Source organism: Kineosporia rhizophila (assembly GCF_021277265.1).
In the GTDB taxonomy this organism is placed as follows: Bacteria; Actinomycetota; Actinomycetes; order Actinomycetales; family Kineosporiaceae; genus Kineosporia; species Kineosporia rhizophila.
This window is the reverse complement of record NZ_JAJSOH010000004.1, coordinates 57672-114711: the sequence shown is the minus strand read 5'-3', so window position 1 is coordinate 114711 and position 57040 is coordinate 57672. Positions and strand designations below refer to the sequence as shown.

Genomic DNA, 57040 nt, shown 5'->3' with positions numbered 1-57040 from the left:
TGACCCTCAGCGACGACGGCGGAAAGACCCGGCTGGTGCAGCACTTCGTCGGTGAGGCCACCGACGAGATGTTCCCGATGATGGAGCAGGGCACCAACGAACAGCTCGACAAGCTGGTTGCGCTGCTCTCGTCCTGACCTTCCCGCGTCTTCCTGCCGGGCCGGCTCCTTCCACAGGTCACCGGCCCACAGGAAGGCCGGTTCGTCCACAGGCCGCGATTCTGTGGACAACTTTCGGGGCGGTCTCGGCGACCGGTCCACCCTTGGTCCCAGCGGAAGCTACCGGGGGAAGGACCTTTCGATGACCAACCACGAAATGCAGCGCTACCTCGACCATCTGGCCCAGCTGCCGGACTCGCCCGAGCTGGCCGACCAGGCCGACCGGGCCGAGGCCGGCCCAGGGGCGGCGGGCGTGCCGCAGATCCAGCTGGACGTGGCCTCGGGGGCGGGGCAGCGGCTGCGCCGGGTGCACACCAACGGTCTCTGGTGGGCCGGCCTGCCCGAGCTGTTCATCGATCCCCCGCCCGGCTACCACCCCGGCTCCGACCGCGGCTGGGCCCGCCTGGCCTTCCTGCTCGCCTCCGCCCTGGTCTGCCTCGGGCACGAACTGCGCCGGGCCGAGAACTTCGAGATCCCGCCGCACCAGGACGTCTTCCACGAAGCACCAGTGCGCTTCTGGCTGGCCGGGGCCGAGCCGCCCGACGATGAACTGATCAGTGCCCTGGGCACACTGGTGCACACGGTGATCCGGGTGGAGTGCTCGCTCTGGGCCACCGAGCCGGACGAGAGCTGCCTGAGTCCGGTGGGCCCGGGCCCCCGCACCGGCTGACCGATGCCCCGCCCGCACCACCCATCGTGGTCGGGCGAACACTCACAGACTGGTACGCACCGCTGCTTCGTGGCATATTCGGGCGCTCGGGGACTGCAGACGCCACACGGCTGGGGGTCGCTAGTGAGGTTCGCTGTCACGCTGCGGGACGGGAGGGCGGCCGGTACCCAGACCGAGGCGCTCGTCGACGCACATCCGGAATCCGCGCTGGCGGCGCTGCTCCCCCACCTGCTGGCGGCGCTCGACGACGACACCGATCCGGCCCAGGCGGGGCGGCTCGCGGTGTGGGTGGACGGGCGGCGGGCCGAGGTGGCCGAGGCCGGGGACACGTTGCGCTCGGCCGGGGTCCGGCCGGGCTGTGTCATCGAGCTGCACGCACACGAGGAGCACCCCACGCCCCCGCCCACCGGGGTGGCCGAGATCCGGGTGGTGAACGGCCCGGGGGCGGGGCGGGTGCACCGGCTGGGGCTCGGGCAGACGGTGATCGGTCACGAGGCGCCCGGGCTCGATCTGCCGGATGCGGACCTGCCGGCCGACGCGCTCACGGTGAGCGCCCGGCCGGGCGGTCAGGTGGAGGTGATTCCGGGCGCCGGCAGCACCTTCCGGCTCGACGGGCAGGAACGGAGCGAGCGGTGCGAGTGGCCGCACGGGGTGTACCTGCAGGTCTCGCAGACCGTCCTGGAGCTGACCGCGATCAGTGAGGCGGATGCAGACTTCCAGGCGTTCGAAGGCGGTCTGGGGCTGGAGTTGTTCCGGCACACCCGTTCGGCCCGGCCCCGCAGCGGCGCGCGGTTCGTCCTGCCCGCCCGCCCGGCCGGCGGGCGTTCGGTCCCGGGCCGGGAACAGCGGCGGCTGCTCGACCAGTGGCTGCGGGACCGGGAGAAGACGCGGGAAGAGATCCTGAGCACGCTGGCCCGGGAGACCCGCGAGCGACGGGAGGCCACGCCCGATCCGGCGGTCACGCTGCTGAGCGCGGTCGGGCCGGGACGCCGCCTGTGGGAACGACTTCCGCTCGACGACGACTGGCTGCAGCTGCGGCTCGGGCTGGCCCCGCAACCGCCGCGCACGGTCATCGACGACCGCGACTCCGGAGCTCCGCTACGGGGCGGCCCCACGCGTTTTCGCACGCAGCCGCCCGAGACCCTGCCCAGTCTGCTCGCCGATGTCCCGGTCACGCTGAACCTGCAGGCGGTCGGTGTGCTCGGCGTGGTCGGCAAACCGTCGGTCGCCTTCGGCACGACACGCTGGTTGCTGGCCCAGTGCGCGGCTTTCCACGCTCCGCGGGAGCTGCGGATCGCCGTGCTCACCGGGCACGACTACGCCGCCCGCCGGCGCTGGGAGTGGGTGTCCCGGCTGCCGCACGCCCGGCCGGACGAGGCCTCGGGGGTGTCGGTGCTGATCGGCAACGACCACGACTCGATCGAGCGGCGGCTGCTGGAACTGGGCAGCCTGATCGACGAGCGCCTGCGGCAGCGCCTGCCCCCGGGCCAGCGGGTGACGGCCTCGCCCGAGGTCGTCGTGGTCTTCGACGGCATCCGCCGGCTGTCCGAGGTGCCGGGCGTGCTGCCCCTGCTGGAAGAGGGCGCCAACGCGGGGGTTCACGCCATCTGCCTGGACGAGGACGAGCAGGCCCTGCCGGAGGTCTGCCGGGCCGTGGTGCTGTGCGACTCCGAGGGCGAGATCGCCTTCCGCCGGGCCCAGTCGCCGGTGCTGGACGGGATCCGGCCGGACCTGGTGGAGGCGGCCTGGGCCGAGAAGCTGTCCCGCTCGGTCGCGGCGGTACGGATGGCTGCGGTCAACCGGCCGCCCGACCCCGCCCCGCCGGCCGAGCCGTACGCCTGGCCGATCGGGTGGGACGACGTCGGTTACCCGGCCCCGTCCCGCCCGCCGACCTCCTGAAGGTCTGTCAGGGCTCCACCACGTTCTGCACCTCGGCCACCGGGATCAGCTCGGTGATCTCGTTGGCCAGCGGCGCGAGGTCACCCCCGCCGCCGTCGGAACCCACCCACTCGGCCGCCCACGCGGTGGACGCCTGCACCGGGTAGCCCCCGGGGTAACCGGTTGAGGCGCGGGTGAACTCGACCGTGCAGGCCCCGTCCTCGTCGAGACCGGGCGCGTACTCGCGCAACGCGACCTCGGGCGGGCAGAGCTTGTGCCCACCGGGCCAGTCGAGGTTGAGGCCGCCGGTGGTGGCGGTGACCTCGGCCCAGACCGGATCTGCGGCCCCGACCACCTCGGCCCGGATGAACCGCTCCCCGGCCTCGCCGCCGACCGCCTCCGGATCGGTGACCCAGAAGAACGTGGGCAGGCCGACCAGCGTGGCGTCGTCGGTGTCGCGGACCTTGGGGTTGCGTTCGATGTCGGGATCGGGGATCTGCAGGTTGTCGCGCGCGGCCTCGGCCAGTTCCTCCGGCGTCACCATCGGCGCGGGGACCGGGGCCCCGGCCCCGAAGGCGCGGTAGAGGAAGATCGACCAGTTGTCGTTCTCGCCGGCGATCGGGTTGTCGTCGCCGTAGTCCTCGGCGCCGAGGCCGTAGTCGACGTAGTCGCGCGGGTCCTTGCAGTAGGCCTTGTACCAGGACAGGTCCTGACCGGCCGCCTCGCGGGCGGCTGCGTCCTCCCAGACCTGGCGGGTGCCGTACTGGTCGAAGATGCCCGGGCTCTGTACGCCCCCGGTCACCCCGTCGTACCAGTCGAGCATGGCGGCCGCGTCCTGGTAGTTGCCGGTGGCCGGCTCCCACCAGCAGACCGGGTGCAGATTCACCGAGATCGTGCTGCCCCCGCCCTCGCCACCGCCCGGGGCGGCATTGCCGCTGAAGTGCACCTGCACCGACACCGAGTACCCCCCGGGCTCGACCTCGCCCGGGGTCTGGTCGGCCCGCGCCCCCGTGGCCGGGGCCAGCACGGCCAGCGGTACCGCGGCCACCGCCACCGCCGCCGCGAGGCGCCGGCCGCTCACTTCTGCCACCCCGAACAAGCCGGGACCTTCTTCTCGGGCCACGACGTGACCCGCCAGACCCCCTGCGCGAACTTCACTTTCATGCTGATCAGCACTCCTCCGGGAGGCGGCACGAGCACATGGCCGTTCTCGTCCACCTCGGCGGTGGAGTCGAAGTGGCAACCGGTCACGGTGGCGAGGTCTCCCCGGACCTTCACCGACGAGACGTTCACGACGAACCGGCCGGTGGAGCGACGGCCGGCGGCCTGCTGACTGAGGGCCCGTTCCCGGGCACTGCTCACCGCCTGGCCGGTGGCGACGGCAGCCAGGCCGTTCTCGTCGACCTGCCAGGTGTTGGACAACTGCACGCGCTGGGCCATGTACCCGACGACCGCCTCGACCGCGCCGCGGGCCTGCCGGGTGCGCGCCTTCACCTTGCCCTTCTCCACCCAGGCACCCTCGCCGGCCACGTCGGCCGGCGTGTAGGTGACAGCAGTGGACGCCGGGCTGGACAACGGGGAAGCGGTGGGTACCGGACCGCTCCCGGTGGGCGACGAGGTCGCGTTCCTCTCGCCCCCGCCCGAGCCGCTCGGGTCGTTCTCGCCGCTCTGGTCTCCGGCCTGGGACTCCGGGCCGGGACCCATCGCTCCGGACGCCTGCCCGGACTGGTATTCGGGCAGGTCGTACGGGTTGTCCGAACCGCACGCGGTGAGGCTCGCGAGGGACAGCACCGCTACCGCGAAGGCTGCGTATACCACGCCTGGAAGGCGCTTCATGCCAGCTCCGGCTCCTTCTGTACTCACAAGTAGGGCTTATCGCCCAGTCGACGCGAATCGCCGCATCAATCGTTTCCTAACCATGACATCCCGATTAGTGCATAAGGTGCCTCAAGATGGCATTATCGTCACGCTTCGTGGAGTGCCCAGAGCATTGGCGTCACGGGTGATCGCGATCAGCACCGAGGCGTGTCGGCTGCGTGATCGGAGCGCCCATCAGACCAGACCGGAAGATCAAGAACAAACCATTCGGTAACGATTCGGGCCGGGTGACCGAGGAGAGCTCTTGAGCACGCAGGAACGCACCGACGTCCGGGGCCGGGACTCGGCCGACGGCCGGTCCGGCGGTCGGCCCGATCCCGCGCGCGGGCGCCCCGCCACCGAGCGGCTGCCACGCCCCCCGGGCACCCGCCGACCCGGCCTGGCCGTGCTCGCGGTGCTCCTCATCGTTCTCGGGGCGGCCGTGGCCGGCCTGCTCGCGCTGCGGCTCGACGAGCGGCAGGACGTGCTGGTGGCGCGCACCAACATCGCGGTCGGGCAGCAGATCACGGCGGAGAACCTGGCCGTGGCCAAGGTGGCCTCGGACGGTGTCGCGGTGATCGCCGCCGACCAGGCCGACCAGGTGATCGGCCGGTTCGCCGGCTCCGAGATCCCCGGCGGGCGGCTGATCGACCCGGGCATGCTGGCCGCCGCCAGCCTGCTGAAGTCGGACAAGGCCGCGGTCGGGGTGCCCCTGGGCACCGGCCGCTACCCGGCCGGCGGGCTCGAGACCGGCGACGTCGTGCAGGTGGTGCGCGCGGTCGAGGGCAAGGGCGAGGAGGTCGCCGCCCGGGCCACGGTGAGCTCGGTGAAGACGTCCGACGACGGGGTCTTCGGTTCCGGCGGGGGCGAGACCTCCACCGTCGTGACCCTCATCGTCGGCCGGGACGAGGCCGTCCAGGTCGCCGCCGCGGCCGCCGCCGACCAGATCAGCCTCGTGCTTCTGGAACGCGGGGCCTCCACGAAGGGCAACTGATGTCGCTGGTCGTCCTCGTCTCCGCCAAGGGCGCGCCGGGCGTCACCACGCTCACCGTCGCCCTCGCCGCCCTGACCCCGGGCGCCGTCGCCGCCGACCTCGACCCGGACGGCGGTGACCTGGCACTGCGCTACCGCCGCCCGGACGGCGCACCGCTCGACGCCGAGACCGGCCTGCTCTCCCTGGTCGCCGGTCTGCGCCGGGACCAGCCCGGCCACCGCTGGCTGCCCACGGCCGCCCTGGGGGGCCCGGTGGCGCCGGGGGCCGACGGTCCGGGCCTGCCCGAGGGGCCGACCCGGCTGGAGGACCACCTGCAGGTCACCGGGGGCGGGCTGGACCTGCTGCTCGGCGTCAACGGCCCCGAGCAGGCCGGGGGTCTGGGCCCGCTGTGGAGCCCGCTGGCCCGGGCCCTGTCGGAGGCCGGGCGCACCGTGTTCGCCGACTGCGGCCGGGTCGGGCCGGCCTCGCCCACCATGCCGGTACTGCACCAGGCGGACGCGGTGATCGTGGTGGCCCGTCCGGAACTGGAGGAGCTGGCGCACCTGAGAGAGCGTCTGCGATTCCTGAACAGTGCAGTGCCAGGGCGGTTTGCGGGGCGTGCGCAGATCGGTGTGGTCCTTGTGGCGCCGGAGCGGGACCGCGCGGTGGCGGGCCGGACCGAGCAGTTGCTGCACTCGTCGGGGGTAGGCGTACCGGTGCTCGGCACGGTGGCGCTCGACCAGAAGGGGGCCGAGGCGCTGCGTGGGATGAACCGCAGCCGGCTGGCCCGCTCCACCCTGATCCGGTCGGTGCGCTCGTTGCTGCCCTCGGTCAGCCTGCTCGCCGGCTCGATCCCGGAACTGTCCGGCCCGGTCGAGGCTCCCCGCCCCAGCCGCTTCACCACCCCACCCCAGACCTCCCCCCAGGCTCCGACTCAGCCCCCCGCCCAGTCATCGGCTCAGTCACCCGGCCAGCCCTCGCCCCAGACCCCAGCCGGGAATTCGACCCAGACATCGACGCGGACATCAGCCCGGCCATCCGCGCCCCAGACCGCGAACCCGGCCGGGGCGTCCCCGCTCACCCCAGAGCCGGAGGTGAACCTCTTCGCCGAACCACGAGGCAAGGTCACCGTCCCGCCCGCGATCGCGCCGACCCCGATCCCGGCCACCGCGGCCACGATCAGCGCGACCACCGCCGCAGCGATCAGCCCGGCCCACCAGCCCAGCGAGGTCCACCCGACCAGCGCGGCCCACCGGTTCTCCTCGGCCCACCTCGGCGGCCAGGCCACCTCAACCGGCCCGGCCACCCCAGCCAGCCCGGCCGACCAAACCGACCAAGCCGCACCAGGCAGCCCGGCCCACCTGGCCGGCCAGGCAACCCCGGCCGGCTCGGCCTACCTCAGCACCCCAGCCCACCCGACCGGCCAGATCACCTCGACCAGCCCGGCCCACGAGGCCATCTCGTCCCGACCGAACGACCAGGCCACCCCGACCGAGTCGGCCTACCCGAGCACTCCGGTCCCCCCAACCGGGCAGACCACCTCGACCAGCCCGGCCCACGAAGCCTTTTCGCCCTACCAGACCGGTGATGTCACCACGACCGGCCAGGCCACCTCGATGGGCCAGACCAGGCCGGATACCCCGGAAAACCTGACGAACCAGCCCCTCGCGGGACACCAGGCCAGCGCGGCCGACCCGTCGGACCAGACCATTGCGGCTCACCAGGCCCTGTCGAGTCATCAAGCCCTTTCAGGCCACCAAGCTCTCTCGGACCCCCCAGCCAGCCCGACCACCGAAACCACCGCAACCGGCCTACCTACCCCGACCGCTGCAGCCACCCCGACAACCGCAGCGACCTCGGACGGCCCGATCACCTCGCCTCCCTCGACCACAGCGGCCCTGGCACCGACCGACGTCGCCGCACACCCACGTCCTCAAATCGTCGAACTGCCCGCCACCGGCACAAGGCCGGCGCCGGAACTGCGCCCAGGCTCCCGGATCGGGGCTCGCCTCGGGAGCCGGAGCGAACGTCGAGCCCGGTCCCGGAACGAAACCACCTCGGAGACCACTGGCGAACAGACACTGCCGCTGCGCAGGCAGAACTCGTTCTTCGGCGACGCCCCACCGGTGGACGAAGACCCGAACCTGCTCCCCCTGACCGTCGCTCCCGGCGTGTACACCCCTGCCCCCGTCGAGCAGCAGCCGGAACCGGAGCCGGAGACCGTCGAGGCTCCCAAGACCACCCCTAGTGTGCGGGGTTTCGCCGGTCTGACCACTCCGCCGATCGCGACCCCGCACACCCCCGAGGCGCAGAGCCCGGCCCCGAACAACGAGGCCCCTGACGAACTGCGTCACACCCGCTCTCGCCGGGCTGCCTTCGGGCGCGACCCGGGCACGCTCCAGACCAGCGAACGTCGCCGGGCCAGGCGTCATGTGATGCCCTCGGAAGAGAACGAGAAGACGCACGGCAGCGCGGACTACGGAAATCAGGCCGGGGAGGGAACGCCGGTCGTGGGCACCTGGCTGCAGGAGCGCGGTGCGGGCACCGACACGCCTGAACCGACTCAGACGAAGCCCACCAACAACGATGCGCTGGGTTGGGGCTGGGCCAAGGACCAGGGCGAGGGCACGCAGCCGCGGGCCACTCGAAACCTGACCGAGCCACCGGCCCCAGAACCAGCGGCCCCGGAGGACGAGCTCCCACCGCTCCCCCGCCGCGACCCGAAACTGGCCGAGACCAGGGGTTTCCCGGAACCTGCACCCGAACGGCGGGACAACGGCACCGGCTGGATCCCGCCCGACGTACCGCCTTCCGACCTCCCGCTGCTGCCCTCCTCCGTGCCGACCTCGATGCCCACCCCCGTCTCCGTCTCCTCGGACTCCTCGTCCCTAGGGGCCTCCGAGCCGGCGACCGTGTCGTCGTTGCCGGTCGACCGCACCGACATCCTGCGCGAGATCCGTGACCGGGCCCGGCGTGGAACCGACGGTTCGGGCACCTGGGCCGGACACCTGCGTTCGGCCGGAACGCCCACGGAGAACGAAACATCTACGGACACGCTCAGTGACACCTCCGTGAGCGAAGCGGCCGGCCCGGTCATCGACCCCTCGGTAGAGGCAGCCCCGAAATCGACTGAGGACGACGACCGCGACACCGCAATCGTGCGCCTGGTCCGCGACCCGTACGAGCCGCCCGAGCGCTACGAGGGCGCCGCCGACTCGCCGGAGCCTCCGGAAGGAGGTCGCTGATGGCCATCGACCAACGGGTCGTACGCCGCCTCCGCGAAGAGGTGGCCGACCTCCTGGCCCAGCAGCGCCGCGAGGACGCCCTCACCGGGGCCGCCCCGATGAGCGCCGAGGACGAGCGCCAGTACGCCCGGGCGGTGATCGGCCGGGTGCTGGATCTGCATGCCCGCTCGGAACTCTCGCTTGGCCGCACCCCTCCGGAGGCGGACGAGGAGACCGAGCTCGCCGAGGGCATCCACGCCGCCCTGTTCGGTGTGGGCCGGCTGCAGCCGCTGCTCGACGACCCGCTGGTCGAGAACATCGACATCAACGGCTGTGACCAGGTTTTCGTCGGCTACGCGGACGGCCGGGAGGTGGCGATGCCCCCGGTCGCGGAGTCCGACGACGAGCTGATCGAGCTGGTCCAGCTGCTCGGCGCCTACTCCGGGCTGACCAGCCGCTCGTTCGACGTCGCCAACCCGCAGCTCGACCTGCGCCTGCCGGACGGCTCCCGGCTCTCCGCGGTGATGGGGGTCTGCCCGCGGCCGGCCATCTCGATCCGCCGTTCCCGGCTCTCCCGGGTGACGCTGGACCAGCTGGTGGCCAACGAGTCGCTCACTCCCGAACTGGCCTCGTTCCTGGCGGCGGCCGTGCTGGCCCGCAAGAACATCATGATCGCGGGCGCCACCAACGCCGGTAAGACCACCATGCTGCGCGCCCTCGCCCACGAGATCCCGGCCACCGAGCGGCTGATCACCGTGGAGCGGTCGCTCGAGCTGGGTCTGGGCGAGTTCGCCGACCTGCACCCGAACGTGGTGCCGCTGGAGGAGCGCCTGCCCAACTCCGAGGGCCAGGGCGCGATCGGGATGGCCGACCTGGTGCGCCGCTCGCTCCGGATGAACCCGAGCCGGGTGATCGTCGGTGAGGTGCTCGGCGACGAGATCGTGACCATGCTGAACGCGATGAGCCAGGGCAACGACGGCTCCCTCTCCACGATCCACGCCAACTCGGCGCTGGAGGTGTTCAACCGGATCTGCACCTACGCGATCCAGTCGGCCGAGCGTCTGCCCACCGAGGCCACGATGATGCTGATCGCCGGGGCGATCGACTTCGTGGTGTTCGTCGAGCGCCGCAACGACTACGCCGAGGGCGGGCGGCTGCGCCGGATCGTGACCAGCGTGCGCGAGGTCAACGGGGTGGACGGCCGGGTGCTCTCGAGCGAGGTGTTCCAGCCCGGCACCGACGGTCGCGCGGTTCCGGCGGCCCCGATCGCCTGCATCGACGAACTGATCGCCGCGGGCTACGACCCGGCCGCGATGAGCAGTGTGCCCGCCCAAGGGGGGTGGCCGGGATGATCCAGGACCTGACCACCGGCCCGGTGGCGGCCGTGATCGCGGCCGGTGCCCTGGCCGGCGCCGGCCTCGCGCTGCTGCTCGACTCGATGCTGCGGCGCGAGCGCCACACCGGGGGCACCGACACCCGCACGCTCTCCGACCGGACCGTGCGCCGGCTGCGCGGTTTCGGCACCCGGCTGCCGATCGCCGTTCTCGCCGGGGTGTTCACCCTGCTGATCACCGCCTGGCCGGTGGCCGCGATCGCCGCCGTAACGATGATCCTGGCCTGGCCCGCGCTGATGGGCGGGGCCCGGCAGGAGCGGCAGCAGGCCGACCGGCTGGAGGCCCTGGCCCTGTGGACGGAGTCGCTGCGGGACACGATCGCCGGTGCGGTCGGTCTGGAGCAGGCGGTGATCGCCACCTCCCGGGCCGCCCCGGCGCCGATCGCCGACGAGATCGTCACCCTGGCCGACCGGTTGCGGGTGCGGGTGCCGCTGCCGACCGCGCTGCACCGGCTGGCCGACGACCTCGACGACGCCAGCGCCGACCTGGTGGTGGCCGCGCTGCTGCTGAACTCGCGGCTGCGCGGGCCCGGGCTGCGGCACGTGCTGACCAGCCTGTCCGAGTCGGTGCGGGCCGAGGTGGAGATGCGGGGCCGGGTCACCGCCGGCCGGGCCGCGACCCGGCGCAGTGTGCAGATCGTGGTCGCGGTGACCCTGCTGTTCGTGCTCGGGCTGCGCACCTTCAACCCGGGCTACGTGCAGCCCTACCAGAGCCCGGCCGGGCAGGTCGTGCTGGCGATCGTGGTGGGCTTCTTCGCCGCGGGCTTCTTCTGGCTGAAACAGCTGGCCGCCTACGACCTTCCGGAACGCTTCATGCACAGCGGCAACGCCACCACCGACCCGATGACCCGGGGGGTGCCCCGATGATCGCGATCGTGCTGGCCGGGGCGCTGGCCGGGACCGGGCTGCTGCTCCTGGTGCTGGCCTTCGCCCGGCCGGCCATGCGCGGGTCCGGTGCGCCGGGCACGCTGGCCGCCCTGGACGCCGAACGCCTCAAGGCCGTCGGCGTCGCCCAGACCCGGACCACCACCAACAGCGGTAGCCGGCTCACCTCGTCCGTAGGCCGTCAGATCCGGCGGCAGCTGGAGCTTTCCGGGGTGCGGCTGCCTGCGGGGTTGCGCGCCGACCTCTCCCTGATCGACCGCCCGATCGAGACCCACCTGGCCTACAGCCTGCTCGGCGCGGCGGTCGGCGCGGCCGTGCCGTTCGTCCTCGGCAGCCTGGTGGTCGGGCTCCTCGGCGGGCTGCCGGTGACCACGCCGGTGTTCCTGGGCCTGAGCGGGCTGGTGATCGGCACCTTCCTGCCCACCCTGCAGGCCGGGCAGCGGGCGGCGATCCGGCGGCGCGACTTCCGCCACGTGGTCGGCTCGTTCCTCGATCTGGTGGCGCTGAACCTGTCCGGCGGGCGGGGCGTTCCGGAGGCCCTCAACTCGGCCTCCTCGGTCAGCGACGGCTGGGCGATGGTCCGGCTGCGCGACACCCTGGCCATCGCCCGGCTGCAGGGTGTGACCCCGTGGTCGGCCCTGAGCCGGCTGGGCGAGGAGACCGCGGTGGCGGAGCTGAGCGACCTGGGCGCGGCTCTGGAACTGGTGGCGGACGACGGGGCGAAGGTCCGGGAGTCCCTGGCCGCGCGAGCGGCCTCGATGCGTCGTCGAGAAATGGCCGACGCGGAGGGCCGGGCCCAGGCCCGGTCCCAGTCCATGCTCATCGCCCAGCTCCTGCTGGCGGTGGGCTTCCTGATCTTCCTGATCTACCCGGCGATCGTCCGGGTCCTGAGCGGAACCTGAAGCAACGCGATGAAGGAGACTCCAGATGAAGAGCGGACCTTTCCGCTTCGACCCGGCCACTGCGGCGGGGTACGGGGAGATGGTGATCCGGGGCCGGATCGACGCCGCACGCAGCCGGGTGGTGCGCGGACCGCGCGACCGGGGTGCCTCGGTGGTGGAGTGGGTGGTGATCTCGGCCCTGCTGGTCGGGATCGCCGCGGCCGTGGGCGCCGTGCTGCTGGAGAAGCTGCGGTCGAAGGCCGACAGCATCAACCTCGACGGTGGCACGCCCTAAGCGGTGTCCGGGCCGGCCGGGACCGGGGTGCCAGCACGATCGAGCTGGCGCTGTACATGCCCCTGCTGCTGTTCGTCATCTTCGCCACCGTGCAGGCCGCTCTGCTGTTCCTGGGCAACCAGGCGGCCTCGGCGGCGGCCCGGGAGGCGGCCCGGGTGGCCCGGACCACCCAGGACGCCGGTGCGGCCGAGGCGCGCGGCCGGGCCTACGCGGCGCAGGTGGGCCAGGGCGTGATCGAGGGTGTGACGGTCCAGGTCTCCGCGGTCGGGGCGGACGAGGTGCGGGCGGTGGTGACCGGTCGCGGCGTGCAGGTGGTGCCCGGCATCCCCGGCCTGCGGATCGAGCAGGTCGTGCAGGGACCGGTCGAGGAATTCCGGCCGGACCTGTGAGAATCCGGCTGAGGAACCCGCGCCCGGGCCACCCGTGCGCCGAGACCGGCTCGATGTCGGTCGAGATCGTCCTGATCACCCCTCTGCTGGTGGCCTTCCTGCTGCTGGTGGTGGCGTTCGGCCGGTACGTGGCGGTGCGCGGTGAGGTGGAGGCGGCGAGCCGGGACGCGGTCCGGGCGGCGTCGCTGGAACGTGACCTGGGCTCGGCCCGGGCGGCGGCCACGCAGACCGCGAACGCCTCGCTGGGCGGGCGCTGGACCTGTGAGGCGGTCGGGCTGAGCGGTGAGTTCGTCGCGGGCGGCACGATCGAGACGGAACTGAGCTGCCGGGTACCGGTGGACGACCTGGGACTGCTGGGCCTGCCCGGCACGGTCTCGGTACGCGCCTCCAGCTCGGCGCCGCTGGACATCTACCGGCGCACCGGCGGTGCCCCGTGAGCAGACAGCTTCGGTTCAGCGGTGACGACTCCGGTCAGGCAACGGTTTTCGTGGTGGCGTTCGCGGTGGTGCTGCTCGTGCTGGCCGGACTGGTGGTGGACGGCGGGCTGGCGATCAACGCCCGCCAGCGGGTGACGGACGACGTGGAGCAGGCCGCGCGCGCCGGCGCCCGCGAGATCCAGGTGGACACGCTCCGCGAGAGCGGGACGGTCCTGATCGACCCCGAGGCGGCCCGGGCCGCGGCCGGTGAGTTCCTCGCCGCCCGCGACTACCCGGCCTCCGGGGTGACCATCTCGGCCGACACCGAGCAGGTGGCGGTGCGCGCGACGATCGAGCAGAAGACCGCACTGCTGTCCCTGATCTTCTTCAACAGTTTCACCGTGACCGCCCAGGGCCAGGCCCGGCCCGCGGTGGGCATCACCGGGGAGGGCTTGCCATGACGGCGCATTCCGCGGACCGGGCGGCAACGGGTGCCGGCCGGTTCACCCAGCAGGCGCGGGACTCCGGCCCCGCGCCCCGGCGTTCCCGGGTGGGCGCCGTGTTCTCCGCGCTCGCCCTGCTCGCTCTGGTGGCCGGGGTACCGGTGGGGTTGTACGTGCTCGCCGCCCCGCTGCTGGCCGACGGCAGGCTGTCCGAGGAGCTGACCCTGACCGGCACCCTGGGCATCGCCCAGGTGCTGGCGGTCCTGGTCGTGGTGGCCGCGCTGGCCTGGCTGCAGTTCGTGATCTGTGTGCTGGTCGAGCTCGGGGCCGCGCTGCGGGGCGGGGTGCTGGCCGCACCGGTGCCGTTGTCCGGGCCGAGCCAGCGGCTGGCCCGCTGGCTGGTCGGCTCGATGCTGCTGGCCGGGGTGATGGCCGGGCAGATGGGGGTGGCGCAGGCGGCGACCCGGCCGGACCTGGGCGCGGCCCGGTCCGACACCGTGGTCTCCAGCCAGCAGGCCACGTACACCGACCCGGACACGTTCTACGTGTTCGACGCCAACACCGCACCGCCCAAGGCGGTCGAGGCCGAACCGGTCAGCCACGTGAGCAACCGGCAACTGACCGCCCGGCAGGCCGCCGCCGAGGCGGCGAACGCCCGGCGCAACGCGGCCCAGGCCGACCGGGGCTCCCCCGTCTCGGCCAGTCAGCTGAGCCGCGACGAGCTGGCTCTGGACGGGCACAAGGTCTACGTGGTGGAGGCGCCGACCGGCCGACACCACGACACGCTCTGGGAGATCGCCGAGCGCCACCTCGGTGACGGCCGGCGCTACCACGAGATCTACCGGCTCAATGAAGGACGTCTGCAGCCGGACGGTCGCACCCTGCACCTTGCGCGGTTGATCCAGCCGGGTTGGCGGCTGATCCTGCCCGAGGACGCGGTCGGGGTGACGCGCTGGGTGGCCGACCGCACCCCGCCGCGCGAGCGAGCCGCAGATCCGACTCCGCAGCAGGACGAAAAGCCCCGGGGGGAAGAGGAAAGCCGAGGCAGCGGGAACAGCAACGGCGGCGCAGCCGGTCCGGCCACATCGACCAACCGCCCGTCCGCCACCCGCACCGCCACCACGGCTCCGTCCAGCACAGCCCCTTCCAGCACGGCCCCGACCAGCACCGCTCCCTCCAGCACGGCCCCGACCAGCACAGCTCCGTCCAACACCGGTTCGGCACCTAGCGTCTCGCCGTCGGCTACTTCACCCACGGGACGCATCGCCAGCGCGGGCGACCCCAATTTCCTTCCCCCGCAACACCCCGGTGTGGCCACGCAGGGCCAGGGCGTCCTACCGAGCGACCCCACTCCGCCCCGAGGCACCTCCACCGCCCGGCCTTCCACGAACACCACAACGACCCCGCCCACCAGCACCGCCCCGCCGACGAACACCGCCACCGGCGCAGCACCCGGTGGCGCCGGCGCGGCCACCACTACCCGCGCCCCCAGCGCAACTGGGCCCAACAGCAGTACCGGCGCACCCTCGTCCTCAAGCAGTTCCAGCACCACCAAGGCCGCCCCACCGACCGCGATGGAGACCACAGCCCCCACACCCCCGGTAGCCACGCCCAGCCAGAGCCTCAGCACCGCAGACGGTTCCGACCTTCCCGCCGAGCTGATCGGTGCCGGCCTGGTCACCGCGGCCCTGCTGGGCACCCTGCTGCTGATCCGCCGCCGTCGGCGGGGTGGGCAGGACCAGCCCGGCGAATTCGAACGGGACACCGAGGTCTGGCTGCGTACCGGTGCCGACGCCGACCGCGGCGCCCTGCTCGACCTCGCCCTCCGGTCGCTGCCCCGGGCCTGCCGTGAGGCCGCCTTACCCCTGCCCCAGGCCTACGGCGCGGTGGTCGACGACGAGGGCCTCGACCTCCTGCTGACCATGGCCCATGCTTCCGCTCCCCCGCCCTGGGCCGCCCTGGACGATGGCTTGCGCTGGCGCCTGACTTACGACGACGCCCAGCATCTGGTGGCCCACGGAGACAGCGCCTATCCGCTGCTGGCCTCGGTCGGCCGTGACCACCTGGGGCGCGACGCACTGATCAACCTGGGGGCGGCGGCCGGACCGGTCGCGGTGATCGGCAGCCCGGGCATGGCCGCCGCCGTGGTCCGCGCCCTGGCCCTCGGTCTGGCCGGGAACCCCTGGTCGCGGGGCATCGAAGTGCTCACCGCCGATCTTCCCCCGGCTCTGCCGGCCATCGCCGCGGGTCGGCTGATTCCCGTCGCCGGCGCGAAAGCCCTTACTGAGCAACTGGAACAAGGGTCGACCCGGATGCCCCGCACCGGCCCCGTCCAGATCCTCACCGGTGGCCCCGCTCCCGGCAGCCGTCCCGAACGAGTGGCCATCTACGGCGCTCCGCTCAACGTGCAGACCGCCTCCCGACTGCAGACCGTGGTCGCCCGCGGCGCCGACCTGGCCGTCCTGGTCACCGGTGAACTGCCCGGCGCCCGCTGGCGCCTGCAGGTGGACGACTCCGGAGTGCTTACCTGCGACGAACTCTCGTTGCAGGTCACAGCGAACCGACTGGGCGACGGCAGCATCGAGCGCCTGCACACCCTGTTCGTCTCGGCCGGCACCCCCGACCTACCGGTCGCCACCGGACCCGAGGGCGAGCGGGTGGTGAGCGCCGACCTGCCCGAGGGCGTGGTCGAGACCGACGACATCACCTGGTCCCAGTCCACCGTCCGGGTGGCCGTTCTCGGCGAGGTCGAGGTGCACGCCCCCGGGCGGATCGACCCACGCCGCCTGGTGGTGGCCGAGGAGATCCTGGCCTACCTGGCCCTGCACCCGGCCGGCACCCACCCCACGGTGCTCGGCTCAGCGATCTGGCCGCGCGGCGTCACCGCCGACGTGCGCGACGACATGCTGGCCGAGGTCCGGGAGTGGCTGGGGCCGGACGAGTCCGGGCAGCCCCGGCTGCGCGAGGGTTCGGACGGCCGGCTCCGGCTGACCTCCGACGTGCCCTGCGACTGGGACGTGCTTCGCACCCTGATCGACCGGGCCGACCGCGCCGGGCAGGCGGGCGACCAGACCCGTGAGCGCGACCTGCTGATCCGGGCGCTGCACCTGGTGCGGGGCCCCCTGGTCGGCGGGATCGCGCACGGCACCTACACCTGGCTGCCCCGCACCGGGGTGGAACGCCAGGCCGAGCACCTGATCCTGGACGCGGCCGGCCGGCTCTGCCGGATCACCTCGGAAGAGGGTGACCACCTGGCCGTGGAGCAGGCCGCGACGGCCGGGCTACGGGCGGTGCCGCACGCGCAGAACCTGTGGCGCCACATCATTCGCGCCGAGTACGCCCTGGGCGGGCCCGGCCGACTGCACGACGTGGCCGACCACGTGCGCTTCGTCCTGGCCTCGTCCGGGGTGGACATCGAACCCGAGACCGCAACGTTGATCGAGCACCTCGCCGGTAGCGCTCAGACACAGAGTGGCGCCTATTGATCCACGGACCGTGACGGGTAGTGACAGACGGGGGAACTTTTCCTGCGAATCGGACACAGTGAACTTTGAACCACTACAGTCCCTTCCGTGCCGACGCCCCGCGCTCTGACGCCTGCCCGCCGACTCCCCCTGATAGCCGCAGTACTGGCCGTGGTCCTGGCCATCGGAGGTTCCGCCTACGCCCTGGGAACGGGCGAGGCCAAGACCACCGCTACCCCCAGCGCGGCCGCCGCCGGCGCGAAAGGTGTGGAGCGGAAGGTGAAGATCGGTGTCTTCCGGGGCACCTCGCCCTGGGAGGTCGACCAGTTCGGCGACTGGCTCGGCCGGGACGTGCACTACGCGGTCGACTACTCCACCCGCACCACCTGGAAGGAGATCGCCGACCCGGAGTGGATGCTGAGCACCTGGGAGGGTTCGCCCTACCGGATGGTCTACGGCGTGGCCATGCTGCCGATCGGCAAGGGCGACAAGTCCACGATCGCCAAGGGTGCCAAGGGCAAGTACAACAAGCACTACCGGGAGCTCGCCAAGAACCTGGTGAAACACGGCCAGGGTGACGCCATCCTGCGTCTGGGCTGGGAGTTCAACCACCCCTCGTACCGCTGGCACCCGACCAACCAGAAGCAGTTCGTCACCTACTGGCGCAAGATCGTCAAGACCATGCGCTCGGTGCCGGGCGCGTCCGGGCTGCAGTTCGACTGGAACGTCAACAACGGCAACCAGAGCAAGCCGAACTTCGACCCGACCAAGTACTACCCGGGCAACAAGTGGGTGGACTACATCGGCGTCGACATCTACGACATCTCCTGGCCGCACTACCCGTACCCGAAGAACTGCGGGAAGGCCTGCCGCCTGAAGCAGCAGAAGAAGGCCTGGAAACTGGTCACCGGCCAGCAGTACGGCCTGAACTTCTGGGCGGACTTCGCGCGGCGCAAGGGCCGGCCGATGGCCCTGCCGGAGTGGGGCGTCTGGAAGCGCAAGGACGGTCACGGCGGCGCCGACAACCCGTACTACGTCACCCAGATGCACAAGTTCATCAACAACCCGAAGAACAAGGTTGCCTACCACGCCTACTTCGAGTTCAGCGCACCCAGCGGCGACCACCGGCTCTCGGCGATGAAGAACTCGGGTAAGCGGTTCAAGAAGTTGTTCGGCTAGTCAACTGAACCGGCCGTAGCCGGCGACCGTCCGGCTGGCCTTGTACCCCGAGCAGGAGATGGTCGACCGGTAGGCCGGCCGGATCCGCTTGGTCAGCGCCCCCTTCACCGGCGCACTGCTGTCCCGGGTGTTGTTGATCAGCTTCGGGAAGCCGGACAGAGCGGTGCTGACCACCTTGTTCCCGGAACCGCTGACGTGGTTGCCGATCACCGCGGCGTCGTAGTTCTTCACGTACTGGGCCCCGGCCGGGGCCCGCACCACCTGCTGGGCAATCAGGTTGTTGCGGACCTCGACCCGGCGGCTGGCGTATCCCACGATCACGCCGGCCGCCGAGCGGGCGATGGTGTTGCGGCGGATCTTCACGTCGGCCGCCCCGGTGGCCGCGGTCGGGCCGGCCGCCTTCACCGCGGCCCCGTTCTCGGAGTTGAAGATGATGTTCCGCTCGATCACGCCCGGGCCGGAGTTGTAACCCGGCATCAGGTAGATGTTGTGGAAGTTCATGAACGCGCCGCCGACCGCGTCGTTGTCGTGGATGCAGTTGTCGGCGATCCGGTAGGCGCGGGGCATCCCGTTCTTCACCGAGGAACTGACCATGATGTTGGAGACCCCGACGGAGCCCCAGACCTCGGCGTCGACGAACTCCCAGCCGGTGCCGCCGTCGAACTTGACCAGGAACTCCTTGCGCCCACCGGCCGGGTTGTGGGTCACGTTGATGCCCGAGACCTTCCAGTAGTCGGCGTTCTCGAGCTGCAGCGTGCCCTTCAGCAGCACGCGCTCACCCGGCGCGGCCTGCAGCCGGATCGGCGCCCCGGCCCGTCCGGGCCGGGCCCCGTAGCCGGCCGCCCCCACGTAGGTGCCGCCCTTCACCAGGATGGTGTCACCGGGCTCGGCCAGTTTGATCGCCTTGGTGATGGTGGCCAGCGGTTTGTGCGACGAGGCGAGCCGGGTGGTGCCGTCGTGCCCCTCGGGTGCGACCAGGATGGTCTGCCCCAGCACCTTGCTGCCCGCCCGCTCCGCCGCCGGCCTCGCGGCCACGTCGGCGTGCGACGGAAGCGCCAGCAGCGCAGCGGATACGGCGGATGCTGCGGCGACCGTGAAGCCGAGGAACAGGGCGCGAGGGTTGCGTCGGGTCAGCACACCCCTTTGCTCGACCCGATCTGACCCCCGCTTGAGTGACGCCCGAGTAGCCCCGCCCCGAACGGAGCAGTTATCAGAAACCGCGCCGCAGGATCACCAGTGCGCGGTCGTCGCCCTCCTCGGTGCGGATCGCTCCGGTGATGTGGGCGGCGGCGCCCTCCACCCCGCGCGCGATCAGCGGATCGGCCCGTCCCACCAGTCGGTCGATGCCCCGCCCGACGTCGACCCCACGACTCTCCACCAGGCCGTCGGTGAAGAGCATCAGGGCGTCACCGCGTTGCAGCCGTCCGGTGACCGCCGGGTAGACCGCATCCTCGATCACCCCCAGCGCAGGCCCCTGTTCGCCGTCCAGCACCTCCCACCGACCCGATCCGGCGTGGTAGTGCGCGACCGGCGGATGGCCGGCCCCGCTCACCGAGAACAGCCCGGTGGTCAGGTCGACACTGACGTGAACCGCGGTGGCAAAAGCCTCCTCGGTGCCGAACTGGGTGCCCAGGCGCACCACGTGCTGGTTGGCCGCGGCCAGGAAGCCGGCGGCCGGCACGGCGTCGAGCAGGGCGCCCATCGCCCCGGCCAGCAGCAGGGCCCGGGCGCCGGCCTGGTAGCCGTTGCCGGAGACGTCGACCAGCACCACCTCCAGCCGGTCGGGCCGGGGCTGAGCGGTGAGCAGGAAGTCGCCGCTGAAGGAGTCGCCGTAGGCCGGGCGCAGATCGGTGTCGAACCGCCAGCCCTCGGGCAGTCGGGGGCTGACCGACCGGATCAGCATCTCGTTGCGCAGATCGATCAGGACCGCGTCGGCGGTGGAGGCGTCGCGCAGGCCGGAGTCGGCGGCGTCGCGCTCGCGACGCTGGATCCAGCCGAGCAGGACGGCGCCCAGTGAGACGCCGGTGACCGGCACCAGCGACCAGAACTGCTGACCGGTGAGGGCCAGCACGACGGTGACCACCACCCCGATCAGCGCGGCATCCCGTACCAGGTGACGCGGGCGCACCACGGCCGAGCCGAGGATCAGGAAGAGCCCGACGCAGGCGGCCGGCAGCAGGACCGGGGCGTGCTGGGCGACCAGGGCGAAGCCCAGGGCGGCGACGACGTTCAGCCAGATCCGGCCCGGGCCGGGGTAGCTGCCCTCGTCGACCCAGCGACGGGTGGAGGAGGCGACGCGACGGGCCCGGCGGCCCAGGTCGCCCGGTCGCGCGGTGGAGGTCATCGCCGACCGCCGCGGTGCGGGAATGCGAACGGGCCCTTTACCCGGACTTCTGCCCGGACCTTTGGCCGGGCGCCCGGGTGCCGGGACACCAGGCCGTGGTGACCTGGGCCCGGGCAGCCGGGACGAGCCGTGGTTCAGCGTGACCATGCCCCGATCCTAGCCACACTGTAACCACTTGACCACGATGAGTAATCGTGAGGTGTCTGAGGCCCAGTGGGCGTTTCGGGTAGTACTGGCCTACTGGGTGTCGGCCCTACTGGGCGCCGGTCTCGGACTCGGGCAGGGGCGGCAGGACGCCGGTGGTCTCGTACGAGCTGAGCTGGTCGATCCGGCGGGCGTGCCGCGGGTTGCCGCTGAACGGCTCGGCCAGGAACGCCTCGACGAACCCGGTGGCCTCCTCGAGGGAGTGCATCCGGCCGCCGACCGCGATCACGTTGGCGTCGTTGTGCTGACGGCCCAGCTTGGCGGTCTCCAGGCTCCAGGCCAGGGCGGCCCGGACTCCCTTGACCTTGTTCGCCGCGATCTGCTCACCGTTGCCGGAGCCGCCGACGACGACGCACAGGGTGCCCGGCTCGGCCGCCACCGCCTCGGCCGCCCGCAGGCAGAACGGGGGGTAGTCGTCCTCCGGGTCGTACTGGTGCGGCCCGTGGTCGACGATCTCGTGACCGGCCTCGGTGAGGTGCTTGGCCAGATGCTGCTTCAGTTCCAGACCCGCATGGTCGGATCCCAGGTGCACGCGCATGAGGAACAGTCTGGCACTCCCGCCCGGGGGCAGGAGTGCCGGACTGGCCGAAGGCTCAGACGTCGAACTGCGGAGATTCCGTCCGGGTGCGCTTGAGCTCGAAGAAGTAGGGGTTGGAGGCGACCAGCAGGGTGCCGTCCCAGAGCTTGCCGGCCTCCTCGCCGGTGGGCACCCGGGTGATCACCGGCCCGAAGAAGGCGGTGCCGTTGAACGCCACCACCGGGGTGCCGACGTCCTGCCCCACCTTGGTGATGCCCTCGGCGTGGCTGGCCCGCAACTGCTCGTCGTACTCGTCGCTGTCGGCGAACCGGGCCAGCTCGGCGGGCAGGCCCACCTCGGCCAGCGCGGTGGAGATCACTACGGAGTAGTCCTCCTCCTTCTTGTAGTGGATCTGCGCACCCATCGCGTCGTACAGCGCCTTCACGTACTTCTCGCCGTGCAGCTCACGGGCGGCGATGATCACCCGCACCGGGCCCCAGCCCCGGTCCATCAGGTCGCGGTAGACCTGCGGCAGGTCGTCCTTGCCCTCGTTCAGCACCGAAAGGCTCATCACGTGCCAGTTCACGTCGACCGGGCGGACCTTGCCCACCTCGAGGATCCAGCGCGAGGTGGCCCACGCGAACGGGCAGAGCGGGTCGAACCAGAAGTCGGCGGTGCTGCGTTCGGTCATCGCAAAGGGCTCCTCGACGCGAAGGGCTGTAGTCAGGCGGCTACAACGCGCCCGGTGCCCGATCTCATCCCCGCACACCCGCGCAGCGCCCCGGGGTCCCGGGTGAGAGGATCCGGCTTGAGCAAAATCCGACCGAGGAGGACCCTGTGCCCGGTACGAACCTGACCCGGGACGAGGCGGCCGCCCGCGCCGCCGCGTTCACGGTGCAGTCGTATGACATCGATCTGGACCTGACCACCGGCGCCGAGACCTTCCGCTCCGTCACCACGGTGCGGTTCACCGCCACCGACGAGGCCCCGGGCCTGTTCATCGACCTGATCGCCCCCACGGTGCACGAGGTCGTGCTGAACGGGAACCCGCTCGACGTCGCCGAGGTGGTCAGCACCGCGCGCATCGCGCTGCCGGGTGTGACCGCCGGTGCGAACGAACTGCGCGTGGTCGCCGACGCCGAGTACATGCAGACCGGTGAGGGCCTGCACCGCTTCGTCGACCCGGTCGACGGCGAGACCTACCTCTACACCCAGTTCGAGGTGGCCGACGCCCGGCGGGTTTTCGCCTGCTTCGACCAGCCCGACCTCAAGGCCACCTACACCTGGACGGTGCAGGCGCCCAGCCACTGGCAGGTCGTCACGGTGGCCTCCGCGGTCGAGCCGGAACCCGCGGGCGAGGGCACCTCGGTGTGGCGGTTCGCCCCCACCGAGCTGATGAGCCCCTACGTCACCGCCCTGGTGGCCGGGCCCTACCACCGCGTCACCGACGAGCTGACCGTGCGCGACGGCCGCACCATCCCACTGGGCGTGTTCTGCCGTAAGTCGCTGGCCGAGCACCTCGACGCGGACAACGTCATCGCGATCACCAAGGCCGGGTTCGCCTGGTTCGAGGAGACCTTCGACTGCGACTACCCGTTCCCCAAGTACGACCAGCTCTTCGTCCCCGAGTTCAACGCCGGGGCGATGGAGAACGCGGGCGCGGTGACCATCACCGAGGTCTACGTGTTCCGCTCGCGGGTGCCGCAGGCCCTGATCGAGCGCCGCGCGCTGACCATCCTGCACGAGCTGGCCCACATGTGGTTCGGTGACCTGGTCACCTTGCGCTGGTGGGACGACCTGTGGCTGAACGAGTCGTTCGCCGAGTACGCCAGCACCCGCTGCCAGGCCGAGGCCACCGAGTGGGCCACCTCCTGGACCACTTTCAGCAGCGCCGAGAAGTCCTGGGCCTACCGCCAGGACCAGCTCAGCTCCACGCACCCGATCGTGGCCGACATGCGCGACCTCGAGGACGTGGAGGTCAACTTCGACGGGATCACCTACGCCAAGGGCGCCTCGGTGCTCAAGCAGCTGGTGCACTGGGTCGGCCAGGAGGACTTCGACGCCGGGCTGCGCAAGTACTTCAAGACCCACGCCTGGGGCAACACCACGCTGAAGGACCTGCTCGGGCACCTCGAGGAGACCAGCGGCCGCGACCTGGACAGCTGGTCCAAGGCCTGGCTGCAGACCGCCGGGGTGAACACCCTGCGCCCGGTGATCGAGACCGGCGAGGACCGGGTGATCACCCGCTTCGCCATCGCCCAGGAGGCCACCGCGGAGTACCCGCACCTGCGTCCGCACCGGCTCGTGGTCGGTGGCTACGACGTGGTCGAGGGCAAGCTGCGCCGCACCACCCGGATCGAGCTGGACGTCACCGGTGCACTCACCGAGGTGCCGCAGCTGGTCGGCTCGGCCCGGCCGGACCTGATCCTGATCAACGACGAGGACCTGGCGTACACCAAGATCCGGCTCGACGCCGGGTCGCTGGACACCGCCACCGGGCACCTGGCCCACTTCGAGGACTCCCTGGCCCGCACCCTGATCTGGGGCGCGGCCTGGGACATGACCCGCGACGCGGAGCTGCCCGCCCGCTCGTTCGCCGACCTGGTGCTGGCCAACATCGCCTCGGTCGACGACCCGAGCGTGGCCCAGACCCTGCTGCGCCAGCTCTCGGCCACGCTGGAGTCGTACGTCGCCCCGGAGTTCCGCGAGGCGACCACGGCGGCGGCCGCCGAGAAGCTGTTCGCCCTGCTGAAGACGGCCGAGCCGGGCAGCGACACGCAGTTGCTGCTGGCCCGCTCGTTCGCCGCGCACGCGAGCACGCCGGAGCAGCTGGCCTCGATCCGGGCCCTGCTGTCCGGTGAGCTGAGCATCGACGGGCTGGCCGTGGACACCGAGATGCGCTGGAGCCTGCTGATCGCCCTGGTGGCCGGCGCGGTGGCCGGTGAGGCGGAGATCGACGCCGAGCTGGCCCGGGACGACACGGCCACCGGCCGGGTGCACGCTGCGGCGGCCCGCGCCGCGGTGCCCACGCCGGAGGCCAAGGCGGCCGCGTTCAAGAGCGTGGTGGAGGACGGCGACCTGCCGAACACGGTGCAGCAGGCCGTGATCGGCGGCTTCAACCGGGTGCACGACCGCTCGCTGCTGGCGCCCTACGTGGCACCGTACTTCGCGGCGCTCACCAAGGTCTACGCCGAGCGCACGAGCGAGATGGCGGCCCAGATCGCGACCGGGCTGTACCCCTCGGCGCAGCCGGTGAACCACGTCCTGGCCGCTACCCAGGAGTGGCTGGACGCCTCGGAGGCCGAGCCGGCGCTGCGCCGGCTGGTGGTCGAGGGCCGCGACGCGGTGGAGCGCGCCGGGCGAGCGCAGGAGCGTGACCTGCAGGGCTGAAAAGCGTTGTAAAGCCCACTGCACCAACTGGGGACGTCCGTGGCCGGCCGGCCACGGACGTCCCCAGTTCGGTTCTGGTCGGCTACCCGAACAGTTCGAGGAACCGGTCCTGCGACTGCGGCATGTCGGTGAGCATGTGGTTGCCGTTGTCACCCACGTCGAACTGGAAGTACGCCTGGTAGGCCACGTTGTTCAGTGGATCGTCGATGAACTCGTGCATCCGCTCGATGAAGTACGGGTTGTCGCCGCCGCCGTGCCCGTCGGTCACCGTGCGGTCCCACAACCCCCACTCCGGCAGCGTCAGCGGCTTTCCGTGTTCCGCGGCGAACCGGGACCAGTGCTTCAGGCCGAACTGGGCGTTGTACACGTCGTCCCAGGCCTTCTTCTGGTGCTGCAGGCGGCAGTCCGCGTCGCAGTCGGCCGGGTACGGATAGGTGCCGTCGGCCCAGGAGATGTCGTAGACGTCGGCCCCCACGTAGTCCACGTAGGCGTCACCCGGGTAGAAGACCGCACTGTTGTAGTTGTTCCCGCCGCTGCTGACATTCCAGTCGAACTGCAGGTTCTCGGCCCCGGGCACGGCACGCATGGTCTTGACCACCTGGCGCCAGTAACCGATGAAGTCCTCCCGGTCGTCCGGGTGCCAGCGCCAGGCCCCCAGGTTGAACTCCCAGCCCAGGCGCAGGATCGCGTCCTCCTGGCCGTACTCGACCAGGTTCCGGGCGAGCCGGCGGTAGTAGCGGTTGTAGTCCCCGTCGGCCCCGGCGGCCAGGCTCACCTTCAGGTGCTTGGCCTCGGGCAGCATGGCCAGGCCGTAGACGATCCGGTAGTCGTGCTTCTGCCAGGCCTTGAGCTGGTCGTAGGGGTTGGCGATCTCCTTCCAGGTGGAGCGCAGCGAGAAGTCGACCACGTAGTCGACGTCCCGGCCCAGCCAGTCGCCGAACTCCTGCACGTCCTCCGGCGAGGTGCTGCGGAAGACGCCGACTTTCACGCCCTTCTCCACCCCGGTGGCGGTGGGCGCGGGCTCACTCGTGATCGGCGCACTCGTAGGCTCGGCCTCGGTCGGCCGCAACACGACGTAGACGCCGGCGCCGACCGCCACGACGACCACCAACAGCAGGGCTACCAATGAAAAAACGCGCTTGGAACTCACGACCTACGCAATCTCCGGTGGGGCCGCGTCGTCGATGGTGATCCGGAACTCCGCGGCGAGCAGGGGGGCCAACTGGCTCAGCTGGGTGGAACTCACTGTGGTGCCCGCGAGCTGAGAAAGCCCGGTGATCCGGTGCAGTTCGGCGCCGCGCAGGTCGACCTCTTCGAGCTCGGCCCGCTGCACGTCGAGGGTCGGCACCGAGGTCTGCAGGAAGGCCACCGACCGGGCCTTCGCATCGGCCAGGTCGAGTTCCTCGATGGTGCAGCGGGTGAAGGCGACGTCGCGCAGCGTGGCTCCGCGCAGGTTCAGGTAGGTGATCTTGCAGTCGACGAAGTGCACCGAGCCCCAGCTGTTCTCGTACATCTCCGCCGAGCCGATCCGGGACCCCTCGACCCGCACGTCGCGCCAGTCGCCCCGCCCGGCCCGCAGCGAGGGCAGGCGGGCCTGCGAGATCACCGTGTCGCGCAGCCGGGTGGAGCGCAGGTCGGCCTCGTCCACCCCGACGTCGGTGAAACTGCACTCCATCACCACGGCGCCGGACAGGTCGACCGCGTCGGTCTGCAGCCCGGCGAACGCCAGGCCGTCGATCCGGGCACCGGGCTGCAGGTCGGCCTGGTCTCCCGATTCCAGCCCGGTGAGCCGGATCTCGCCGATCCGCGGGCCCGGCTGCCTACTGCGCCGGCGCTGAGAACTCACTCCGGCTCGACCCAGTCGTTCGGGTGCAGCTTGGCGTCGACCGTGCGGATCAGGCTGGTCACCCGGGCCGAGTCCATCAGCTCGTCGAGCAGCACCGGCTGGCCCACCCCGTCGGCCATCGGCACCCGCCAGTTCGGGTACTCGTCGTTGGTGCCGGGCTGGTTGATCGTGCGGCGGTCGCCCACCGCGTCGGCCAGCTGCACCCCGATCAGCCGGGCCGGGGTCATGGTCAGGAACACGTGCAGCGCCTCGACCTTGTCCCGCTCGGTCGGGCCGACCTTGAGCAGGCCGAGCTTGGTCAGCTGGTCGAGCACGGCCTGCCGCTCGGCCGCGTCGATCGCCGCCTCCTGCTCGTAGGGGCGGGTGAGCAGGCCCAGCCGCTCCCGCAGCTCGATGTGCTCACCGGCCAGGTACCCGGCCGTGGGCGGCAGGTCGTGGGTGGTGACGGTGGCCAGGCAGAGCTCGCGCCAGGCGCTGGGCGGCAGCGGCATGCCGTCGCCCTCGTAGTCCCGCTCGAACCACAGGATGCTGGTGCCCAGGACCCCGCGCTCCTTCAGGTACTCGCGGGCCGAGGCCTCGACGTTGCCCAGGTCCTCGCCGATCACGAAGCAGCCCGCGCGGTGCGCCTCCAGGGCGAGCACCCCGATCATCGCCTCGTGGTCGTAGCGCACGTAGGTGCCGTCGGCCGGGGTGTTGCCCTCGGGCACCCACCAGAACCGGAAAAGCCCCAGGATGTGGTCGATCCGGAGGGCGCCGGCATGACGCAGCAGGGTGCGCAGCATGTCCCGGTAGGGCCCGTAGCCCAGCTCGGCCAGCCGGTCGGGCCGCCACGGCGGCTGCGACCAGTCCTGCCCCTGCTGGTTGAACGCGTCCGGCGGGGCGCCCGCCGTGACGCCTCCGGCCAGCACGTCGGCCAGGGCCCAGGCGTCGGCACCGTCGGGGTGCACCCCGACCGCGAGGTCGTGCACCACGCCCACCGACATCCCCGCGTCGCGGGCCACCTCGGCCACCCCGGCCAGCTGCTGGTCCAGGCACCACTGCAGCCACATGTGGAACTCGACCCGGTCGGCCATCTCCTCCCGCACCTGCTTGACCGCCGCACCGCGGGGGTCGTGGAAGTGCGTGGGCCAGTCGGCGGCAGGCAGGCCGTAACGCTCGGCCAGGGCGCTCCAGACCGCGAAGTCCTCCAGCCCCTGCCCCTCGCGCTGGCAGTACGCCTCGAACGCGGCCTGCCGCTCACGGCTGCGCGGGAACTCGAAAACCGTCTGCAGAGCGGTGTTCTTGGCCTCCCAGACGGCGTCGCGGTCGAGTTCGCCCGGGTCGGTGTTCAGCGCCCGCAGCGCCTCGGCCTGCCACTCCAGGATGGCGCGCTCGGTGCTCGGCAGGTAGCCGACCTCGAGGATGTCCTCCACCCGCAGGTAGACCGGGTTGAAGAAGCGCCGGGTGCTGGGCAGGTAGGGCGAGGGCGTCATCGGGGCCACCGGCTCGGCCGCGTGCAGCGGGTTCACCAGCACGAAGTCGGCCCCGCCGGAACGGGCGCTCCAGCCGGTCAGCTCGGCCAGGTCGGCCAGGTCGCCCAGACCCCACGAACGGGACGAGCGCACCGAGTACAGCTGGGTCATGAAGCCCCAGGCCCGGCTGTCGGCCACCGAGGGCGGCAGCTCGATCTGCCGCGGGGTGACGATGTAGGGGCGGAACGCCTCGACCGAACTGGCCGTGGGGTTCTCGCTGCCGGGGTAGCGGGCCTGCGGCTGGTAGCGCGCCCAGAGCGTGTGATACCCGAGCGGGATGTCGCCCAGCACCACGTAGTTCACCCGCCGCACGGTGTGCCCGTCGAACGTGGCCCGCGCCTCTTCCGGCTGCTCGGCCGCCAGGGGCAGGGTGAGCAGCGTGCCGTCCTCGGTCTCCAGCTTCACCTCGACCCGGTGCAGCGGCAGGTCGGAGTCGATGTGCACCGGGATGACGGCCTGGTCGCCCTCGCGCACCACGGTCACGTCCGGCAGCATCTTCTCCCACGGCCGGCGGCGCACCTCCTCCAGCGCCGCCCGCACGTCGTGGCCGGTGCGCACCGGGATGTCCAGCGCCTCCAGCACGCCGCAGAGGGTCTTGGTCGACACCGCGACCGTGCTGCCCTGCCAGTCCTTGAACTCGGTGGCCACGCCGAGCGCGGCGGCCAGGTCGGCCAGTTCCTGCGGGGCGGTGGCGGTCAGGTCGAGCCGGCCGTCGACGAGGGCGGGCCGGGTGACGATGTCGTCGTCGTGGTCCGGGTTGTCGTCCGGGCCGGTCCGGCCGCCCAGGGCGATGCCCGCGGGTGGGGTGGGGGCGCTGACGTCGTAGACCGACCCCTCGTCGTCCGGTCCGACGATCGAGTCACGGCTGTCACGGCTGTCACGGGAAGGGCGCTGGTCGGTCACCGTTGTGCTTCCGTCGCGTTCGTCGGGGTCTGCAATGTTTTCGATCGGGCTCTCGCCGGTGAATCCTGCCAGACATCGCGCACGCACGGTGGGGCGCCGCCACGCCCCGTCCCCCTCGATCCTCCGGGCGAGGTCCCCTTACTGTGTGTTCATGAGTTTCCCGGCACTGCGTCTGGACCTGGTCGAGGAGTTGCACGGGCAGCCGGTGGCCGACCCCTACCGCTGGCTCGAAGACGCCTCCGACGAGCGCACCGAGCAGTGGTCGCAGCAGCAGGACGAGCTGTTCGGCGCCGCCGCCCAGGACTGGCCGGGGCGCGAGCGGGTGGGCTCCCGCCTGCGCGAACTGCTGGGCGCGGGCGTGGCCGGGGTGCCGATCTGGCGGGGTGAGCGGGTCTTCTCGATGCGCCGGGAGCCGGGGCAGGAGCACAGCGTCCTGTACGTGCAGGACGGCCCCGACGCCGAACGTCGCGCCCTGGTGGACCCGGTGGCGATCGACGCGAGCGGCACCACCACGCTGGACGCCTGGCAGCCCGACCGTGAGGGCACCCTGTTGGCCTACCAGCTCTCCGAGGGCGGCACCGAGGAGAGCGTGCTGCGGATCATCGACGTCGCCACCGGCGAACTCGTCGACGGGCCGATCGACCGGGCCCGCTACTCCCCCATCTCCTGGATCCCCGGGGGCCTGCCCGACGAGGAGAACCCCGAGAGCCGGGTCCCTGCCTTCTACTACGTCCGGCGGCTGCCGAAGGAGCAGGTGCCGGCCGGGGAAGAGCAGTACCACCGGCGGATCTGGCTGCACCGCCTGGGTTCCGACCCGGAGAAGGACGTCCAGGTGTTCGGCGAGGGGCACGACGCCCGCACCTACTTCGGCGTGGGGCTCTCCCGCGACGGGCGCTGGCTGATCGTCTCGGCCTCGGTGGGCACCGCCCCGCGCAACGACGCCTGGATCGCCGACCTCAACGCCCCCGGCGCTCACGTCTCCCCCGAGTTCACCCCGATCGCCACCGGTCTCGACGCGCAGTTCGGCGCGCACGTCGGGCGGGACGGCCGGCTCTACGTGTTCACCGACCTGGACGCCCCGCGCGGCCGGCTCGCGGTCACCGACCCGAGCACGCCCGGCCCGGAGCACTGGCGCGACCTGATCCCGCAGCACGACGAGGCGGTCCTGCAGGACTACACCGTGCTCGACGGCGAGCAGCTGATCGACAACCCGCTGCTGCTGGCCAAGTGGACACGGCACGCGGTCTCCGAGATCAGCGTGCACGACCTGGACTCGGGTTCGCGCTACCCGGGGGCGTCCGGCACGGTGACGCTCCCTGGCGTCGGTTCGGTGGGAGGCCTGGTCTCCCGGCCCGAAGGCGGGCACGAGTGCTGGTTCAGTTACACCGACCACGTCACCCCGCCGCACGTGTACCGCCTCGACGGTCTGACCGGCCGGCTCGAACTGTTCGCGGCCCCGCCCGGCACCGTCGAGGTGCCGGAGGTGGTCACCCGGCAGATCGAGTACCCCTCGGCCGACGGCACCGTGGTGCGGATGTTCGTGACCTGCCGCGCCGATCTGCTCGACGACCAGGGTGTGCCCTCCTCGCCCCGGCCCACGATCCTCTACGGCTACGGCGGTTTCGGCGTGCCGATGACGCCCGGCTACTCCGCGACCATCCTGGCCTGGGCCGAGGCCGGTGGCGTGTACGCGGTGGCGAGCCTGCGCGGGGGCAGCGAGGAGGGCGAGGACTGGCACCGCGCCGGGATGCTCGGGCACAAGCAGAACGTGTTCGACGACTTCCACGCCGCGGCCGAACACCTGATCGACAACCAGTGGACGTCGGCGAGCCAGTTGGCGATCAGTGGCGGCTCCAACGGTGGCCTGCTGGTCGGGGCCGCGCTGACCCAGCGTCCGGAGCTGTACCGGGCGGTGGTCTGCTCGGCCCCGCTGCTGGACATGGTGCGGTACGAGAAGTTCGGGCTGGGTGCCACCTGGAACGTGGAGTACGGGTCGGCGGACGATCCTGAACAGTTCGGCTGGCTTCTCGCCTACTCGCCCTACCACCAGGTGCGTGAGGGCGTGGACTACCCGGCCACGCTGTTCACCGTCTTCGACGGCGACACCCGGGTCGACCCGCTGCACGCCCGCAAGCTGTGCGCGGCGCTGCAGCACGCCACCAGCGCCGACCCGGGCGAGCGGCCGATCCTGATCCGCCGGGAGAAGAACGTGGGCCACGGTGCCCGGGCGCTGTCCCGGTCGATCGCCCTCTCCACCGACACCATGACGTTCCTGGCCCATCAGACCGGCCTGACTCTCACCTGACCTCACCTGACCTCACCTGACCCGCTGGTCCCCCGATCCACCTATAGAGGCTGTGAACCCCCGACGGTTCGTCCCGAATTCTCCGGAAGCGGGTTTCACCGTCGAGGGTTGCCGCCGCTAGCCTCGGCCGAATGTTCGCCGCTCCACTCGCCGCCGCCTCCGCCCACCTGGGCGCTCTGGTTGCCACGACGACGCCTACCCCGGTCCCGAGCGGTACCGGGGATCCGTCGGCCACCCCGAGCGCCACCGCTACCGCCACCCCGTCCCCCTCACCCACCGGTTCCTCGCTCAGCGAGATCACCGGTGGCCTGCTGAACGCAGCCCAGCAGGGGGCGGCCAGCCAGACGTGCGACCGTGACGACTTCTCGATCTGCGGCGTCACCCTGCGCCTGACCGGCAACGACCGGCTCGGCCAGTGGCTGGACTTCCTGATCGGCGGGCCGCTGCGGGTGGCCTTCATCATCCTGATCGGCTGGCTGGTCCGGAAGATCGTGCACCGGCTGATCGGCCGGCTGTCCGACCGGATCGCGGCCGGCACCACCGCCCCCGGCCAGAGCACCACCGGCGAGGCCGCGGCCGAACATCCTCAGGACGCGGAGGTGCGCCGGGCCGCCCCACCGCCGGTCACCCGCCGCCTGGCCCGGGCCAGGACCCTGGCCCAGGTGCTGCGCAGCATCACCTCGGTGATCATCTTCATCGTCACCGGGCTGACCGTGCTGGGCGAACTCGGCATCAACATCGCACCGCTGCTGGCCGGCGTCAGTGTGATCGGCGTGGCGCTGGGCCTGGGCGCGCAGAGCGTGGTGCGCGACATCCTGGCCGGCATGTTCATGATCCTCGAGGACCAGTACGGCGTGGGTGACTCGGTGAACGTGGGCGAGGCCAGCGGCGTGGTCGAGGCGGTGGGCCTGCGGGTGACCCAGCTGCGCGACATCAACGGCACGGTCTGGTACGTCCGCAACGGCGAGATCCTGTCGGTGGGCAACTCCTCGCAGGGCTGGTCGCGCGCGGTGATCGACGTGAACGTGGGCTTCGAGGAGGACATCGACCGGGTCGAGGAGATCCTCGAGGACATCGCCCTGGACCTGCGGGCCGACCCGCGCTTCGCCGACGTGATCATGGAGGACCCGGAGGTCTGGGGCGTCGAGACGGTGACCCAGGACAGCGTGGTGGTGCGGATGGTGATCAAGACCTATCCGGACCAGGCCCCGCCGGTGGGCCGCGAGATGCGCCGCCGGATCCGGGTGCGCTTCGCCCGCGAGGGCATCTGGCAGCACTCCACCACCCGCACGATGATCGTCAACCAGGGCGAGGCCGTGCCCTCCAGCCGCCCGGACTACGGCAGCGCCGAGGCCACCACCCCGGCCCCGCCGTCCGACGCGGGCAGCCCGACCGCCGGCGACTCCAGCTCCAAGCGGCATCCGGAGGAGCGCGAGCTCGGGCGTTAACTACGCTGAACTGCCATGACGTACGCCGAGCGACCCGCCGCCCGGGCCGGCGTAGTGCTCTGGCGCAGCAGTGCCCCGGCAGAACCGGCCAGACAGCCGTCCCTGATCCTTCCGGACGGCTGTCTGGATCTGCTTTGGGACGGGAAGACCCTGCGCGTCGCCGGCCCCGACACCAAGGCCCACCTGCACGTACCTCGCGACGACGAGAACTTCGTAGCACTGAGGTTCGCCGCCGCAACGGGCCCGGCCGCGCTGGGAATCTCGGCCGCCGAGGTGGTCGACCAGTACGTACCACTGGCTGATCTCTGGGGCACGCGACGCGCCTGGCTGCTGGAAGAACAGATCGCCCAGGGCGGAGCAGCAGCACTGGAGCAGTGGCTTCTCACCGCCCCCGCCCCGGCCGACCCCCTGGGCGGCAACGTCTTCCGCATGGCCCAGACCGGCCTGCCAGTGGCGGAAATGGCCGAGCACACCGGTTTCAGCGCCCGCCAGCTACAGCGCCGCAGCAAGGAACTGTTCGGCTACGGCCCCGGCCACCTGCTGCGGGTACTACGCCTGCAACGAGCCCTGGCCCGCGCCCGCGCCGGACAGCCCCTGGCCGGGGTGGCCGCCGACGCGGGCTACTGCGATCAGGCTCATCTCTCCCGCGAGGTGCGGGCCCTCACCGGCCGTACCCCGGGCGAACTGGTCAGCTGAGAGCCGCGAACAGGTCCACCTGGTTGCCGTCCGGATCGCGGACCACCGCATAACGCTGGCCCCACACCGCGTCCCACGGTTTCAGCTGCCCCTCGTACCCCGCGTCCAGCATCGTCTTGAAGGCCTCGTCCACCTCGGCCGGCGAGGCCGCCTCGAAGGCGATCGCCGACTGGGTGGCGCCCCGCTCCGGTCGCTTCCAGTCCGGCTCGAACGAGCGGATCGTCTCCTCGGTGTCGAAGGCGAGCTGAACCCCGCCCCCGATGTCGGCCTGGACGTGCGGCTGGGCCCCGGCCTCGTCCGGGTGCGGCAGGTCCAGGCCGAGCAGCCGGTAGAAGGTCAGGCTGGCCGCCATGTCCGAGACCACGAGTTCGATGACTGCGAGTCGTAGCTTCATGACCTCGACGCTACGACCGCCGGGCCACGCCCGTCTTGGATCCTTCGGACACCACGCCTACTGCCCGATGCGACGGTAGGCGCGCACCCCCAGCGTCGCGAACACCATCACCAGCACCACCTGGCTGACCAGGGCGTAGGGCAGGGAGTGGGTGGCGGCCCAGCCCACTCCCTCGATCTCCTGACCGGTGAACAGCTCCCGGGCCGAGGTCGCCACCGCCGACACCGGGTTCAGCTCGGCCAGCCAGCCCAGCCAGGTGGGCATGGTGCGCGGGTCGATGAACACCGTGGAGAGGAACCCGACCGGCCAGACCAGGATCTGCACCCCCATCAGCGCCTCCGGCGAGCCCGCCTTCACCCCCAGGAAGACCCCCAGCCAGAGCACCGAGAACCGCAGGGTGAGCAGCAGACCGTAGGCCGCGAGCGTGGGCAGGAGCCCGTTCTCCCAGCGCCAGCCCAGGGCGAACCCGGCCAGGCTGAGCGCCGCCAGCTCGACCACCGACGTCATCAGGTCGGCCAGCACCCGGCCCAGCAGCACCGACCCGCCGGAGATGGGCAGCGAGCGGAAGCGGTCGGTCACCGTCTTCGTGGCGTCCGAGGCGAGGGCCGTCATCGTCGCCTCGATGCCGAACATCATGTTCAGCGCCAGCACCCCGGGCAGGACGAAGACGAAGTAGTCGGCGGTGCTGCCCGCCACCGCGCCGCCGAACAACGCCCCCATCATCAGCAGGAGCATCACCGGGAAGAGCAGGGCCACGGCGAACTGGCCGGGCTGCGCCCGCCAGTGCAGCACCGTGCGCCCGGCGATCACCACGGACTCGCGCAGCAGACTGGTGGAGCCGAAAGCGGTTGCCGTGCTCATCAGTTCATCACCCCCAACTGGTTCCCGGCGTCGTGCAGGTGCAGGTACACGTCTTCCAGAGTGGGCTCGCGCAGTTCCCACTTCGGCTCCCCCACCAGCTGTTTCAGGTCCGACGGGGTGCCCCGGGCGATCACCTTCCCCTCCTTCAGGATCACCACGTCGTCGGCCAGCGAGTCGGCCTCCTCGAGATACTGCGTGGTGAGCAGGATCGCCACCCCCTGCTCGGCCATGGCCCGCAACTGCGCCCACAGGTCCCGCCGGGCGTGCGGATCCACCCCGGTGGTCGGCTCGTCCACGAAAAGCACCTGGGGCGTGGTGATCATCGAGGTGGCCAGGTCCATCCGGCGGCGCAGGCCACCGGACAGCTTGCCCACCACCCGGTCACCCACGTCGCTCAGGCCGGCCCGCTCCAGCAGCCCGGCCGCGTGCTCGCGGGCCTCGGTCCGGCTCATCCCGGCCAGCTTCGAGAACAGTTCCAGGTTCTGCCGCCCGGTGAGCACCTCGTCGAGCGCGGCGTACTGCCCCACCAGCCCGATCGATGCGCGGACCTGACCGCCCTGGGTGGCCACGTCGTACCCGGCCACCCGCACCTCCCCCTCGTCCGCCACCAACAGCGTGGTGAGGATCCGGATCATCGTCGTCTTACCGGCCCCGTTCGCCCCCAGCAATGCGCACACCCGCCCGGCCCGGACGGTGAGATCCACCCCGTCCAGCGCCGGCCGTTCGGCCTTGGGGAACTGCTTGCGCACTCCCCGCGCCTCGATCCGGACTTCCGACTCGGTCATCCCCAACCCCTTTCGGTCCGATCCAACGTACATTGTAATTTACAACGTAAGCAAGCCCTTAGGATCGTCCCATGGCGAAGCGAGCGGAGCGGAAGGGTGACCCGGTCAAGCTGATCGGCCTGCTCTGGCGCCCCACCGTGGGCAGCGGGCGGTCCGGGCTCACCCCCAAGCGGATCACCGACGCCGCCATCCGCCTGGCCGACGCCGAAGGGCTCGACGCGATCACCCTGCGGCGGGTGGCGGAAGAGCTGGGGGTAAGCGCGATGACGCTGTACCCCTACATCGCGGGCCGGCCCGAGCTGATCGAGCTGATGTTCGACGCGGTGGCCGGTGAGGTCTACGCCGGTATCGAAAGGCCCGCCCAGAAGGCCGACTGGCGCGACCGGGTCCGGCACATGGCCACCGCCAACTGGGAGCACCACCTGCGCCACCCCTGGACGGTGGAGGTGCGGGCCGGTCGGCCGATGCCCGGGCCGGGGGTCACCGGGAAGTACGAGACCGAGCTGACCGCGCTCGACGGCATCGGGCTGACCGATCTCGAGATGGAGTACACGCTCACCTCGCTGCTGGCCACGGTGTCGGCCCTGGCCCGCGAGGAGATCGAGCTGGAGCGCCGGCGGCGCGAGACCGAGCAGAGTGACCTGGACTGGTGGACGGAGGTGTCACCGCTGCTGGCGAAGGTGATGAGCGACCACGACTACCCGGTGGCCGGCCGGGTCGGCAACTCGCTGGGCGAGAGCACTAACCAGTACGCCGATCCGCAGGGGGCCCTGCGGCACACCACCGACCTGATCCTGTCCGGCCTGGCGGCACTGCTGCAGGGCCGATAGGCGACACTGGAGGCATGGCGGAACCGGAGAGCCCCAGCACCACGAACGTGACCTTCTACGAGGCGGTCGGCGGGCGGGAGACGTTCGCGAAGCTGGTGCACACGTTCTACCAGGGCATCGCCCAGGACCCGGTGCTGCGCCCGATGTACCCCGACGAGGACCTGGGCCCGGCCGAGCAGCGCATGCTGATGTTCCTCGAGCAGTACTGGGGCGGCCCGACCACCTACAGCGAGCAGCGCGGCCACCCCCGGCTGCGCATGCGGCACATGCCCTTCCAGGTCAACTCCGACGCCCGCGACCGGTGGCTCAAGCACATGCGCGCCGGGGTGGACAGCCTCGACCTGCCGCCGGCCTACGAGTCGATGCTCTGGGACTACCTGGAGCGGGCCGCCTTCAGCCTGCAGAACACCCCGGACTGACCTGCTGGGCGCGAGCCCCCTCAGGACCCCAGGAGCGAAGCCGTCCGGGCCAGCACGTGCCCGCGGGTGGTGCTCAGCCGCCACCACGGACCCGCTGAGTGGAGCGTTGACGCGTCCTCAATTTCCGGCGAAGCCTCCACCGAAGCCGCGCGGCCCAGGAATCCGAACGTCTCGGCCGCGAAGGCGACCCCAGCGGGCACCGCCGGACCTTGGGAACCCAGCAACGAGCGTCCCCAGACAAGCCCGCGAAGCCGAGCCACTGCCGCGGATCCCGACCCGCTCGGCACCCCCGCCGCGACCTCCTCGATCCCCGCGCGCGCAGCGTCGCGCAGCAGGGCCAGCGGCACCATGCCCTCGAGGTTCCAGCCCGAACGCGGCGGCGCCACCCCCGCCCAGCTGGCGTTGGTGGCCGTGGTGGGTGGTACCGGCAGCTCGATCGGCCTGCCCACACTGCGCGGGGTGGGCCGGGCGCCGGCCATCAGCCGGTCGATCCGCGCGAACCGGTCGCTGAGCGCGCTCAGCGGCACCGTGGCGTCCAGTTCGGTGGGCTCGGCCAGCGACAGCACCCGCAGGGCGAGCACCGTCGGCCCGCCCCCGCCGTGCAGGGCGCAGGCGTACATGGCCAGCACCTCGCCCGCGCCGACCAGGCGGATCGCCCCGCCCTCGTCGATCTGCCGGGCGCGGCCGACGAACGTGCGCAGATCGGAAAGGGTGGCCAGATCAGGCAGCAGCAGGTTAATCGGGGGGCCGCCGCCTTCTCCCGCCGCCGACGCCAGCGGATCGGTTCGTCCAGCCACTCCAGCAGTTTCTTGCGTTCCAGCTCGGCCAGGCGCCGGGGCCTCTGGGCGGCCAGGTCGAAGGCGAACAGCGTGGTCTCGGCCCGGGCGTAGACCACCGGCGGCCCCTCGGGCCCCTCTTCCAGCACCTCGTAGCCCAGTTCGAAGTCGGAGGCCCCGATCCGGGTCACCCACAGGTCGATCGCGACCGGAGCGGCCCGCCAGGTCAGGGGCACGAAGTACTCGATCTCCTGCCGGGCCACCAGCAGCCCGGTGCCGGCCCCGGCCGAGAGCCCGCCCTCCAGGAAGTCCGGCTCGAGCGCGGACACCCGGGCCTCTTCCAGCAGGCGCAGCAGCATCACGTTGTTGACGTGGCCGTACACATCGCTGTCCGACCAGCGCAACGGGACCATTTCTCGGTGGCGAGGCACCCGTCCATCGTCCCTCATCGGCCCGAGTGGCCTGGGTCACACGAAATTGGTGGTCAAGGGGCGCGCCGGGTGACCGATGCAATGACAGCACCCCGGACCGGGTGCCGGGAAGGAGGAGGGGCCTGGCCGGCGCCGGTCCGTGGGTTGCGAAGACCCTTCAGAACATCAGAACGATGGACGACGGCCCGCCTGGGTGGGCGGGTCACCCCGAGGCATCGTCCCCGACCGAGCTCGACACCGACACGGCCAGGCGGCCGTGGGTGGACATCTCGGCCAGCCGGGTGATCCCCAGCGGCGCCTGCCCGAACGGCAGCGTCTCGGTCAGCTGCGGGCGCAGCGCCCCGGCGTCCAGCAGCGCGATCAGGTCGGCGTGGGCCCGCTGCACCAGCTCGGGCTCCCGTTCGCGGTAGAGCGCGGAGTTGACGCCCAGCACGGTGAAGTTGGCCGCCCGCACCTGCTCCGGCGCCACCGGGACGGCCTGCTGCGAGGCGAAACCGGCCACCACGATCCGGCCCTCGAACCCGACCAGCCGCCCGGCCTGCTCGAACGTCGGCCCACCGACCGGGTCGAAGACCACCTGCACGCCCTTGCCGTCGGTCAGCTCGCGCACCGCGGCCTCGACGTCCTGACGGCTGCGGTCCAGCACCACCTGAGCGCCCAGCCCCCGGACCAGCTTGAACTTCTCCTCCGACCCGACCACCGCGACCACCTTGGCGCCCGCCGCCAGGGCCAGCTGCACCGCTGCACTGCCCAGGCCGCCCGCCGCCCCGTAGACCAGCACCCACTCGCCCACGTGCACCGAGGCCCGGCGATAGAGCCCCAGCCAGGCGGTCAGGTAGGCGATGTGGAAGACCGCCGCGGGTTCGTCGTCCAGCGCGGTGGGGGCGGGGAACACGTCCTGGTCCCGGGCCAGCGCGAACTGGGCCAGCGAACCGCTAGGCAGAGTGGTCTGCCCGACGACCCGCTCGCCCAGCCGGTACTGCGACACACCCGCCCCGACCCCGACGATCTCCCCGCACAGCTCCAGCCCCGGGGTGAAGGGCGGTGGCGGAGCCTGTAGCGAAAGACCCTGCGCCAGAGCGGCGTCGGTGAGGCCCAGGCCCGCCGCACCGACCTGGACCAGAACCTGCCCGGGGCCGGGTGAGGGCACCGGAACCTCTTCCAGCCGCATCACCGCCGCCGGTTCCCCGGCCGCCGTGACCCGCCAGGCCGGCATGGTGCGGCCGGTACCGCCGGAGGTCTCGGTCAGGGTCTCGGTCCGGGTCTCGGTCAGGGTCGTCGACGCCTCGGTGCTCATCAGATCCTCCGGTCGCACAAGACCCCGGCTGCTGTCCGGGATCGACCGGAACACACTGAACCGCCCGGCTACCCGCCGGGTCAACTGCCCCGGCGGGTAGCGAGCAGCTACTTCGGCCCAGGCCTCTAGCCCAGGCCTCCGGCCAGACCCACGCCGCCGTCGAGGGTCAGCGTCTGCCCGGTGATCCACGAGGCGTCGTCGCTGGCCAGGAACGCCACCGCGGCCGCCACGTCGTCCGGGTGCCCGAGCCGGCCCAGCGGGTATCCCTCGATCACCCGGTCCTCGCGGCCCTCGTACAGCGCCTCGGCGAACTGCGTCTTGACCACGGCCGGAGCCACTGCGTTGACCCGGATCCGGGGCGCCAGTTCCAGCGCCAGCTGCGAGGTGACGTGGATCAGCGCCGCCTTGCTGGCCCCGTACACCCCGATGCCGGGCGACGGCCGCAGCCCGGCGATCGAGGCCACGTTGACGATCGCGGCGCCCTCCCGCGAGCCCAGCCCCAGCTTGCTCACCTCGTCGGTCCACGACAGCGCCGCGATCACGTTCACGTCGAAGACCTTGGCCGCCGCCCCGGCGTCGACGCTGCTGGTCGGGCCGTAGACCGGGTTGATGCCGGTGTTGTTGACCAGCACGTCGAGCCGGCCGAAGGTCTCCATGGTGCGCCGCACCGCCTCGGATCGGTGCTCGGCGTCGTCGGCCCGGCCCGCCACGCCCACCGCGACCTCCGGGCCGCCCAGCTGCTCGACCGCCTCCTCCAGAGGGCCGGCCTTGCGGGCGGTGACGCACACCCGGGCCCCCTCAGCGATCAGGCGCCGGGCGATGGCCAGGCCGATACCCCGGCTGGCCCCGGTGACCACCGCAACCCGGCCCTGGAACCGGCGGCTGGCCAGCCCCTCCGGAGCCGGTTCGGACTGACTGGACTGTTCGGACTGCCTCTTGCCGTGAAGTTCCGTCTCCTCGTCGAGACGCATCTGCCCCTCCTCGTCCGGTGAGTGCATCCTCGCGCTCGGAACCAGTGTGCCTTGACTGAGCGCTCGTTCATGACATGCTCCCGCCATGGCGACCCGCTCGGCGATGAGCTGGACGGACGACGAAGGCGGCCCGGACCGGGCCGGAGACTCCTCGCAGCGGCTGGTCCAGGCCGCGATCGAGGCCTTCGCCGACCGGGGCTTCCACGCCACCACCACTCGTGACATCGCCACCCGGGTCGGGCTCAGCCCGGCCGCGCTCTACGTCCACTTCCCCTCCAAGCAGGCCCTGCTGGCCGAGATCAGCGTGGTCGGCCACGAGGCGGCCCTCGACCTGGTCGAGCGTTCGGTCGCCGGGCCGCCCACCCCGCTGGCCCGGCTCCAGTCGGTGATCCGGGCGTTCACCGCCTGGCACGCCGAGCGTCACCGGGTGGCCCGGGTCGTGCAGCACGAGCTGACCGCCCTGGCCGAGGCGGACCGGCGGCGGGTGCTCGGGATCCGCCGGCAGATCGAGGCCGTGGTGGAGGCCCAGCTCAGCGCGGGCAACGCGAGTGGTGAGATGGACGTGCCCGACACCCGGGCGGTGGCCCGGGCCCTGCTCTCGCTGAGCGTCGACGTGGCCCGCTGGTACGACCCCCGGGGCAGCCGCAGCGCCGCGCAGATCGGGGAGCTGTACGCCGACCTGGCCACCCGCATGGTGAGCGCGCCGGCCGTCGGCGGGGCAGCATCACCAGCAGCATCAGCAGGTCAGCACGAAGGAGAACCGAAGTGACGAGCAGAGACCGGGCGCGCGACGCACTGGCGGCGATCACCGGCGTGGACGCCGAGAGCCCGGTGGCCGAGGCCGGGACGGTCGCCACCACCGACCTGGTGGCCAAGCTCGACGTGCAGCCCGACGGGGAGGACCGCTTCCTCGGCCACAACTTCCACTCCCCCAACGGCCGGATCTTCGGTGGCCAGGTGCTGGCCCAGTCTCTGGCCGCGGCGGCCAAGACGGTCGAGGCCGACCGCCCGCCGCACTCCTTCCACGGCTACTTCCTGCGTCCGGGTGATCCGCAGGTGCCGATCGAGCTGGCGGTGGAGCGGCTGCGCGACGGCCGCTCGTTCAGCGCCCGCCGGGTCCAGGCGGTGCAGCACGGCAAGCCGATCCTGTCGATGATCGCCTCGTTCCAGACCGCCGCCGAGGGTCTGGACCATCAGTCCCCGATGCCCGAGGTGCCCCGCCCGGACGAGGTGCCCTCGTTCCGTGAGCGCCTGGCCGAGGCCGGGCACAGCGTCCGCGGCCTCGGGCCCCTCCTGGCCTCCCAGCCGTTCGAGCTGCGCCACGTCCAGAGCCCGCTGTTCCTCGGCCCCGGCCCGGAGAAGACCGCCGAGCAGGCGGTCTGGATCCGGCCCACCGGCCCGCTGCCGCCCGGCCCGCTGCTGCACGCCGTGGTGCTGGCCTACGTCAGCGACTACACCGTGCTCGAGCCGACCCTGCGCGCCCACGGCCTGGCCTGGGCCACCCCGGGCATGAAGACGGCCAGCCTCGACCACGCCATGTGGTTCCACCGCCCGGCCCGCTTCGACGACTGGCACCTGTTCGTCGAGGAGAGCCCCTCCGCGTCCGGCGCCCGCGGGCTGGGCCTGGCCCGGATCTACGCCCTGGACGGCACGCTGGTGGCCACCCTCGGACAGGAAGGCATGTTCCGGGTGCCGGAGTGACGCTGTTCCATCCCGACGTCCGGCTGGCCGTCGGGGTGGCCGTCCTGATCGGCCTGACCTGGCTGGTGCTGCGGATCGCCCAGGTCCCGCTGGGCTGGGGCCCGGCCTGGGCGGTGATCCGGGGCGCTGCCCAGCTGGCCCTGGTCGGGCTGGCCCTGCGCGGGGTCTTCGACGCCCCGCCCTTCGTGGTGCTGGCCCTGGCGGTGATGCTGACCATCGCCGTACGCACCGCCGCGGGCCGGATCAAGGCCCTGCCCCACGCCCTGCCCGCCGCAGCCCTGGCCTGCACCACCGCCGCCGTCGGCACCCTGACCGTGATCTTCGCCCTGGGCATGCTCGAGCTCTCCGCCCGCTACCTGGTGGCCCTGGGCGGCATCGTGATCGGCGGCACCATGCTGGCCGCCACCCTCACCGGCCGCCGGCTGGCCGCGGGCCTGGAGTCCGAGCGCGACGAGATCGAGGGTCTGCTCGCCCTCGGCGCCACCCCGCGCCAGGCCACCGCCCGGATCTGCCGGCGCAGTGTGGCCGAGGCGATGATGCCGGTGATCGACCAGACCCGGACCACCGGCCTGGTCACCCTGCCCGGCGCCTTCATCGGCGCCCTGCTGGGCGGGGCCGACCCGATGGACGCCGCCCGCTTCCAGCTGGTCGTGCTGGTGGCGCTGATCAACGCCCAGGCGATCAGCGGCGTCATCATCGCCCACCGGCTCGGCGCACCCGCACAGCTCCCGACCCCGACGGGGTGAGGTGGGTGTGAGGCGCCCCCACTAGGATTTGGGGCACTTCGCACAAGGGAGAACCGATGTCGCGCACCGAGGAAATCAGCTCAGACGTCAAAGCGGTGAGTGCGGCGGCCGACGAGGCGCGCAACCGCGCCGAGGAGGCCCTGGAGTACGCCCGCGGCGAGATCGACCTGGCCCACGAGCACGGCTGGGACGGGGTGGGCCAGTCGATCAGCATCGCCGGGGAGGCCCTGGAGAAGATCGTCGAGGAGCTGGCCGGCAGCGGTGACGTCTTCGAGAACGCCGCCCGGACCCTCGACGTGATCAGCGAGCGGATGAGCCACAACGAGGTCGCCGAGCAGCTCGGTCTGGCCCGCGCCGAGCTGGACACCGGTCGTGACACCTTCCTGGGCACCGCCGAGCTGATCAACGAGGCCCTGACCGGCGCCGAGCAGGCCGAGCACCAGGCCCTCGGCACCCGGCTGAACAACCTGCGCGAAGAGGTGGAGAAGCTCTCCGAGCAGCTCCAGCAGCACTGCGCCGAGATCGACTCCGAGCAGGAGCAGGCCCAGAAGATGGGCCAGCAGGAGGGCGAGGCGGAGAGCCGCAAGCGCGACGACAACGAGGAGAAGAACGACACCGACGAGCCCAAGGACGACGGCGGCGGCTCTTCGGGCAAGCCGGCCTGACCGAAAAGGCGGCCTGACCGAAAAGGCGGGTTGACCGAAAGGGCAGGCCTACTCCGGTTCGTCCCTGATTCGTCCCTGAACTGCAACCGTTGTTTTCCCGCTGCTCAGCGCGCTGTGCGAAGGTGGCAGCGTGTCCCTGCCCACCGATGTCCCAGCCGCACAGCCTGATTCTGTGCCGGAGGAGCCAGTGCCCGCTCCCGCCGATCCGGACGCCCGCCAGCGGGGCCGGGGCGCCCTGATCGGCCGGGTGGTCCTCGGGGTGGCCTCGGTCGTGGCCGTCTACCTGCTGGTCCAGCGGGTCGACTTCGCCGACCTGTGGCAGCGGCTGCGCGACACCGACCCGGTCTGGCTGAGCGTGGCGCTGCTGTTCTCGATCCTGCCGGTGGTCGGCAGCGCGGCCGGGTTCCTGGCCTTCTCCCCCGGCCGGATCCCCTTCGGCCAGATCACCCTGGTCCAGCTGGCCACCTCGTTCGTCAACCTGATCACGCCGGCCAGTGCCGGCGGGCTGGCGCTGAACGTGCGCTACCTGACCCGCAAGGACGTCCCGGTGGCGGTGGCGGTGGCCGTGGTCGGACTCGTCCAGACCATGTCGGTACTGGTCACCGCGGTCGCCATCACACTGCTGCTGGCCCTGTCCGGCCGCAATATGTCCGACGCCCCGCACGTGCCCTGGCTGGCTGTGGCCATCGTCGCCGGGGTGGTGCTGGCTGCAGCGTTGTTGCTGCGGTTCTGGCCGTGGGGGCGGGCCCTTTTCGTGAAACACGTGGTGCAGCCGTTCCGTGAGGCCGGCCCCGAACTCCGGCACATCGTGACCAGCAAGAAGCGGCTCGCCCTGGCTGTGGTGGGGCACCTGGCTGTGACCCTGGGCTTCGTTGCGGTGCTCGCGGCCTCGCTGGCCGCCTTCGACCAGAGCGCTCCATTGATCCTGATGGCTGTGGTGGTGATCGGGGGCTCGGCCATTGCCGGGACAGTGCCGGTGCCCGGAGGTATCGGGGCCGCCGAGACCGCCCTGTTCCTCGGCCTCACAGCAATCCAGGTGGACGAATCCGCCGCCCTTTCGGCCGCCCTGCTCTTCCGCGTCATCACCTTCTGGATCCGGGTGCCGATCGGCTGGGTCGCCCTGGTCGTGCTGCGGCGGCAGAACGCGGTCTGAAAAACCCAACCAACAACGGACGCCCTCGGCCACCTTTTCGGTGACCAAGGGCGTCCGTTGTTGTTGGCTCTTCGGCTCTGAAAGATCAGTCGCGCGTGAGCTTGCGGTGCGTGACCCGGTGCGGGCGCGCCGCGTCCTCACCCAGACGCTCGATCTTGTTCTTCTCGTACGACTCGAAGTTGCCCTCGAACCAGTACCAGTTCGCCGGGTCCTCCTCGGTGCCCTCATAGGCCAGGATGTGCGTGGTCACCCGGTCGAGGAACCACCGGTCGTGGGAGATGACCACGGCGCAGCCGGGGAACTCCAGCAGGGCGTTCTCCAGCGAGCCCAGCGTCTCCACGTCGAGGTCGTTGGTCGGCTCGTCGAGCAGCAGCAGGTTGCCGCCCTGCTTCAGGGTCAGCGCCAGGTTCAGCCGGTTACGCTCACCACCGGACAGCACGCCCGTGGGCTTCTGCTGGTCGGGGCCCTTGAAGCCGAAGGCCGCCACGTAGGCCCGCGAGGGCATCTCGACCTGGCCGACCTTGATGTAGTCGAGGCCGTCGGAGACCGTCTCCCACAGCGTCTTCTTCGGGTCGAGCCCGCCGCGGTTCTGGTCGACGTACGAGATCGAGACGGTGTCGCCGACCCGGACGTCGCCGTCGGTCGGCTGCTCCAGCCCGACGATGGTCTTGAACAGCGTGGTCTTACCCACACCGTTCGGGCCGATCACGCCGACGATGCCGTTGCGCGGCAGGGTGAACGACAGGTCCTTGATCAGGTCGCGCTCACCGAACGCCTTGTGCAGCTTGTTGACCTCGATGACCTGCGACCCCAGCCGCGGGCCGGGCGGGATCTGGATCTCCTCGAAGTCGAGCTTGCGGGTCCGCTCGGCCTCGGCCGCCATCTCCTCGTAGCGGGCCAGACGCGCCTTGCTCTTGGTCTGCCGGCCCTTGGCGTTCTGCCGCACCCAGTCGAGCTCGTCGGCCAGCCGCTTGGCCAGCTTGGCGTCCTTCTTGCCCTGGACCGCCAGACGCTGCTGCTTCTTCTCCAGGTAGGTGGAGTAGTTGCCCTCGTAGGGGTAGGCCCGGCCGCGGTCGAGCTCGAGGATCCACTCGGCCACGTTGTCCAGGAAGTACCGGTCGTGGGTGACGGCCAGCACGGCGCCCTTGTACGAGGCCAGGAACTGCTCCAGCCAGTGGACGCTCTCGGCATCCAGGTGGTTGGTGGGCTCGTCGAGCAGCAGCAGGTCGGGGGCCGACAGCAGCAGCTTGCACAGGGCCACCCGGCGGCGCTCACCACCGGAGAGCACGCTCACGTCGGCGTCGCCCGGGGGGCAGCGCAGCGCGTCCATCGCCTGCTCGAGCTGGGCGTCGAGGTCCCAGGCGTCGGCGGCGTCGAGCGCCTCCTGCAGCTCGCCCATCTCGGCCAGCAGCTTGTCGTAGTCGGCGTCGGGGCTGGCCATCTCTTCCGAGATGGCGTTGAACCGGTCGAGCTTGGCCTTGATCTCGCCGACCCCCTCCTCGACGTTGCCGAGGACGGTCTTCGACTCGTTCAGCTCCGGTTCCTGCATCAGGATGCCGACCGTCGCCTCGGGATCCAGCCGCACGTCACCGTTGGACGGCTGGTCGATCCCGGCCATGATCTTGAGCACGCTGGACTTACCGGCCCCGTTCGGCCCGACCACGCCGATCTTGGCGCCGGGCAGGAACGACAGCGTCACGTCATCGAGGATGACCTTGTCGCCGTGCGCCTTCCGGGCCTTCCGCATGGTGTAGATGTACTCAGCCACGCACCACAGGCTATCCCAGCCCGAGCCTTCCCCCGTCCGCCCACACGCTCACCCGCCGTGGACCGGCCTGCCGATCTGGCAGGGTGGCGACGTCGGTCGTCCCATGAATCCGGATCATGTCCTAGAGTCCGGCAGCGAGGAGGACACTCAGCCATGTCAGCGCAGTTCGGTCTGGACTGGGTCTACGGGGTCTCACCGCTGGTGACGTTCCGGATGATGACCCGGCTGGAACATCTCACCGAGAAGGCCCGGCAGCTCGGGTACGAGGACTTCCACGTCCTGGAGCTGAGGGAACGGGCCGGGGCCTTCCGCCAGGTCTCGGAGCGCCAGGCCTCGGACATCATGCCCGCGCGCCGCTTCTTCGGCGGCAAGTCGATGATGACCGAGTCCCTGATCTGGCAGCAGTCCGCCTGGAACGGGGCCCGGGAGGGCGAGTACACCGTCGAGCTGGCCGCCGCCCCGCAGGTCACGATCGTCGGCCAGCTGGGCCTGGAACCGGCCGGCACCGTCGGCACCCGCTTCTGGATCGCCGTCCAGCTGGAGACGCACGGCCGCCTGGGCCGCAAGGGCGGCCCCGAGGTGGCCGCCTCGCTGAGCGCCCGGCTCGAGGAGGAGCACCAGTTCCGGCTGCAGTGGCTGGAACGACAGGTGCCGTACGGGATGTGACGGCCGGGTGTGACAGCCAAAATGTGACGGCCAAAATGTGACGGCGGGTGGGCGCCGGTAGCTTCGGAACCGTGACCAGCGCAGACCTCACCGATGAGCCCGTTGCCCGCCAGCAAGCCGCCGACTGGTACCGCTCCGCCGTCACCTACCAGCTGTACATCCGGTCGTTCGCCGACTCCGACGGCGACGGCCTGGGCGACATCGGCGGCATCCGGTCCCGGCTGCCCTACCTCGCCTCGCTCGGGGTGGACGCGATCTGGATCAACCCCTGGTACCCCTCCCCCCAGGCCGATGCCGGCTACGACGTGGCCGACTACCGCAACATCCACGCCCCCTTCGGCGATCTGCAGCAGGCCCGCGCGCTGATCGAGGAGGCGCACGCGGCCGGGCTGAAGGTCCTGCTCGACGTGGTGCCCAACCACACCTCCGACGAACACCCCTGGTTCACCGCCGCCCTGGCCTCACCCCCGGGCTCACCCGAGCGCGACCGGTTCGTGTTCCGGCCCGGCTCCGGACCGGACGGCGACGAGCCCCCCAACGACTGGCAGTCCGTCTTCGGCGGGCCGGCCTGGCACCGGGTCGAGGGCGGGGAGTGGTACCTGCACCTGTTCGACGTGAAGCAGCCCGACCTGAACTGGGACAACCCCGAGGTCCGGGCCGAGTTCGAGAGCGTCCTGCGGTTCTGGTTCGACCTCGGCGCCGACGGTTTCCGGATCGACGTGGCGCACGGCCTGATCAAGGATCCGGCGCTGCCCAGCCTGAACCTCAGCCAGCAGCAGATCCTCGCCCGCGTGAAGGTTCCCGACCACCCCTACTGGGACCGGCCGGGTGTGCTCGACGTCTGGCAGGAGTGGCGTGCGGTCGGCGACTCCTACGACCCGCCCAAGGTGTTCGTGGCCGAGGCCTGGGTGGAGAGCTCCGCCCGGCTGGCCGAGTACCTGCGGCCCGAGCGCCTGCACACCGCCTTCGACTTCGAGCTGATGCGCGCCCGCTGGCACGCGAAGGAACTGCGCGAGACGGCCCGCATCTCGCTCGAGGCCCACGACTCGGTCGGCGCGCCGGTGATGTGGACGCTCTCCAACCACGACGTCACCCGCCACGTCACCCGGCTCGGCCGGCCCCAGCAGCGCACCTCCGGCAGCAACGCCCCGGAGTTCCCCCAGGGCGAGACCGACGTCGCGCTCGGCACCCGCCGGGCCCGGGCGGCCATCCTTTATGCACTCGCACTGCCCGGCGGCGTCTATCTCTACCAGGGCGAGGAACTAGGTCTGCCCGAGGTCGAGGACCTGCCCGAGGAAGTGCTGCAGGATCCGACCTGGGAGCGCTCGGGCCACACCGAGCGCGGTCGCGACGGCTGCCGGGTTCCGCTCCCCTGGCAGCGGGGTGGGCCTTCTCTCGGATTTGGGGACGCTCTTGGCTGGCTTCCCCAGCCGGCCTCCTGGGGTGAGTTGTCGGTCGAGGCGCAAGAGGGTGATCCCGGCTCGATGCTCGCGCTCTACCGCGAGGCCCTCCGGCTGCGCCGTGAGCTGCCCCAACTCGGCCACGACGGCGGGCCGCTGGTCTGGACCGGCGAAGAGGATCAGGTGCTCGGTCTGGCCCGGGGCAACGGGTTCGTGTGCGTGCTCAACACCGGTGCAGTTGCGGTCCCGCTGCCGCCCGGCAGGGTTGTCCTGTCGAGTTCACCCCTCGAGGGTGAGCTGCTGCCGCCCGACGCGGCGGCGTGGATCCTGGTTGACCAGGACTAGACCAGGACTCATCAGGACTGGCCCAGGGATCGCCGACTCGATCGCAGGAAAGGGGTGAACCATGACCGTTCTGGACGAGACGACCGTTCTCGATCCGGACAGTACGCTCCCCCAGAAGCGAACACTGTCCCAGCCAGACACGCAGCAGACTCTGCCCCCGGCCGAGCCCGACCCACCGCTCGAGCCACCCAGCCCGGGCGGGCCGGGGCCGGCGCCCGCTCCTCCCATCCCCACCCCGGACATCCCGGGGCCGGGAACGGACCCGGCGCCACCGCCGCCGGGCCGTCCGGAGCCTGCCTTTCAGGTGTGAGTAAGGCTGCCTTCCAGGTGTGAGTAGCGCTGGACCGAGCCGCGGCGAGGAAGAGCCGGGCCGTTCTCCACCTTGTCTGCCCCAGACGGTTCACTTGCTCATGGCGGCGGGCGAGGCGGATGGATCCGGACGGCCGATCGAGCGCCTTGGCCGTAGGGAGGGTCCAGAGCCGACTCAGGTGCCCCTGGCGTCGAGACCGACGCCGGGGGCACTGCCGGTTTGCAGACCGCCCGAGCGCAAGCCCCCGAGACCGCCTCAACTAGGGTGGAGCCCGTGTCCGCCGCTCCACCCTCCTCCCCTGAACGCCTCGTCGTCGCGGGCATCGGCGCAGACGGCTGGCCCGGCCTGTCCCCTGCCACCCGCGAAGCCCTAAGCCAGGCCGACGTTGTGTTCGGCGGTGATCGCCAGCTCGCCCTGCTGCCTCCCGAGGTCACTGCCCGGCAGGTGCCCTGGCCCAGCCCCCTGCTGCGCGCCCTGCCGTTGCTGCTGGTCAAGACCCCCGGCGCTCACAAGGTGGTGCTGGCCAGCGGCGACCCCACCTTCTTCGGCATCGCGACAACCATCGCCCGCGTGGCCCCCGGCTTCGACCTGACCGTCCTGCCGCACCCCTCCAGCGTCTCCCTGGCCTGTGCCCGCATGGGCTGGGCCCAGCAGGACGTCGAGGTGATCAGCCTGGTCGGGCGTCCGGCCGCCACCCTGCAGCCGAGCATCTCCCCGGCCCGCCGGCTGCTTGTCCTGGTGCCCGGCGAGGAGTCTCCGGCGGTGGTCGCGGATCTGCTGCGCAAGCGCGGTTTCGGCCCCAGCGAACTCACTGCCCTGGGCAACCTCGGTGCGCAGGACGAGTTCCGTGTCACCGCAACAGCCGACGAGTGGCCGAGCGAAGGTTTTCCCGAGCACGCTCCGTCCGGCTCCAAGGCCCTCTGCGTGCTCGCCGTGGTTTGCCGCCCCGGCACTGCACCACTCAGGCTGTCGCGCACCCCCGGACTCCCCGACGAGGCATACGAGAACGACGGGCAGCTCACCAAGCGCCACGTCCGTGCGATCACGCTCTCCACCCTGGCCCCCGAGCCCGGCGAACTGCTTTGGGACGTCGGTGGCGGCGCGGGCAGCATCGGCATCGAATGGCTGCGTACGCACCCCTCCTGCCGGGCCGTCAGCATCGAGCGCGACCCTCAGCGGGCCCAGCGCATCGCCCGCAATGCCGAGCTGCTGGGCGTCCCCCATTTGGAAGTGAGAACCGGTGAGGCGCCCGCCGAACTGACCGGACTACCCACCCCCGACGCGATTTTCGTAGGTGGCGGGCTCACCGCCCCCGGACTGCTCGAGCACTGCTGGGAAGCACTGGCGCCCGGCGGGCGGATGGTCGTGAACGTGACCACCCTCGAATCGGAAATGCTGCTGGCGCAGGCCAGATCACAGTACGGCGGCGTCCTCGCCAAGATCGAGATCGCCAAGGCCACGGCCATCGGGCGATTCACCGGCTGGCGGCCCGCTATGCCGGTCACCCAGTGGAGCGCCTGGAAGGCAGTGGAAGCAGCGACATGACGGTCTTTTTCATCGGCGCCGGCCCGGGCGCCGCCGACCTTCTGACCATCCGCGGGCTGCGGATCCTGCAGAAGGCCCCGGTCTGCCTCTACGCGGGTTCCCTGGTCCCGGAAGAGCTGCTGGCCGACTGCCCGCCCGGAGCAAGGCTTGTCGACACCGCGAACCTCGATCTGGACCTGATCGTGGCCGAACTGCACCAGGCCCACGAGCGCGGCGAAGACGTGGCCCGGCTGCACTCCGGCGACCCCTCGGTGTTCAGTGCCGTCGCCGAGCAGATGCGACGCCTCGACCAGCTCAAGGTGCCGTACGAAATCGTGCCCGGCGTGCCTGCCTTCGCCGCAGCCGCAGCCGCCCTCAAACGCGAGCTCACCGTTCCCGGCGTGGGCCAGTCGGTCATCCTCACCCGGATCGCCCGCCGCGCCACTGCCATGCCCGCCGGACAGGAACTCGAAGCCCTGGCCGAGAGCCGTTCCACCCTGGTGCTTCATCTGGCCGTCCAGGAGATCGACAGCGTGGTCAGCACGCTGAGCCCGATCTACGGCCAGGACGGCCCCGTTGCCGTGGTCGCCCGGGCCAGCCGCAACGACGAGCAGATCCTGCGCGGCACCCTGGCCACGATCGCCGATCAGGTGCACGCGGCCGGGATCAGACGCACCGCGGTCATCGTGGTCGGCCCCGTCCTGACCGCCGGCGACTTCCCCGACAGCCACCTCTACTCGAGTGAAAGGTGCCGCGCCTAATGCGGAAAGTACTGCTCATCGGGGTCGGGGCCGGCGACCCCGACTACGTCACCGTCCAGGCCATCAAGGCCCTGAACACGGTGGACGTGTTCTTCCTGATCGACAAGGGCAGCGCCAAGGACGACCTGATCCAGCTGCGCCGCGAGATCTGCGAGCGCCACATCAGCGGAACCTCGGGCACCGACTACCGTTTCGTCCAGGCCACCGACCCCGAGCGCGACCGCACCGCCGCCGCCTACGGCGAGGCGGTGAAGGACTGGCACCACCGACGCGCCGAGATCTTCGAGCGGATGATCGCCGAAGAACTCGAGGAGGACGGCGTCGGCGCCATTCTCGTCTGGGGCGACCCCTCGCTCTACGACGGAACCATCCGCATCGTCGAGGAACTGACCGCCCGCGGCAACGTCGCCTTCAAGTGGGACGTCATTCCCGGAGTAAGCAGCCTGCACGCCCTCACCGCCCGCCACCGCATCCCGCTGAACCGGATCGGCGAGCCCATCCACATCACCCCGGGGCGACTGCTCGCCGAGGGAATGCCCGCCGGGCAGGACAACGTGGTGGTCATGCTCGACGGCGAGTGCGCCTTCACCCAGGTCACCGACCCCGACGTGGACATCTTCTGGGGCGCCTACCTGGGCACCAGGGACGAGATGCTCTTCTCCGGCCCGGTGACGGAGGTCGGCCCGCAGATCGTTCAGGCTCGCGCCGAGGCCCGGGAACGCAAGGGCTGGGTCATGGACACCTACCTGTTGCGGCGGCGCAGGGCCTGATGAAGGTCCTGATTCTGGGCGGCACCGGCGAAGGTCGCCTGCTGGCCTCAGAATTGATGACGGGTGGCCTCTCGGTGGTCTCGTCGCTCGCGGGACGCGTTTCGTCGCCTCGGCTTCCAGTGGGCGATCTTCGCGTAGGAGGGTTCGGCGGGGCGGCCGGGCTGGCCGAGTATCTACGGACCGAGGGAATCTTCGCCGTAGTCGACGCAACCCACCCCTTCGCCGAACGCATCACGGCCAACGCGGCCGCCGCCTGCCGCACCACCGAGACCCCTCTGCTCGTCCTGCACCGACCCGCCTGGCACCCCGCCCCGGGCGACAACTGGACTCTCACGCCGGACATCCCCGCAGCCGCAGCCCAGATAGCCCCCCTCCCCCCACACACCAACGTCCTCGTCACCACCGGCCGCCAAGAGACCTCCGCCTTCGCCGGCCTCCCCCAGCGGTTCATCATGCGGGCCGTGGAACGGCCGGACGGCGAACTACCGGACCACTGCGAGATCCTGCTCGATCGTGGCCCTTTCACCCTGGAAGGCGAGCGGAGACTCTTCGCCGCCAAGGACGTCCACAAGCTCGTGACCAAGAACAGCGGCGGACCGATGACGGCGGCCAAGCTCACCGCGGCCCGTGAGCGGGGCATCGAAGTAATCATGGTTCAGCGCCCGGCCCTGCCGGAGTCGGTGGAGACCGTGGACGACGTGGGCGCGGCGGTCGCATGGCTGGCACGGCTCGGGGCCAACTGAGGGGACGGAATTCAGCGGTACGCAGTGGCATGTAAGGGCATGTCGCGGCGAGGCCGGGCGTCAGGCAAGGCGTCAGGCAAGGCGTCAGGCGGTGGGGCATCGAGCAGGGCGTCTTCGCCGCGGTGCGGATGCTCAGCAACGGCAGGCGGCGCATCCCACCCCTGTGGCTGCTGGTTACCGGTCCAGGCAGGGCGTCAGGCGGAGCATCGGGCAGGGCGCCTTCGCCGCGGTGCGGATGCTCAGCAACGGCGGGCGGCGCACCCCCACCCTGTGGCTGCTGGTCATCGGTCCAGGCAGGGCGTCAGGCAGGCCATCACGCGGCGGGGCATCAGACGGCGGGGCATCAGGCAAGGCGCCTTCGCCGCGGCACGGATGCTCATCGCCGGCGAGCGGCGCACCCCCACCCCGTGGCTGCTGGTCACCGGTCCAGGCAGGGCACCAGGCAGGGCCTCAGACAGGACGTCACGCGGCTGGGCATCAGACGGCCGGGCATCAGGTAAAGCGCCTTCGCCGCGGTGCGGATACTCATCGCTGGCGGACGGCGCCCCCCACCCCGTGCCTGCTGGTCACCGGTCCAGGCAGGGCACCAGGCAGGGCACCAGGCAGGGCGTCACGCGGCGGGGCATTAGGCAGGACGTCTTCGCCGCGGTGCGGATGCTCATCGACGGTGGGCGGCGCACCCCCACCCTGTGGCTGTTCGTCACTGGTCCAGGCAAGGCGTCAGGCAAGGCGTTAAAAGGTCGGCTCCCCGTATTCGGGGTACACACCAGTGGACTCACCCCAGGGAGCGTGCTTGGGCCGGGCCAGAGGCGGGCGGAGTGCGGCTGCAGCCTTCGCTGCTTGCCTGGCTGCTTGCTTGAGCGCGGCTCGGCGTTGGCGGTCTTGCTGGTCTGCCTGCCATTGCAAGGCTCGGGCCCAGCGGTTGGTACGGCGGGCGGTGCGTTCGGCGGAGGGCATGAGGTCGATGCGGGTCAGGCTCTCGGGCTGTGCGGGGTAGTCCGGGGTGCGGATGGGCAGGGTCCAGCCCGGCATCCCGGGCAGGAGGGGTGGCGGGCTGGGGTGATCGGTGCCGTCAGGCGTGGTCCAGATGATGGTGCCGGGCGGGTAGGGCTCGTCGGGGCGGGCTGGCCGGGCGTGCCAGTGGGCGAAGGTCTTGAGGCGATGGTGGCCCCGGCACGCTGGGTGCATGTTGCAGGCGCAGGAGAGCCCACCCTGCCGAAAAGGCCTGAGATGGTCCAGATCACAGCGGCTGGCGGGCGTGGTGCAGCCGGGGAAGGTGCAGGTCGGGTAGCGGGCGGTGACCTGGTTGGTGAGTGTGCGGCCAGGCCGGTAACGGCTGGTCCGGGGTTGGTCGTGATCCAGGCCGACTGGGCATGGTGGTGCGGCCGTTGGATCATCCGGTCTGCCCGGTCTCTGGCTGTTTCCCGGATGCTCCTGCCCCCCGAAGTCGTGTGAGTCGGCGCTGTGATCGGCGGTCGGTGGGGGCATTCCGTCCGCTTCAGCGTGGGCAGGTGCGTCAGCGCGGGCGTCAGTGTGCATGTGGGAGTGCGAGTTGGGTTGGGCGCAGGCTCCGGGTAGGACCAGGAGGGTGACCTGACTCGGAGCGACGGCCAGTCGGCGGGCTTGCTCGGCGCTGATCACACCGTGACCCTGCAGCAATCCGGGGATCTGATCCAGGCCCAGGAGTGTGGTGTCGGTGATGGTGACCACGAGGTGTGGGCCGCGGCCTTTGACCCGGGGCAGGTCGGGGATGCGCCACCAGGCCGGCATCAAGCCCTCTGGCACCGGCGCGAATCCCAAGGTCGTCATGTCGTGGTGGAGGTTGGCGGCAGGGGTCTGCTGGTCTTCCTGCGGACGGCGCCGGAAGGAGTCCGGGACGGACTGGCCTGAAAGGCTTTCCGGCTGGTCTTGTGAGGATCCGCCTTGCCCTCCGGCCTGGCCGCCTTCTCCGATCGGCCCTGGAGCATGCGCCCCGGCATGCCCCCGGACATCCACCCGGTTGCCGCCTCTGCTTCCATCCTGGCCGGGCTCCCGACCAGGCTCTTCTGTGGGCTTTTCGGCCGAGCAGCCAGCACGCGCGTCACCCGGCGTACGACCCGGCACGTCACCCGGCACGTGATCCGGTTCGTCACCGGGCTGCCCAGCACGCTGACCAGCGGAGCAACCGACGGGCTGAGCGGCGGACTCACCGGCGGGCTGAGCGGCGGACTCACCCGTGGGCTCACCCGTGAACTGGGCGGCGGACTTATTCGCGGGCTTACCCGCGAGCTGAGCGGCGGACTTACTCGCGGGCTCACCCGTGGGCTGGGCGGTGGGCTGGGCGGTGGGCTGGGCGGTGGGCTGGGCGTGGAACTCCTCGTCGTCGTTCTCATGCCGAGGGTCCGGAACCAACGGAATGTGCAGCCCTTCCGACAACGCCTGCACCAGCATCGCCAGTACATCCGCCCGCCGCTGATCATGCGTGCGCTCATCCGGAAGACCTTCGGCCTCAGCCCGATCCCGCGCCGCATCGGCTGCTGCATCCAGGAAACCGTCGAGCAGTTGACCGGCCTCCGCGGAGATGAGGGCTGTCACCAGAGCCATTCCGTCGGGCTGGGGCTGCACCTGCACGTTCCGGCCCCGCAAGGCCTGCGCATGGCGGGCCGCGCCACCGTCCGGATCAAGCTGCTGCAGCAGAAGCTTGATCAGCCGGTCCAGTTGCCCGTACGTCAGATCGGGCGCCTGCGCGGCGACCATGGCCTCCAGCAGCAGCCACTGCTCATTGGCCGGCCGCAACTGCGGGTAGCGCTCACAGGCACCGTGCAACCGGCGCGTGACCAGGCGGGCCCGATCACCATCGAGACGCCCCTGTTCCAGCAGGGCGAAGACTCGCGGCAGATCACGCACCAGGCCGATCGCCTCCTGCACATCGCCTGCGGCCGAGAGGGGATGACGGTTCAACTCCGGCGCCAGACGCGATGACACCAACTTGCGGGACGAGATCAGCTGCGCGGAATCCTCCAGTTCGCCGCCGTTCTGGTTCTGCCCACCATCCGGGTCTTCTTCGTGCTCCCGGCTGCCCAGAGCGCCGTTGGACTCCGGCTGGTTCTGGCCCACGGGCTGCCGCCCCGCCCGCGAACCCCGGCGCCGGGCCACCGGCATCGCCTCGACCGCCGCTACCAGCGAACGCATCTGCGCCGCCTGCAGCCGCCGCATCACCAGCTCTCTTGCCAGCAGGCCAGTGACCCAGGCATCAGGTGCAGAGCCGGACCGGGCAGAAGAGCCGGGCCGGGCAGAACGGCCAGGCTGGCGAGAGGAGCCGACCTGGGCAGAACGGCCAGGCTGAACAGAAGGGCTGGGCTGAGCAGGACGGGCAGGACGGGCAGGCCGGGCAGGAGGGCTGGGCTGGGTAGAAGAGGTGGGCCGACCCGAAGGAGTGGGCTGACCAGGACGGGCAGGCTGGGCAGAAGGACCGGGTTGGCCAGAAGAGCCGACCTGGGTAGAACGGCCAGGCTGAACAGAAGGGCTGGGCTGAGCAGGACAGGCAGGCTGGGCAGGAGGGCTGGGCTGGGTAGAAGGGGTGGGCTGACTAGAAGGAGTGGGCTGAGGAGAGTGGCCGTAGTCAGAGGGGCTGCTGGACGGAGACGACTCGCTCGATCCGCCCGCCGCACCCAGATTCCCTGGCTCAGGCGGACTCTGCGGCATGGCGAGGGCTTCCAGTTCCTCCAGCAGCCATTCGCTTACCCCCAGCGCCAGGCCGGGGACACGTTGCTCGAACTTTCCGTCAGCAAGTGCGCTCACCTCAAAACCCCCTTGTAGCAAGCACTTCCGTGCGGCCCCCACCGCGACATGAACAGACTAGACGCGACCACCGACAGAATGCGGAACTGCAGGTGGAGGGCCCTTTTCCGGGATGGGAGGGCAGATCAACGAGGGTGGCCACGCCGCTCACCGGCTCCGTCCAAGGTGAGGCTCGGCGCGACGCACATCGAAACAAGACGGACTGTCGACGCAGAACAGAGTCCTGGCCAATCAAGATCAACGCGCAGGCAAACGGACACAAACGGCGCCCGAACGGAGCATGAAGACAGCGGGGCCGCCGATACCTCAGCGTCCGACGCCGCGATCAAGCCCTTAGGTTCCAAAACCGGCCGACGTTGGCCGAAAACTGTTCAGTAAAAACGTCTTTGAGACAGCGATAGCCGCGCCGGACAGCGGTCGTCCTCACCGGCGTCCCAAATCATTACAACTAAGTAACGTCATGGGAGCGTTCCCACAGACCCCTTGACGCCACCCAGACCGAGGGCGCACCTTTGGGAGCGCTCCCACAGACGTTCCTCGGGTCGAAGAGGCCCCGAAAGGAGAAAGCCATGAGCCCCTCCATGTCCCGGGCGCCACGGGCGCCCCGCACCGGCCGGCGGATGCTGGCAGTGGTCGCGGTCGCGGGTATCGCTCTGACCATGGCCGCGTGCGGCA

51 protein-coding genes (2 of these 51 only partly in view) are annotated in these 57040 nt (G+C 71.2%); 32 read left to right on the top strand and 19 right to left on the bottom strand.

Annotation, left to right across the window (positions count from 1 at the left end):
• From LWF15_RS09065 to LWF15_RS09055, 3 genes are all read left to right on the top strand, one after another.
• A protein-coding gene (locus tag LWF15_RS09065) for an SRPBCC family protein (RefSeq protein WP_232809969.1) crosses the window boundary here: on the top strand, nt 1-137 show its 3' end. 295 nt of this gene lie to the left of the window's left edge; 137 of the gene's 432 nt are visible here — the last part of the coding sequence; its start codon lies beyond the left edge, outside the window; it ends in the stop codon at nt 135-137.
• A gap of 163 nt (nt 138-300) precedes the next feature.
• Entirely contained in the window at nt 301-828 is a 528-nt protein-coding gene (locus tag LWF15_RS09060; protein WP_232809968.1) for a hypothetical protein, read from the top strand.
• 123 nt (nt 829-951) lie between these two features.
• Nucleotides 952-2727 (top strand): hypothetical protein, encoded by a 1776-nt coding sequence (locus LWF15_RS09055; protein WP_232809967.1) that lies wholly within the window; start codon nt 952-954, stop codon nt 2725-2727.
• Between the two features lie 7 nt (nt 2728-2734).
• Here LWF15_RS09055 and LWF15_RS09050 read toward each other — a convergent pair whose 3' ends face one another.
• Both LWF15_RS09050 and LWF15_RS09045 read right to left on the bottom strand, forming a co-directional pair.
• Nucleotides 2735-3787, bottom strand: coding sequence for a hypothetical protein (locus LWF15_RS09050; protein WP_232809966.1), 1053 nt, complete (start codon nt 3785-3787; stop codon nt 2735-2737).
• Nucleotides 3784-4542, bottom strand: a complete 759-nt coding sequence (locus LWF15_RS09045; protein ID WP_232809965.1) for a hypothetical protein — start codon at nt 4540-4542, stop codon at nt 3784-3786. The genes LWF15_RS09050 and LWF15_RS09045 overlap by 4 nt, the downstream gene beginning before the upstream one ends.
• Nucleotides 4543-4828: 286 nt before the next feature.
• On the opposite strand from LWF15_RS09045, the gene LWF15_RS09040 reads away from it, so the two are divergent.
• From LWF15_RS09040 to LWF15_RS09000, 9 genes are read left to right on the top strand one after another with little or no spacing between them, the layout of a single operon-like run.
• Nucleotides 4829-5557 carry an SAF domain-containing protein gene (locus LWF15_RS09040; RefSeq protein WP_232809964.1) on the top strand — a complete coding sequence of 243 codons (729 nt, stop codon included), beginning with the start codon at nt 4829-4831 and terminating at the stop codon, nt 5555-5557.
• Nucleotides 5557-8781, top strand: coding sequence for a hypothetical protein (locus LWF15_RS09035; RefSeq protein ID WP_232809963.1), 3225 nt, complete (start codon nt 5557-5559; stop codon nt 8779-8781). The genes LWF15_RS09040 and LWF15_RS09035 overlap by 1 nt, the downstream gene beginning before the upstream one ends.
• A complete protein-coding gene (locus LWF15_RS09030) occupies nt 8781-10112 on the top strand; it encodes a CpaF family protein (protein WP_232809962.1) in 1332 nt (443 codons plus the stop codon). The genes LWF15_RS09035 and LWF15_RS09030 overlap by 1 nt, the downstream gene beginning before the upstream one ends.
• Nucleotides 10109-11020: a type II secretion system F family protein gene (locus LWF15_RS09025; RefSeq protein WP_232809961.1), complete on the top strand. Its 912-nt coding sequence runs from the start codon at nt 10109-10111 to the stop codon at nt 11018-11020. Before LWF15_RS09030 ends, LWF15_RS09025 begins: the two co-directional genes overlap by 4 nt.
• Entirely contained in the window at nt 11017-11940 is a 924-nt protein-coding gene (locus tag LWF15_RS09020; protein WP_232809960.1) for a type II secretion system F family protein, read from the top strand. Before LWF15_RS09025 ends, LWF15_RS09020 begins: the two co-directional genes overlap by 4 nt.
• Nucleotides 11941-11965: 25 nt before the next feature.
• A complete protein-coding gene (locus LWF15_RS09015; protein WP_232809959.1) occupies nt 11966-12214 on the top strand; it encodes a hypothetical protein in 249 nt (82 codons plus the stop codon).
• Nucleotides 12100-12603, top strand: a complete 504-nt coding sequence (locus tag LWF15_RS09010) for a TadE/TadG family type IV pilus assembly protein (RefSeq protein ID WP_285623175.1) — start codon at nt 12100-12102, stop codon at nt 12601-12603. Before LWF15_RS09015 ends, LWF15_RS09010 begins: the two co-directional genes overlap by 115 nt.
• 53 nt (nt 12604-12656) lie before the next feature.
• Nucleotides 12657-13040, top strand: coding sequence for a TadE/TadG family type IV pilus assembly protein (locus LWF15_RS09005; protein ID WP_232809957.1), 384 nt, complete (start codon nt 12657-12659; stop codon nt 13038-13040).
• Nucleotides 13037-13480, top strand: a complete 444-nt coding sequence (locus LWF15_RS09000; protein WP_232809956.1) for a pilus assembly protein TadG-related protein — start codon at nt 13037-13039, stop codon at nt 13478-13480. Before LWF15_RS09005 ends, LWF15_RS09000 begins: the two co-directional genes overlap by 4 nt.
• An 820-nt stretch (nt 13481-14300) precedes the next feature.
• Here the strand turns inward: LWF15_RS09000 and LWF15_RS38090 are convergent.
• Nucleotides 14301-14726 carry a pentapeptide repeat-containing protein gene (locus LWF15_RS38090; protein ID WP_352396627.1) on the bottom strand — a complete coding sequence of 142 codons (426 nt, stop codon included), beginning with the start codon at nt 14724-14726 and terminating at the stop codon, nt 14301-14303.
• 310 nt (nt 14727-15036) lie between these two features.
• Here LWF15_RS38090 and LWF15_RS38085 point away from each other — a divergent pair, with 310 nt between their 5' ends.
• Both LWF15_RS38085 and LWF15_RS08990 read left to right on the top strand, forming a co-directional pair.
• A complete protein-coding gene (locus tag LWF15_RS38085) occupies nt 15037-16947 on the top strand; it encodes an AfsR/SARP family transcriptional regulator (RefSeq protein ID WP_408622945.1) in 1911 nt (636 codons plus the stop codon).
• Nucleotides 16948-17034: 87 nt separating this feature from the next.
• A complete protein-coding gene (locus LWF15_RS08990; RefSeq protein WP_232809955.1) occupies nt 17035-18105 on the top strand; it encodes a glycoside hydrolase family 26 protein in 1071 nt (356 codons plus the stop codon).
• Here the strand turns inward: LWF15_RS08990 and LWF15_RS08985 are convergent, their stop codons facing one another.
• The 4 genes from LWF15_RS08985 to LWF15_RS08970 form a co-directional block, all read right to left on the bottom strand.
• A complete protein-coding gene (locus LWF15_RS08985) occupies nt 18106-19242 on the bottom strand; it encodes a DUF1565 domain-containing protein (RefSeq protein WP_232809954.1) in 1137 nt (378 codons plus the stop codon).
• A gap of 73 nt (nt 19243-19315) precedes the next feature.
• On the bottom strand, nt 19316-20449 hold the full coding sequence (locus tag LWF15_RS08980; RefSeq protein ID WP_232809953.1) for a PP2C family protein-serine/threonine phosphatase: 1134 nt from the start codon (nt 20447-20449) through the stop codon (nt 19316-19318).
• A 253-nt stretch (nt 20450-20702) separates the two neighbouring features.
• Nucleotides 20703-21191, bottom strand: a complete 489-nt coding sequence (locus LWF15_RS08975; RefSeq protein ID WP_232809952.1) for a ribose-5-phosphate isomerase — start codon at nt 21189-21191, stop codon at nt 20703-20705.
• Between the two features lie 55 nt (nt 21192-21246).
• A complete protein-coding gene (locus LWF15_RS08970; RefSeq protein WP_232809951.1) occupies nt 21247-21861 on the bottom strand; it encodes a mycothiol-dependent nitroreductase Rv2466c family protein in 615 nt (204 codons plus the stop codon).
• A gap of 146 nt (nt 21862-22007) precedes the next feature.
• On the opposite strand from LWF15_RS08970, the gene pepN reads away from it, so the two are divergent.
• A complete protein-coding gene (pepN, locus tag LWF15_RS08965; protein WP_232809950.1) occupies nt 22008-24560 on the top strand; it encodes an aminopeptidase N in 2553 nt (850 codons plus the stop codon).
• 82 nt (nt 24561-24642) lie between these two features.
• On the opposite strand, the gene LWF15_RS08960 is transcribed toward pepN, so the two are convergent.
• The 3 genes from LWF15_RS08960 to malQ are packed head-to-tail and all read right to left on the bottom strand — an operon-like array spanning nt 24643 to nt 28820.
• A complete protein-coding gene (locus tag LWF15_RS08960) occupies nt 24643-25710 on the bottom strand; it encodes a glycoside hydrolase family 26 protein (protein ID WP_232809949.1) in 1068 nt (355 codons plus the stop codon).
• A 3-nt stretch (nt 25711-25713) separates the two neighbouring features.
• The gene (locus LWF15_RS37400) at nt 25714-26406 is read right to left on the bottom strand and encodes a pentapeptide repeat-containing protein (protein ID WP_232809948.1); all 693 of its coding nucleotides are present in this window, start codon (nt 26404-26406) and stop codon (nt 25714-25716) included.
• Entirely contained in the window at nt 26403-28820 is a 2418-nt protein-coding gene (malQ, locus tag LWF15_RS08950; RefSeq protein ID WP_232809947.1) for a 4-alpha-glucanotransferase, read from the bottom strand. The genes LWF15_RS37400 and malQ overlap by 4 nt, the downstream gene beginning before the upstream one ends.
• A gap of 151 nt (nt 28821-28971) precedes the next feature.
• On the opposite strand from malQ, the gene LWF15_RS08945 reads away from it, so the two are divergent.
• The 3 genes from LWF15_RS08945 to LWF15_RS08935 all read left to right on the top strand — a co-directional run bounded on the left by LWF15_RS08945 (nt 28972) and on the right by LWF15_RS08935 (nt 33269).
• Nucleotides 28972-31125: a prolyl oligopeptidase family serine peptidase gene (locus LWF15_RS08945; RefSeq protein ID WP_232809946.1), complete on the top strand. Its 2154-nt coding sequence runs from the start codon at nt 28972-28974 to the stop codon at nt 31123-31125.
• A 131-nt stretch (nt 31126-31256) separates the two neighbouring features.
• On the top strand, nt 31257-32573 hold the full coding sequence (locus tag LWF15_RS08940) for a mechanosensitive ion channel family protein (RefSeq protein ID WP_232809945.1): 1317 nt from the start codon (nt 31257-31259) through the stop codon (nt 32571-32573).
• A 15-nt stretch (nt 32574-32588) separates the two neighbouring features.
• On the top strand, nt 32589-33269 hold the full coding sequence (locus tag LWF15_RS08935; RefSeq protein ID WP_232809944.1) for a helix-turn-helix transcriptional regulator: 681 nt from the start codon (nt 32589-32591) through the stop codon (nt 33267-33269).
• Here the strand turns inward: LWF15_RS08935 and LWF15_RS08930 are convergent.
• From LWF15_RS08930 to LWF15_RS08920, 3 genes are read right to left on the bottom strand one after another with little or no spacing between them, the layout of a single operon-like run.
• A complete protein-coding gene (locus tag LWF15_RS08930) occupies nt 33262-33663 on the bottom strand; it encodes a VOC family protein (RefSeq protein ID WP_232809943.1) in 402 nt (133 codons plus the stop codon). The two genes, LWF15_RS08935 and LWF15_RS08930, sit on opposite strands and share 8 nt — an antisense overlap.
• Before the next feature lie 57 nt (nt 33664-33720).
• The gene (locus LWF15_RS08925; protein ID WP_232809942.1) at nt 33721-34524 is read right to left on the bottom strand and encodes an ABC transporter permease; all 804 of its coding nucleotides are present in this window, start codon (nt 34522-34524) and stop codon (nt 33721-33723) included.
• Complete coding sequence (locus LWF15_RS08920; protein ID WP_232809941.1) at nt 34524-35309, bottom strand: ABC transporter ATP-binding protein; 786 nt, start codon at nt 35307-35309, stop codon at nt 34524-34526. The genes LWF15_RS08925 and LWF15_RS08920 overlap by 1 nt, the downstream gene beginning before the upstream one ends.
• Before the next feature lie 71 nt (nt 35310-35380).
• Here LWF15_RS08920 and LWF15_RS08915 point away from each other — a divergent pair, with 71 nt between their 5' ends.
• The gene (locus LWF15_RS08915; RefSeq protein WP_232809940.1) at nt 35381-36139 is read left to right on the top strand and encodes a TetR/AcrR family transcriptional regulator; all 759 of its coding nucleotides are present in this window, start codon (nt 35381-35383) and stop codon (nt 36137-36139) included.
• A 14-nt stretch (nt 36140-36153) separates the two neighbouring features.
• The gene (locus LWF15_RS08910; RefSeq protein ID WP_232809939.1) at nt 36154-36558 is read left to right on the top strand and encodes a globin; all 405 of its coding nucleotides are present in this window, start codon (nt 36154-36156) and stop codon (nt 36556-36558) included.
• Nucleotides 36559-36578: 20 nt separating this feature from the next.
• On the opposite strand, the gene LWF15_RS08905 is transcribed toward LWF15_RS08910, so the two are convergent.
• The 4 genes from LWF15_RS08905 to LWF15_RS08890 all read right to left on the bottom strand — a co-directional run bounded on the left by LWF15_RS08905 (nt 36579) and on the right by LWF15_RS08890 (nt 40033).
• Complete coding sequence (locus LWF15_RS08905; RefSeq protein ID WP_232809938.1) at nt 36579-37139, bottom strand: hypothetical protein; 561 nt, start codon at nt 37137-37139, stop codon at nt 36579-36581.
• Nucleotides 37076-37765, bottom strand: coding sequence for an acyl-CoA thioesterase (locus LWF15_RS08900; RefSeq protein ID WP_232809937.1), 690 nt, complete (start codon nt 37763-37765; stop codon nt 37076-37078). Before LWF15_RS08900 ends, LWF15_RS08905 begins: the two co-directional genes overlap by 64 nt.
• Before the next feature lie 202 nt (nt 37766-37967).
• Nucleotides 37968-39062 carry a zinc-binding dehydrogenase gene (locus LWF15_RS08895; protein ID WP_232809936.1) on the bottom strand — a complete coding sequence of 365 codons (1095 nt, stop codon included), beginning with the start codon at nt 39060-39062 and terminating at the stop codon, nt 37968-37970.
• A 125-nt stretch (nt 39063-39187) separates the two neighbouring features.
• Nucleotides 39188-40033, bottom strand: a complete 846-nt coding sequence (locus LWF15_RS08890) for an SDR family oxidoreductase (protein WP_232809935.1) — start codon at nt 40031-40033, stop codon at nt 39188-39190.
• A gap of 85 nt (nt 40034-40118) precedes the next feature.
• Between LWF15_RS08890 and LWF15_RS08885 the strand changes: the two genes are divergently transcribed.
• From LWF15_RS08885 to LWF15_RS08865, 5 genes are all read left to right on the top strand, one after another.
• A complete protein-coding gene (locus LWF15_RS08885; protein WP_232809934.1) occupies nt 40119-40802 on the top strand; it encodes a TetR/AcrR family transcriptional regulator in 684 nt (227 codons plus the stop codon).
• Nucleotides 40799-41734 carry an acyl-CoA thioesterase gene (locus LWF15_RS08880; protein ID WP_232809933.1) on the top strand — a complete coding sequence of 312 codons (936 nt, stop codon included), beginning with the start codon at nt 40799-40801 and terminating at the stop codon, nt 41732-41734. The genes LWF15_RS08885 and LWF15_RS08880 overlap by 4 nt, the downstream gene beginning before the upstream one ends.
• Entirely contained in the window at nt 41731-42480 is a 750-nt protein-coding gene (locus tag LWF15_RS08875; protein WP_232809932.1) for an ABC transporter permease, read from the top strand. The genes LWF15_RS08880 and LWF15_RS08875 overlap by 4 nt, the downstream gene beginning before the upstream one ends.
• A gap of 56 nt (nt 42481-42536) precedes the next feature.
• On the top strand, nt 42537-43145 hold the full coding sequence (locus LWF15_RS08870; RefSeq protein WP_232809931.1) for a hypothetical protein: 609 nt from the start codon (nt 42537-42539) through the stop codon (nt 43143-43145).
• 172 nt (nt 43146-43317) lie between these two features.
• Nucleotides 43318-44298 carry a lysylphosphatidylglycerol synthase transmembrane domain-containing protein gene (locus tag LWF15_RS08865; RefSeq protein ID WP_232809930.1) on the top strand — a complete coding sequence of 327 codons (981 nt, stop codon included), beginning with the start codon at nt 43318-43320 and terminating at the stop codon, nt 44296-44298.
• An 85-nt stretch (nt 44299-44383) separates the two neighbouring features.
• Here LWF15_RS08865 and ettA read toward each other — a convergent pair whose 3' ends face one another.
• Entirely contained in the window at nt 44384-46066 is a 1683-nt protein-coding gene (gene ettA, locus LWF15_RS08860; protein ID WP_232809929.1) for an energy-dependent translational throttle protein EttA, read from the bottom strand.
• 153 nt (nt 46067-46219) lie between these two features.
• On the opposite strand from ettA, the gene LWF15_RS08855 reads away from it, so the two are divergent.
• The 6 genes from LWF15_RS08855 (at nt 46220) to LWF15_RS08830 (ending at nt 52585) form a co-directional block, all read left to right on the top strand.
• Entirely contained in the window at nt 46220-46732 is a 513-nt protein-coding gene (locus LWF15_RS08855; protein ID WP_232809928.1) for a DUF2505 family protein, read from the top strand.
• A gap of 71 nt (nt 46733-46803) precedes the next feature.
• Nucleotides 46804-48477 (top strand): glycoside hydrolase family 13 protein, encoded by a 1674-nt coding sequence (locus LWF15_RS08850; RefSeq protein WP_232809927.1) that lies wholly within the window; start codon nt 46804-46806, stop codon nt 48475-48477.
• Nucleotides 48478-49060: 583 nt separating this feature from the next.
• Nucleotides 49061-50332 (top strand): precorrin-6y C5,15-methyltransferase (decarboxylating) subunit CbiE, encoded by a 1272-nt coding sequence (gene cbiE, locus LWF15_RS08845; RefSeq protein ID WP_232809926.1) that lies wholly within the window; start codon nt 49061-49063, stop codon nt 50330-50332.
• On the top strand, nt 50329-51072 hold the full coding sequence (gene cobM / locus LWF15_RS08840; protein WP_232809925.1) for a precorrin-4 C(11)-methyltransferase: 744 nt from the start codon (nt 50329-50331) through the stop codon (nt 51070-51072). Before cbiE ends, cobM begins: the two co-directional genes overlap by 4 nt.
• On the top strand, nt 51072-51842 hold the full coding sequence (gene cobF, locus LWF15_RS08835) for a precorrin-6A synthase (deacetylating) (RefSeq protein ID WP_232809924.1): 771 nt from the start codon (nt 51072-51074) through the stop codon (nt 51840-51842). The genes cobM and cobF overlap by 1 nt, the downstream gene beginning before the upstream one ends.
• A complete protein-coding gene (locus tag LWF15_RS08830; protein ID WP_232809923.1) occupies nt 51842-52585 on the top strand; it encodes a cobalt-precorrin-6A reductase in 744 nt (247 codons plus the stop codon). The genes cobF and LWF15_RS08830 overlap by 1 nt, the downstream gene beginning before the upstream one ends.
• A gap of 732 nt (nt 52586-53317) precedes the next feature.
• On the opposite strand, the gene LWF15_RS08825 is transcribed toward LWF15_RS08830, so the two are convergent.
• Nucleotides 53318-55780, bottom strand: coding sequence for an HNH endonuclease signature motif containing protein (locus tag LWF15_RS08825; protein ID WP_232809922.1), 2463 nt, complete (start codon nt 55778-55780; stop codon nt 53318-53320).
• A gap of 1154 nt (nt 55781-56934) precedes the next feature.
• Between LWF15_RS08825 and LWF15_RS08820 the strand changes: the two genes are divergently transcribed.
• Nucleotides 56935-57040, top strand: the 5' end (the start) of a protein-coding gene (locus tag LWF15_RS08820) for an ABC transporter substrate-binding protein (RefSeq protein ID WP_232809921.1). The gene runs 1244 nt beyond the window's last position; only the first 106 of its 1350 coding nucleotides appear in the window; it begins with the start codon at nt 56935-56937; its stop codon lies beyond the right edge, outside the window.

Coding starts and splice junctions, on each gene's coding strand:
- LWF15_RS09060 (WP_232809968.1), top strand. CDS start 301: ATGACCAACCACGAAATGCAGCGCTACCTCGACCATCTGGCCCAGCTG.
- LWF15_RS09045 (WP_232809965.1), bottom strand. CDS start 4,542: ATGAAGCGCCTTCCAGGCGTGGTATACGCAGCCTTCGCGGTAGCGGTG.
- LWF15_RS09035 (WP_232809963.1), top strand. CDS start 5,557: ATGTCGCTGGTCGTCCTCGTCTCCGCCAAGGGCGCGCCGGGCGTCACC.
- LWF15_RS09030 (WP_232809962.1), top strand. CDS start 8,781: ATGGCCATCGACCAACGGGTCGTACGCCGCCTCCGCGAAGAGGTGGCC.
- LWF15_RS09025 (WP_232809961.1), top strand. CDS start 10,109: ATGATCCAGGACCTGACCACCGGCCCGGTGGCGGCCGTGATCGCGGCC.
- LWF15_RS09020 (WP_232809960.1), top strand. CDS start 11,017: ATGATCGCGATCGTGCTGGCCGGGGCGCTGGCCGGGACCGGGCTGCTG.
- LWF15_RS09015 (WP_232809959.1), top strand. CDS start 11,966: ATGAAGAGCGGACCTTTCCGCTTCGACCCGGCCACTGCGGCGGGGTAC.
- LWF15_RS09005 (WP_232809957.1), top strand. CDS start 12,657: ATGTCGGTCGAGATCGTCCTGATCACCCCTCTGCTGGTGGCCTTCCTG.
- LWF15_RS38090 (WP_352396627.1), bottom strand. CDS start 14,726: ATGCGTCCCGTGGGTGAAGTAGCCGACGGCGAGACGCTAGGTGCCGAA.
- LWF15_RS38085 (WP_408622945.1), top strand. CDS start 15,037: ATGGAGACCACAGCCCCCACACCCCCGGTAGCCACGCCCAGCCAGAGC.
- LWF15_RS08980 (WP_232809953.1), bottom strand. CDS start 20,449: ATGACCTCCACCGCGCGACCGGGCGACCTGGGCCGCCGGGCCCGTCGC.
- LWF15_RS08975 (WP_232809952.1), bottom strand. CDS start 21,191: ATGCGCGTGCACCTGGGATCCGACCATGCGGGTCTGGAACTGAAGCAG.
- LWF15_RS08970 (WP_232809951.1), bottom strand. CDS start 21,861: ATGACCGAACGCAGCACCGCCGACTTCTGGTTCGACCCGCTCTGCCCG.
- LWF15_RS08945 (WP_232809946.1), top strand. CDS start 28,972: ATGAGTTTCCCGGCACTGCGTCTGGACCTGGTCGAGGAGTTGCACGGG.
- LWF15_RS08940 (WP_232809945.1), top strand. CDS start 31,257: ATGTTCGCCGCTCCACTCGCCGCCGCCTCCGCCCACCTGGGCGCTCTG.
- LWF15_RS08935 (WP_232809944.1), top strand. CDS start 32,589: ATGACGTACGCCGAGCGACCCGCCGCCCGGGCCGGCGTAGTGCTCTGG.
- LWF15_RS08930 (WP_232809943.1), bottom strand. CDS start 33,663: ATGAAGCTACGACTCGCAGTCATCGAACTCGTGGTCTCGGACATGGCG.
- LWF15_RS08925 (WP_232809942.1), bottom strand. CDS start 34,524: ATGAGCACGGCAACCGCTTTCGGCTCCACCAGTCTGCTGCGCGAGTCC.
- LWF15_RS08920 (WP_232809941.1), bottom strand. CDS start 35,309: ATGACCGAGTCGGAAGTCCGGATCGAGGCGCGGGGAGTGCGCAAGCAG.
- LWF15_RS08915 (WP_232809940.1), top strand. CDS start 35,381: ATGGCGAAGCGAGCGGAGCGGAAGGGTGACCCGGTCAAGCTGATCGGC.
- LWF15_RS08910 (WP_232809939.1), top strand. CDS start 36,154: ATGGCGGAACCGGAGAGCCCCAGCACCACGAACGTGACCTTCTACGAG.
- LWF15_RS08895 (WP_232809936.1), bottom strand. CDS start 39,062: ATGAGCACCGAGGCGTCGACGACCCTGACCGAGACCCGGACCGAGACC.
- LWF15_RS08890 (WP_232809935.1), bottom strand. CDS start 40,033: ATGCGTCTCGACGAGGAGACGGAACTTCACGGCAAGAGGCAGTCCGAA.
- LWF15_RS08885 (WP_232809934.1), top strand. CDS start 40,119: ATGGCGACCCGCTCGGCGATGAGCTGGACGGACGACGAAGGCGGCCCG.
- LWF15_RS08870 (WP_232809931.1), top strand. CDS start 42,537: ATGTCGCGCACCGAGGAAATCAGCTCAGACGTCAAAGCGGTGAGTGCG.
- LWF15_RS08855 (WP_232809928.1), top strand. CDS start 46,220: ATGTCAGCGCAGTTCGGTCTGGACTGGGTCTACGGGGTCTCACCGCTG.
- cobM (WP_232809925.1), top strand. CDS start 50,329: ATGACGGTCTTTTTCATCGGCGCCGGCCCGGGCGCCGCCGACCTTCTG.
- cobF (WP_232809924.1), top strand. CDS start 51,072: ATGCGGAAAGTACTGCTCATCGGGGTCGGGGCCGGCGACCCCGACTAC.
- LWF15_RS08830 (WP_232809923.1), top strand. CDS start 51,842: ATGAAGGTCCTGATTCTGGGCGGCACCGGCGAAGGTCGCCTGCTGGCC.
- LWF15_RS08825 (WP_232809922.1), bottom strand. CDS start 55,780: ATGCGGCGGCTGCAGGCGGCGCAGATGCGTTCGCTGGTAGCGGCGGTC.